The sequence below is a fragment of the Mesorhizobium sp. C268A genome (assembly GCF_040324475.1).
In the GTDB taxonomy this organism is placed as follows: domain Bacteria; phylum Pseudomonadota; class Alphaproteobacteria; order Rhizobiales; family Rhizobiaceae; genus Mesorhizobium.
This window is the reverse complement of record NZ_JAMYVX010000001.1, coordinates 3624779-3680005: the sequence shown is the minus strand read 5'-3', so window position 1 is coordinate 3680005 and position 55227 is coordinate 3624779. Positions and strand designations below refer to the sequence as shown.

57 protein-coding genes and 3 pseudogenes (2 of these 60 only partly in view) are annotated in these 55227 nt (G+C 63.9%); 18 read left to right on the top strand and 42 right to left on the bottom strand.

Annotated elements, in window-relative coordinates:
• The 6 genes from NKL06_RS17940 to hemC form a co-directional block, all read right to left on the bottom strand.
• Positions 1-324, bottom strand: the start of a protein-coding gene (locus NKL06_RS17940) for a glutamine amidotransferase (RefSeq protein WP_023752685.1). Its footprint begins 393 nt before the window's first position; the window shows 324 of its 717 coding nt (coding positions 1-324); the start codon lies at positions 322-324; its stop codon lies off the left edge, out of view.
• 14 nt (positions 325-338) lie between these two features.
• Positions 339-818 carry a tellurite resistance TerB family protein gene (locus NKL06_RS17935; protein ID WP_023687738.1) on the bottom strand — a complete coding sequence of 160 codons (480 nt, stop codon included), beginning with the start codon at positions 816-818 and terminating at the stop codon, positions 339-341.
• A 76-nt stretch (positions 819-894) separates the two neighbouring features.
• Positions 895-2496, bottom strand: coding sequence for a heme biosynthesis protein HemY (locus NKL06_RS17930; RefSeq protein WP_023694472.1), 1602 nt, complete (start codon positions 2494-2496; stop codon positions 895-897).
• Between the two features lie 10 nt (positions 2497-2506).
• Complete coding sequence (locus NKL06_RS17925; protein WP_023694473.1) at positions 2507-3997, bottom strand: COG4223 family protein; 1491 nt, start codon at positions 3995-3997, stop codon at positions 2507-2509.
• A 112-nt stretch (positions 3998-4109) separates the two neighbouring features.
• Complete coding sequence (locus tag NKL06_RS17920) at positions 4110-4823, bottom strand: uroporphyrinogen-III synthase (RefSeq protein ID WP_023687736.1); 714 nt, start codon at positions 4821-4823, stop codon at positions 4110-4112.
• 1 nt (position 4824) lies between these two features.
• A complete protein-coding gene (gene hemC, locus NKL06_RS17915) occupies positions 4825-5748 on the bottom strand; it encodes a hydroxymethylbilane synthase (RefSeq protein WP_023694474.1) in 924 nt (307 codons plus the stop codon).
• A 118-nt stretch (positions 5749-5866) separates the two neighbouring features.
• Here hemC and tsaD point away from each other — a divergent pair, with 118 nt between their 5' ends.
• From tsaD to NKL06_RS17885, 6 genes are all read left to right on the top strand, one after another.
• Complete coding sequence (gene tsaD, locus NKL06_RS17910; RefSeq protein WP_196814104.1) at positions 5867-6952, top strand: tRNA (adenosine(37)-N6)-threonylcarbamoyltransferase complex transferase subunit TsaD; 1086 nt, start codon at positions 5867-5869, stop codon at positions 6950-6952.
• Positions 6949-7965: an NAD(P)H-dependent glycerol-3-phosphate dehydrogenase gene (locus NKL06_RS17905; protein WP_023694476.1), complete on the top strand. Its 1017-nt coding sequence runs from the start codon at positions 6949-6951 to the stop codon at positions 7963-7965. Before tsaD ends, NKL06_RS17905 begins: the two co-directional genes overlap by 4 nt.
• A 24-nt stretch (positions 7966-7989) precedes the next feature.
• Positions 7990-8286 carry a YciI-like protein gene (locus tag NKL06_RS17900; RefSeq protein WP_023670486.1) on the top strand — a complete coding sequence of 99 codons (297 nt, stop codon included), beginning with the start codon at positions 7990-7992 and terminating at the stop codon, positions 8284-8286.
• Between the two features lie 88 nt (positions 8287-8374).
• The gene (locus NKL06_RS17895) at positions 8375-8800 is read left to right on the top strand and encodes an EVE domain-containing protein (RefSeq protein WP_023683904.1); all 426 of its coding nucleotides are present in this window, start codon (positions 8375-8377) and stop codon (positions 8798-8800) included.
• Positions 8755-9453 carry a class I SAM-dependent methyltransferase gene (locus NKL06_RS17890; protein ID WP_023694477.1) on the top strand — a complete coding sequence of 233 codons (699 nt, stop codon included), beginning with the start codon at positions 8755-8757 and terminating at the stop codon, positions 9451-9453. The genes NKL06_RS17895 and NKL06_RS17890 overlap by 46 nt, the downstream gene beginning before the upstream one ends.
• Positions 9454-9558: 105 nt before the next feature.
• Entirely contained in the window at positions 9559-9978 is a 420-nt protein-coding gene (locus NKL06_RS17885; protein ID WP_023694478.1) for a DUF1761 domain-containing protein, read from the top strand.
• Positions 9979-9993: 15 nt separating this feature from the next.
• Here the strand turns inward: NKL06_RS17885 and gcvA are convergent, their stop codons facing one another.
• Positions 9994-10914, bottom strand: a complete 921-nt coding sequence (gcvA, locus tag NKL06_RS17880) for a transcriptional regulator GcvA (RefSeq protein WP_023694479.1) — start codon at positions 10912-10914, stop codon at positions 9994-9996.
• A gap of 135 nt (positions 10915-11049) precedes the next feature.
• Here gcvA and NKL06_RS17875 point away from each other — a divergent pair, with 135 nt between their 5' ends.
• Positions 11050-11289 (top strand): hypothetical protein, encoded by a 240-nt coding sequence (locus NKL06_RS17875; protein WP_023694480.1) that lies wholly within the window; start codon positions 11050-11052, stop codon positions 11287-11289.
• Positions 11290-11402: 113 nt separating this feature from the next.
• On the opposite strand, the pseudogene NKL06_RS17870 reads toward NKL06_RS17875, so the two are convergent.
• A pseudogene (locus NKL06_RS17870) lies at positions 11403-11938 on the bottom strand (L,D-transpeptidase family protein).
• Between the two features lie 145 nt (positions 11939-12083).
• On the opposite strand from NKL06_RS17870, the gene NKL06_RS17865 reads away from it, so the two are divergent.
• Together NKL06_RS17865 and NKL06_RS17860 are read left to right on the top strand one after the other, a co-directional pair.
• Positions 12084-12767 carry a response regulator transcription factor gene (locus NKL06_RS17865; protein ID WP_023670493.1) on the top strand — a complete coding sequence of 228 codons (684 nt, stop codon included), beginning with the start codon at positions 12084-12086 and terminating at the stop codon, positions 12765-12767.
• Positions 12768-12944: 177 nt separating this feature from the next.
• The gene (locus tag NKL06_RS17860; protein WP_023694482.1) at positions 12945-13400 is read left to right on the top strand and encodes a cyclic nucleotide-binding domain-containing protein; all 456 of its coding nucleotides are present in this window, start codon (positions 12945-12947) and stop codon (positions 13398-13400) included.
• Between the two features lie 163 nt (positions 13401-13563).
• Here NKL06_RS17860 and xth read toward each other — a convergent pair whose 3' ends face one another.
• The 6 genes from xth to NKL06_RS17830 all read right to left on the bottom strand — a co-directional run bounded on the left by xth (position 13564) and on the right by NKL06_RS17830 (position 21298).
• Positions 13564-14370, bottom strand: a complete 807-nt coding sequence (xth, locus tag NKL06_RS17855; RefSeq protein WP_023694483.1) for an exodeoxyribonuclease III — start codon at positions 14368-14370, stop codon at positions 13564-13566.
• A 198-nt stretch (positions 14371-14568) separates the two neighbouring features.
• Positions 14569-15249, bottom strand: a complete 681-nt coding sequence (locus NKL06_RS17850) for an outer-membrane lipoprotein carrier protein LolA (RefSeq protein ID WP_023683897.1) — start codon at positions 15247-15249, stop codon at positions 14569-14571.
• A 138-nt stretch (positions 15250-15387) separates the two neighbouring features.
• Positions 15388-18057: a DNA translocase FtsK gene (locus NKL06_RS17845; RefSeq protein WP_023807693.1), complete on the bottom strand. Its 2670-nt coding sequence runs from the start codon at positions 18055-18057 to the stop codon at positions 15388-15390.
• A gap of 346 nt (positions 18058-18403) precedes the next feature.
• Complete coding sequence (locus NKL06_RS17840) at positions 18404-19852, bottom strand: ammonium transporter (RefSeq protein ID WP_502903788.1); 1449 nt, start codon at positions 19850-19852, stop codon at positions 18404-18406.
• 13 nt (positions 19853-19865) lie between these two features.
• Entirely contained in the window at positions 19866-20204 is a 339-nt protein-coding gene (locus tag NKL06_RS17835) for a P-II family nitrogen regulator (protein WP_023670499.1), read from the bottom strand.
• Positions 20205-20422: 218 nt separating this feature from the next.
• On the bottom strand, positions 20423-21298 hold the full coding sequence (locus tag NKL06_RS17830) for an acyl-CoA thioesterase (RefSeq protein ID WP_023694486.1): 876 nt from the start codon (positions 21296-21298) through the stop codon (positions 20423-20425).
• 112 nt (positions 21299-21410) lie between these two features.
• Between NKL06_RS17830 and NKL06_RS17825 the strand changes: the two genes are divergently transcribed.
• A complete protein-coding gene (locus NKL06_RS17825) occupies positions 21411-22667 on the top strand; it encodes a ubiquinone biosynthesis hydroxylase (protein ID WP_023807691.1) in 1257 nt (418 codons plus the stop codon).
• Here NKL06_RS17825 and NKL06_RS17820 read toward each other — a convergent pair.
• On the bottom strand, positions 22644-22793 hold the full coding sequence (locus NKL06_RS17820) for a hypothetical protein (protein ID WP_155921632.1): 150 nt from the start codon (positions 22791-22793) through the stop codon (positions 22644-22646). The two genes, NKL06_RS17825 and NKL06_RS17820, sit on opposite strands and share 24 nt — an antisense overlap.
• 98 nt (positions 22794-22891) lie before the next feature.
• A complete protein-coding gene (locus tag NKL06_RS17815) occupies positions 22892-23422 on the bottom strand; it encodes a hypothetical protein (protein ID WP_023670503.1) in 531 nt (176 codons plus the stop codon).
• 197 nt (positions 23423-23619) lie between these two features.
• Here NKL06_RS17815 and NKL06_RS17810 point away from each other — a divergent pair.
• Positions 23620-24211: pseudogene (locus tag NKL06_RS17810) on the top strand (FGGY-family carbohydrate kinase); the annotation flags it as partial.
• A pseudogene (locus tag NKL06_RS17805) lies at positions 24208-25814 on the top strand (GMC family oxidoreductase). The pseudogenes NKL06_RS17810 and NKL06_RS17805, both read left to right, overlap by 4 nt.
• 12 nt (positions 25815-25826) lie before the next feature.
• On the opposite strand, the gene NKL06_RS17800 reads toward NKL06_RS17805, so the two are convergent.
• On the bottom strand, positions 25827-26183 hold the full coding sequence (locus NKL06_RS17800) for a YciI family protein (RefSeq protein ID WP_023694492.1): 357 nt from the start codon (positions 26181-26183) through the stop codon (positions 25827-25829).
• A complete protein-coding gene (locus tag NKL06_RS17795; protein WP_023694493.1) occupies positions 26180-26395 on the bottom strand; it encodes a hypothetical protein in 216 nt (71 codons plus the stop codon). Before NKL06_RS17795 ends, NKL06_RS17800 begins: the two co-directional genes overlap by 4 nt.
• 219 nt (positions 26396-26614) lie before the next feature.
• On the opposite strand from NKL06_RS17795, the gene NKL06_RS17790 reads away from it, so the two are divergent.
• Positions 26615-27040 (top strand): OsmC family protein, encoded by a 426-nt coding sequence (locus NKL06_RS17790; protein ID WP_023807689.1) that lies wholly within the window; start codon positions 26615-26617, stop codon positions 27038-27040.
• Positions 27041-27249: 209 nt separating this feature from the next.
• Here NKL06_RS17790 and NKL06_RS17785 read toward each other — a convergent pair whose 3' ends face one another.
• The 6 genes from NKL06_RS17785 to NKL06_RS17760 form a co-directional block, all read right to left on the bottom strand.
• The gene (locus NKL06_RS17785) at positions 27250-27879 is read right to left on the bottom strand and encodes a YceH family protein (protein ID WP_023683887.1); all 630 of its coding nucleotides are present in this window, start codon (positions 27877-27879) and stop codon (positions 27250-27252) included.
• Positions 27880-28031: 152 nt separating this feature from the next.
• Positions 28032-28811, bottom strand: coding sequence for a succinate dehydrogenase iron-sulfur subunit (locus NKL06_RS17780; RefSeq protein ID WP_023670510.1), 780 nt, complete (start codon positions 28809-28811; stop codon positions 28032-28034).
• Between the two features lie 40 nt (positions 28812-28851).
• Positions 28852-30681 carry a succinate dehydrogenase flavoprotein subunit gene (gene sdhA / locus NKL06_RS17775; RefSeq protein WP_023694495.1) on the bottom strand — a complete coding sequence of 610 codons (1830 nt, stop codon included), beginning with the start codon at positions 30679-30681 and terminating at the stop codon, positions 28852-28854.
• A gap of 1 nt (position 30682) precedes the next feature.
• Complete coding sequence (sdhD, locus tag NKL06_RS17770; protein ID WP_023683885.1) at positions 30683-31081, bottom strand: succinate dehydrogenase, hydrophobic membrane anchor protein; 399 nt, start codon at positions 31079-31081, stop codon at positions 30683-30685.
• Positions 31081-31500, bottom strand: coding sequence for a succinate dehydrogenase, cytochrome b556 subunit (sdhC, locus tag NKL06_RS17765; RefSeq protein ID WP_023683884.1), 420 nt, complete (start codon positions 31498-31500; stop codon positions 31081-31083). Before sdhC ends, sdhD begins: the two co-directional genes overlap by 1 nt.
• Positions 31501-31740: 240 nt before the next feature.
• On the bottom strand, positions 31741-32211 hold the full coding sequence (locus NKL06_RS17760; RefSeq protein ID WP_023736777.1) for a hypothetical protein: 471 nt from the start codon (positions 32209-32211) through the stop codon (positions 31741-31743).
• A gap of 253 nt (positions 32212-32464) precedes the next feature.
• Between NKL06_RS17760 and NKL06_RS17755 the strand changes: the two genes are divergently transcribed.
• Positions 32465-32836 carry a hypothetical protein gene (locus tag NKL06_RS17755; protein ID WP_023687709.1) on the top strand — a complete coding sequence of 124 codons (372 nt, stop codon included), beginning with the start codon at positions 32465-32467 and terminating at the stop codon, positions 32834-32836.
• Positions 32837-32873: 37 nt separating this feature from the next.
• Here the strand turns inward: NKL06_RS17755 and NKL06_RS17750 are convergent, their stop codons facing one another.
• Positions 32874-34070: a GGDEF domain-containing protein gene (locus NKL06_RS17750; protein WP_023694498.1), complete on the bottom strand. Its 1197-nt coding sequence runs from the start codon at positions 34068-34070 to the stop codon at positions 32874-32876.
• A 162-nt stretch (positions 34071-34232) separates the two neighbouring features.
• On the opposite strand from NKL06_RS17750, the gene NKL06_RS17745 reads away from it, so the two are divergent.
• Positions 34233-34544, top strand: coding sequence for a hypothetical protein (locus NKL06_RS17745; protein WP_023670517.1), 312 nt, complete (start codon positions 34233-34235; stop codon positions 34542-34544).
• A gap of 108 nt (positions 34545-34652) precedes the next feature.
• On the opposite strand, the gene leuC is transcribed toward NKL06_RS17745, so the two are convergent.
• The 7 genes from leuC to rplS all read right to left on the bottom strand — a co-directional run bounded on the left by leuC (position 34653) and on the right by rplS (position 40760).
• Positions 34653-36062, bottom strand: a complete 1410-nt coding sequence (gene leuC, locus NKL06_RS17740; RefSeq protein WP_023694499.1) for a 3-isopropylmalate dehydratase large subunit — start codon at positions 36060-36062, stop codon at positions 34653-34655.
• Between the two features lie 279 nt (positions 36063-36341).
• Positions 36342-36977 carry a class I SAM-dependent DNA methyltransferase gene (locus NKL06_RS17735; RefSeq protein WP_023807688.1) on the bottom strand — a complete coding sequence of 212 codons (636 nt, stop codon included), beginning with the start codon at positions 36975-36977 and terminating at the stop codon, positions 36342-36344.
• Between the two features lie 58 nt (positions 36978-37035).
• Positions 37036-37842 carry an amino acid ABC transporter permease gene (locus NKL06_RS17730; protein ID WP_023694501.1) on the bottom strand — a complete coding sequence of 269 codons (807 nt, stop codon included), beginning with the start codon at positions 37840-37842 and terminating at the stop codon, positions 37036-37038.
• A 242-nt stretch (positions 37843-38084) separates the two neighbouring features.
• Positions 38085-38885 (bottom strand): transporter substrate-binding domain-containing protein, encoded by an 801-nt coding sequence (locus NKL06_RS17725; protein WP_023694502.1) that lies wholly within the window; start codon positions 38883-38885, stop codon positions 38085-38087.
• Between the two features lie 237 nt (positions 38886-39122).
• Entirely contained in the window at positions 39123-39620 is a 498-nt protein-coding gene (locus tag NKL06_RS17720) for a MarR family winged helix-turn-helix transcriptional regulator (RefSeq protein ID WP_023683877.1), read from the bottom strand.
• Entirely contained in the window at positions 39617-40045 is a 429-nt protein-coding gene (locus NKL06_RS17715; protein WP_023694503.1) for an organic hydroperoxide resistance protein, read from the bottom strand. The genes NKL06_RS17720 and NKL06_RS17715 overlap by 4 nt, the downstream gene beginning before the upstream one ends.
• 154 nt (positions 40046-40199) lie before the next feature.
• Positions 40200-40760 carry a 50S ribosomal protein L19 gene (rplS, locus tag NKL06_RS17710; protein WP_023670525.1) on the bottom strand — a complete coding sequence of 187 codons (561 nt, stop codon included), beginning with the start codon at positions 40758-40760 and terminating at the stop codon, positions 40200-40202.
• Positions 40761-41085: 325 nt separating this feature from the next.
• Here rplS and NKL06_RS17705 point away from each other — a divergent pair, with 325 nt between their 5' ends.
• Positions 41086-41838 (top strand): sulfite exporter TauE/SafE family protein, encoded by a 753-nt coding sequence (locus NKL06_RS17705; protein WP_023683874.1) that lies wholly within the window; start codon positions 41086-41088, stop codon positions 41836-41838.
• Here NKL06_RS17705 and trmD read toward each other — a convergent pair.
• A complete protein-coding gene (gene trmD, locus NKL06_RS17700) occupies positions 41820-42518 on the bottom strand; it encodes a tRNA (guanosine(37)-N1)-methyltransferase TrmD (protein ID WP_023694504.1) in 699 nt (232 codons plus the stop codon). The genes NKL06_RS17705 and trmD overlap by 19 nt on opposite strands.
• On the bottom strand, positions 42515-43114 hold the full coding sequence (rimM, locus tag NKL06_RS17695) for a ribosome maturation factor RimM (RefSeq protein ID WP_023730247.1): 600 nt from the start codon (positions 43112-43114) through the stop codon (positions 42515-42517). Before rimM ends, trmD begins: the two co-directional genes overlap by 4 nt.
• Positions 43115-43210: 96 nt before the next feature.
• On the opposite strand from rimM, the gene NKL06_RS17690 reads away from it, so the two are divergent.
• Both NKL06_RS17690 and NKL06_RS17685 read left to right on the top strand, forming a co-directional pair.
• Positions 43211-44149: a tyrosine recombinase XerC gene (locus tag NKL06_RS17690; protein ID WP_023747380.1), complete on the top strand. Its 939-nt coding sequence runs from the start codon at positions 43211-43213 to the stop codon at positions 44147-44149.
• Positions 44150-44223: 74 nt separating this feature from the next.
• Entirely contained in the window at positions 44224-45288 is a 1065-nt protein-coding gene (locus NKL06_RS17685) for a TraB/GumN family protein (protein ID WP_023694507.1), read from the top strand.
• 847 nt (positions 45289-46135) lie between these two features.
• Here the strand turns inward: NKL06_RS17685 and lpdA are convergent.
• The 8 genes from lpdA to NKL06_RS17645 all read right to left on the bottom strand — a co-directional run.
• A complete protein-coding gene (gene lpdA, locus NKL06_RS17680; RefSeq protein ID WP_023694508.1) occupies positions 46136-47542 on the bottom strand; it encodes a dihydrolipoyl dehydrogenase in 1407 nt (468 codons plus the stop codon).
• 23 nt (positions 47543-47565) lie between these two features.
• Complete coding sequence (locus tag NKL06_RS17675) at positions 47566-48321, bottom strand: SDR family oxidoreductase (RefSeq protein WP_023694509.1); 756 nt, start codon at positions 48319-48321, stop codon at positions 47566-47568.
• Complete coding sequence (locus NKL06_RS17670; RefSeq protein ID WP_023807687.1) at positions 48318-48824, bottom strand: hypothetical protein; 507 nt, start codon at positions 48822-48824, stop codon at positions 48318-48320. The genes NKL06_RS17675 and NKL06_RS17670 overlap by 4 nt, the downstream gene beginning before the upstream one ends.
• Positions 48821-49558 (bottom strand): DUF4241 domain-containing protein, encoded by a 738-nt coding sequence (locus NKL06_RS17665; protein ID WP_031208494.1) that lies wholly within the window; start codon positions 49556-49558, stop codon positions 48821-48823. The genes NKL06_RS17670 and NKL06_RS17665 overlap by 4 nt, the downstream gene beginning before the upstream one ends.
• 16 nt (positions 49559-49574) lie before the next feature.
• Positions 49575-50867 (bottom strand): 2-oxoglutarate dehydrogenase complex dihydrolipoyllysine-residue succinyltransferase, encoded by a 1293-nt coding sequence (gene odhB, locus NKL06_RS17660; protein WP_023694512.1) that lies wholly within the window; start codon positions 50865-50867, stop codon positions 49575-49577.
• A gap of 46 nt (positions 50868-50913) precedes the next feature.
• Positions 50914-53901 (bottom strand): 2-oxoglutarate dehydrogenase E1 component, encoded by a 2988-nt coding sequence (locus NKL06_RS17655; RefSeq protein WP_023706737.1) that lies wholly within the window; start codon positions 53899-53901, stop codon positions 50914-50916.
• 132 nt (positions 53902-54033) lie between these two features.
• Positions 54034-54936, bottom strand: coding sequence for a succinate--CoA ligase subunit alpha (gene sucD, locus NKL06_RS17650; protein WP_023694514.1), 903 nt, complete (start codon positions 54934-54936; stop codon positions 54034-54036).
• 12 nt (positions 54937-54948) lie between these two features.
• Positions 54949-55227: the 3' portion of a DUF1579 family protein gene (locus tag NKL06_RS17645; protein WP_023694515.1), read on the bottom strand. 213 nt of this gene lie beyond the right edge of the window; only the last 279 of its 492 coding nucleotides appear in the window; its start codon lies off the right edge, out of view; the stop codon is at positions 54949-54951.

Sequence of the window (55227 nt, the reverse complement as noted above, 5' to 3'; positions counted from 1 at the left end):
GACCTTGCCGCCGAGATGATTGGCCAGCATCTGCGCGCCAAGGCAGATGCCGAGGAAGGGCCGGTTCTCCTTTAGCGGAACATTGAGCCAGTTGGTCTCGCGGCGGACGAACTCATCTTCGTCATTGGCGCTCATCGGCCCGCCGAACACCACGGCGCCGGCGTGTCCCTCCAGCGTCTCCGGCAGGCTGTCGCCGAGAGGCGGCCGGCGGATGTCGAGGTCGAAACCTTCCTCGAGCAGCATGTGGCCAACCCGGCCGGGGCTCGAAGTCTCCTGATGCAGCACGATCAGGACTTTTGGTTTCGAGCTCGGTCTGGGCGGCATGGAAAGGCGGAATCCTATTCGTCGCTCGACGTTCCGCTGGCGTCGGGCGCGGCGGCCGCCGCCTTGCGGCGCGCCTCGACGCGATCCTGGCGCTCGACGCCGATCAGTTCGGCAACGCGCCAGACGGTGTTGTCCTCCAGTTCATGCAGTTCGCCGTCGGCATAGACGATTTCCCACATCAGGCCGATGAAAGCCTTGCGCGCCTCGGCGTCGAGATGGCGCTTCAAGACGCTGGTGAAGGCATAGAGGTCGATCGCCTCATTGTCGGCGCGCTCGCCGGCGGCAGCCAGTGCATCGAGCTCGTCGCCGCTGATCGAATAGCTCTGCGCCAGCACCTGCTTGAACCGCTCCCACTCGACATCCTGGCGCACGCCGTCGGCATTCATCACATGATAGAGCAAAGCCGACGCCGCAACGCGCGGATCGTCCGCATTGGCGCGAGCCCCAGCCCCGGAGGGCAGGTCTTTCAGAAAGGCCAGGACGCGTTCGAACATGGTGCTCACTTCACATTATGGGAGCATGATCTTTTCCAAAAACCGGTATCCACTTTTTGGGATCATGCTTCAGGGATCAAAACAGGCGGAAGCGGCGCGGTGACTTCTCCGCTTCGTCATCGGGGTCGACGCCGGGGTCGTCGGGCAGCCGCGCCAGTTCCTCGGCAGGTTCGACGGGTTCGGCGTCGTTTGGTATTGCGGCGAAAGCGGCGGCGGTGACCGGCGTGACCTGGTCATCGCCCACAGCGGGCTTCGGCTCGGTCGGCGCCTCGCTGATCGTCTTGGCAACGGCGGGATGATCGATCACTTCGGCTTCCTTTGCCGGCTTGGCGGGTGCCGCAAGCACCGGCACATCGGCTTCGTCTTCATGGCTGTCGATGAGCTGGCCCAGCCGCTCCATCGGTGCGCGCCAGGCGAAAGCGTCGAGCTTGCCGCTGACCGGCGATACCGGCGCCCAGCGTTCGGAGACGACGCCGTCGGCGACCCAGGCCGGATCGCGCGGCGCCCTGACCGCCTTGGACAGCAATTGCCTGATCTTGCCCTGGTCCCCGGTCTCTGCCTCCTCGATATCGGCCAGCAGCAGGTAAGCGCCTTCCCGGCGATCCATGCGGATCGCCGCTTCCGCCTCGCGGCGGGCGGTGGAAAAATCCTGCGCATCGAGCGCGGCGCGCGCCACCGTCATCGACGATTCGGCATTGTTGCGCTTCAGCTCCTGCAGCTTCTTCGCCCGGTTGAGACGATCGACCACGGCATCTCCCGGCCTTGCATGGGTGTAGAGCTCGGCGATCTCGGGATGCGGCTCCGCCTTCCAGGCTGCCTCAAGGATCTTCGAGCCTTTGCGCACATCGTTCTGTTTGAACAGAAGATTGGCGGCTGCAACCGCGGCCGGTGCGAAATCGGGCGCGAGCTTGTTGGCCTCGAGTGCCGCTGTCTTGGCTGCATTGGGGTCGCTATCGGTCAGCGCCTGCGCCTTGGCGGTCAACAGCACAGCGCGGCGGCGATTGGCGGCGTCGCGTTCGATCTGCCTGGTCGACTTCTGCGCCTCCACCAGCTTCAGCGCGCCGTCCCAGTCGCCGCGCCCGGTCAGATCCTCCAGCGTCGATTCGGCGGCCCAAGCCAGTTGCGGCGCGACGGAAGCGGCGCGCCCGGCATAGTGACGCGCCGCGTTGCGGTCGCCGAGCCGCTCGGCTTCGAGATAGAGCCCGCGCAGGCCAAGCAGCCGCATTTCGGGATCGTCGAGCATCGCCTCGAATTTTTCGCGCGCGCCCTCATGGTCGCCTTCGAGCAGCGAGGCTTGCGCTTCGAGCAGCTGGATCAGCGGCTCCTGGTCGGAGCGGATCAGTTTGGCGGCTTCCTTGGACTTCTTGCGGGCCAGCGCGCCATCGCCGGCGCCGGCTGCGATCATGCCGGTCGACAGCGCCTGATAGCCACGGTCGCGGCGGCGGACGCGGAAATAGCGCGAGATCGTGTACGGGCTGTTCCACAGCGACTTGATCAGCCACCAGACGATCATCACCGCTGCGACGACGGCAACGATCGCCACCGCCGCCACCATCAGGCTGACCTGGTATTGGTAACCGTTGAAGGTGACGACCATCTCGCCGGGACGATCGGCCAGCCAGGCAAAGCCGAGGCCGAGCGCGAAGACGGCGGCGAGAAAGATGAGAATGCGGATCATCGTGTCGTCCTCATGCCTTCATCGCACCTGCAATCAGCGCGTCGACCTGCGTCTCGACGTCGATGCGCGCCTTCAGTTTGCCGGCAAAGTAGGCGCCGGCAGCCTTGACCGCATCCGGCAGCGTTGCGTATTCGCTGAGCGCCTTGGCGTAGTCGCCCTGATTGACCGCCACTTCGATGCGCGCCACGGTTTCCGGCGCGCCGGCGCCTTCGACGGCGCCGATCGGCCGGACCTTGACCAGCGATTCGGCGCTCGACAAAAGGTTCTGGAAGAAGCCGGCATTTTCATCGACCGGCGTTGCCGCCGCGACCATCGCACTGGCCGCGGCGTCGGCCTCGCCGGCGATCTCGGTGCGGGTCGGGACGCCCTTTTCAGCGTAGGGGCGCAGCGCTGCAATCTGCGGTGCATCGGGCGAGATCGCCGCGAAGGTCTCCAACTCGGCGGCGAACGGCGCGCCGCGGTCAAGCGCCGCCTTCAAGGCCGAAGCGGCGATGGCCATCGCGATCTTTGGCTGCGAGGCCTGCGCATCGACCTTGCCGGCGAGCTGCGTCACCGACTGCTCCAGCGCGGCGATCTTGCCTTCCTGCGTCTTGGCTGCCTCACCGGCCGATTTCACCAGTGCGTCGAGGCCCGCCAGTCTTTCATTGAGCGGCGCGAGATCGACGGGCGCTGCACCACCGGTCTGGCCAAGGGCGGCAACCGCGGTCTCGATCTGCTTGACCTTGTCGCCAAGCGAGGCAAGCCCGGCATTGTCGCCGGCGCCGCCCCTTTCGACCGCCGATTTCAGCGATGCGACATCGGCCTTGACCTGATCCAGCGCCGAAGACAGCCCGTCGACCTTGGCCGTTGCGGCGCCATTGCCGCTGGCTTCCCTGAGGTCGGCGATTTCGCGCTTCAGCGAAGCGATCTCGCCATTGACGCCGTCGAGCGAGACCGTGCCCGCCCCTGAGCCCGGAGCGCCAAGCACGCCGGCAAACTGCAGCCCCCCGGCGGCAGCCAGCGCGATGACACCGCCGATGATGCCGGCGGCAATGCCGTTCGTGCGCTTCGGTTGCGCGGCCATGGGCTGGTTCCCGGCTGTCCTTGGGGTTTCCTTGGGTGCACCCGGCTTGGGCGAGGCATCCTCGAAACTGTAGTCGGAGGTTCTGGCGCGCGGTGGCGCATCCGAAGCGGTGGGGTAAGGCTGCTCCGCCTGGGTGGACGCCTTCGCATCGGCGCTTTCGGGAGCGGCCTGCGCCGCGGCATCGGAGTGCTCCCACGGCTCGAGATCGGCCTGATCGGCATGAACGGGCTCGTCAGGCGTCTCCGGCTGCGCATTGGCCATGGCGGCGGCATCCTCAGCCGCAACCGACCCTGCCGGGGCCTCGACGTCGTCCGAGTTGGCGACATCCGTCTTGGCGGCATCCGCATCGGCAATGCGCGAGACAGCGCCGGGTTCGAGTTCGATGGTCACCGGCTCGCGGTGGCTTTTCGAATGTCGCATCTTCGGCGTCTTGACCATGCCTGGGCTCCGCAATCCTGCTTCGTCTGGGCGCCCGACGGCGCGTGATGGTTTGAAAAATGGTCTAGCACATCATCATCAGGTGAAAAGGGGCGGCGTGATGACACGGCGCTCAGTCGCCGCGGTGCAACAGCTCAAGCAGCGCCTCCTCCTGCGGTTCCCGCGCAATGCGTATTTTTTTGCCGGCGGCATTGTCAAACGCCGCTGCCACGCGCTCGGAGAGCGCAAAAGCCTGCATGTTTTCAAAGAGATCGCGCAGTTCCGCCCGGCTGGCCAAGGCCTGCAACGCTGCCGCCGCCTTGGCTGAATAGAGCAGCACCGCGTCGACCGCCTGATCGGACAGGCGTGTACGGATTTCAGCATCGGAATAATCGAGCGAAATCGTGTCGTAGGTTTCGACGGTGCGGACCTCGACGCCGGCCTTTCGCAGCCGCGCCTCGAATGCCGGAAACCGCACGCGCCCTGTGAGATAGACGACCGCCTTGCCGGAAAGGCCGGCAGCAATCGCCTCGGCCAGCCGCTCGGCGTCGCCCGCCCCTTCACTGACCGACAAGAACCCTGTCGAACGTGCCGCTTCAGCCGTCCTGCGTCCGACGGCATGGCAAGGCAAGGCGGCGAGCGCACGAATGAGTTCTTTCGGCGCATGCCGCACCGCATTTGCGCTGGTCACAGCGACGGCCACGGCATTGTCGCTCGCAGCATCGGCGCCAACCCGCAGTGTCACCGTTTCGGTCAGCGGCAGAAGGAGCGGCTCAAATCCCAATTCCTGCAGCCGCCGCATGGTTCGCGACGCCCCAGGTTGCGGCCGCGTCACCAGGACACGCATATCAGACCCAGCCGTCGAAGAAGGTTTCGCCCGCTTTGACCCGCACCATCCTGGCCGCGTCCGTGCCGATGTCAGCGGCATCCAGCGCCAAGCCTTCGGCCTTGACCTCATGCGATTGCGTGCCATCGGGCGAAATGATCAGCCCGGCGAAAACCAGCCTGCCGCCCGATATCGTCGCATAGCCGGCGATCGGCGTGCGGCAGGAGCCATCGAGCGCCGCCAGGAAGGCGCGCTCACAGGCCAGCGCCTGGCCTGTCGGCACATCATGGATGGCCACCAGCATCTTTTCGACCTCGCTGTCGCCGATGCGGGTTTCGATGCCGATTGCGCCTTGTCCCGGCGCCGGCGGAAAAGCATCGAGCGGCATCAGATCGGTGACGACATGGCCGAGCCCGAGCCGCTTCAGCCCGGCATAAGCGAGGATCGTGCCTTCGGCGACGCCTTCCTCCAGCTTGCGCAGCCTGGTCTGCACATTGCCGCGGAACATGACCACGTCTAGGTCCGGCCGCATGCGCCGGATCAGCGCCTGGCGCCTGAGCGAAGACGACCCGACCTTGGCGCCTTGCGGCAAATCAACAATGCGCTTCACCGCCTTGCCGATGAAGGCGTCCCGCGCATCCTCGCGCGGCAGGAAGGCGGACAGCTCCAGCCCGACCGGCAGCACTGTCGGCATGTCCTTGGAGGAATGCACGGCGATATCGATCGTGCCGGCCAGCAGCGCCTCTTCGATTTCCTTGGTGAACAGCCCCTTGCCGCCGGCTTCCGACAGCGGCCGGTCCTGGATGCGGTCGCCGCTGGTCGAAATGACGACGACCTCGAAGGCTTCCGCCGGCATGCCATGCGCTTCCATCAGCCGCGCCTGCGTCTCATGCGCCTGGGCGAGCGCCAGCGGGCTGCCGCGTGTTCCTATTTTCAAAGTTTGCATGGCGCGCGGTCCGTGATAACCCCCGGCTGGCTTTGCGTTTCCGGCGCTCTCTAACGAGGCCCGCCTCTACTAACTAGGAAAGTCCGGCGACACAATCTCTGGAGACAGCGACGAATTGATCCGCGTTCTGGGCATTGAGACGAGTTGCGACGAGACCGCCGCCAGCGTGGTGACGCTGGACGGCGATTCCGTGCCGGTGATTGCGTCCAACATCGTGCTCAGCCAGATCGAGGAGCACGCCGCCTTCGGCGGCGTCGTGCCGGAGATCGCCGCGCGTGCCCATGTCGAGGCGCTGGACGGCATTGTCGAGGCCGCTCTTGCGGATTCGGGCGTAGCCCTGGCCGACATCGACGCCATTGCCGCCACTACGGGCCCCGGCCTGGTCGGCGGACTGATCGTCGGCCTGATGACGGCCAAGGCGATTGCAGCGGCCGCCGGCAAGCCGCTGATCGCCATCAACCATCTCGAAGGCCACGCATTGACCGCAAGGCTGACCGACGGGCTCGACTTTCCCTATTTGCTGCTGCTGGTTTCCGGCGGCCACACCCAGATCGTCGCCGTGCGCGGCGTCGGCGACTACCAGCGCTGGGCGACGACCATCGACGACGCGCTCGGCGAAGCTTTCGACAAGACGGCCAAAATGCTCGGCCTGCCCTATCCCGGCGGCCCGAACGTCGAAAAGGCGGCAATGTCGGGCGATGCGACGCGCTTTGCCTTTCCGCGGCCGATGAGGGGCTCGGCGCAGCCCGATTTCTCCTTCTCCGGCCTCAAGACCGCCGTGCGCCAGGCGGCGACCGCCATCCAGCCGCTAAGCGAGCAGGATGTCGCCGACATCTGCGCCTCGTTCCAGGCGGCGGTAGCCGACGCACTTGGCGACCGCGTGGCCCGCGCGCTGGCCCGCTTCCGCGACGAATTTCCGGACAAGGCCGAGCCGGCGCTGGTCGTTGCCGGTGGCGTCGCCGCCAACAGAGCGATCAAGGCGACGCTGCAGAAGCAGTGCGCCGAGGCCGGCTTCGCCTTTGTCGCGCCGCCGCTGAAGCTTTGCACCGACAATGCGGCGATGATCGCCTGGGCCGGGATCGAGCGGTTGCGGGCAGGCCTGTCGCAAGAGAACGGCTTCGATTTCGTGCCGCGTTCGCGCTGGCCGCTGGACAGCATTTCGGCCCCGATGGTCGGCTCCGGCCGGCGCGGAGCAAAAGCATGAGCGCCGGCAACACAAGCGGCAGGGACAGAACCGGCTGGCGCGTCGCCGTGCTCGGCGGCGGCGCCTGGGGCACGGCGCTGGCGCTGGCGATGCTGCGCGCCGGTCACGATGTCCGGCTCTACGCCCGCGACGAAGAGACGGTTTCCGCGATCCGCCGCGGCGAGAACTCGCGTTATCTCCCCGGCATCGCCATTGAAACAGGCATTGCGGCGACGAGCGATATCGGCACGGCCCTGACCGATGCCGATTGCGCGCTGGCCGTGGCGCCGGCGCAGGCGCTGCGCGCCATGCTGACGACGGCAAAGCCCCATATGCCGAAAGGCATCCCGCTGGTTCTCTGCGCCAAAGGCATTGAGCGCGACACCGGCGCGCTGCTGTCGGCGATCGTTGAGGAGATTCTGCCCGAAACTCCGGTTTCGGCCCTGTCCGGTCCCAGCTTTGCCGCCGACGTCGCCAGGGGTCTGCCGACCGCTGTCGTGGTTGCTGCACGCGACGACGCCTTGGCGGCCGAGCTTGCCTCGCGCTTTTCGGCGCAGAATCTGCGCTGCTATTCCAGCGACGATTTGATCGGCGTCGAGATCGGCGGTGCTTTGAAGAATGTGTTCGCCATTGCCGCTGGCGCCGTCACCGGCGCTGGGCTCGGCGCCAGCGCGCAGGCCGCCATGGTGACACGCGGCTTCGTCGAACTGCGCCGCATCGGCGCATCCTTCGGCGCCAAGCCGGAGACGCTGATGGGGCTTTCCGGCCTCGGCGACCTTTTGCTCACCTGCTCTTCGGCCCAGTCGCGCAATTTCGCCTATGGGCTGGCGCTGGGGCAAGGCAAGCCCTTGGCGGGACTGCCGCTCGCCGAAGGCGTGCCGACGGCGGCGATCGCCGCCCGCATCGCCACCGAGCGCGACATCGACGCGCCGATCATCGCTGCGGTGTCGGCGATACTGGACGGCACGATCACCATTCGGCAGGCTGTCACGGCATTGATGACCCGGCCGCTGAAGACCGAAACCGACCTCTGATCCCCTAACAAACCGGAGTTTAACATGCTGTTTGCGTTGATTTGCAAGGACAAGCCCGGCAGCCTGCAGGTGCGGGTCGACACGCGGCCGGTCCACGTCGCCTTTCTCGAAGGCCTGAACGCCGACAACAAACTGGCCTTTGCCGGCCCGTTCCTCGACGCCGAGGGCAAGCCCAATGGCAGCCTCGTCGTCGTCGAAGCGCCCGATCTCGCCGGTGCGCAGGCGCTGTCGGCTGCCGACCCCTATGCCAAGGCCGGGCTGTTCGAAAGTGTCGAAATCCGCCAGTGGAACTGGACCTTCAACAAGCCGGCGGCTAGTTAGTTCCGACGGCGCCTAGAGCGATCCCAGGAAAAGTGTGGAACGGTTTTCCGTCCGGAATTGCGCAAAAAATAGTAGTTGGAGCAAAGACATGAACTACTGGCTGTTCAAATCCGAACCTTCGGTCTTCTCCTTCGAGGCGCTGAAGGCCAAGGGCAAGGCCGGCACGCAGTGGGACGGCGTGCGCAACTATGCAGCGCGCAACAACATGAAGGCGATGCAGATCGGCGATCTCGGCTTCTTCTATCACTCCAATGAAGGGCTGAACGTCGTCGGCATTGCCGAAGTCTGCGGGCTTGCCCATCCCGACAGCACCACCGACGATCCGCGCTGGGAATGCGTCGACATCCGCGCCTTCAAGGACGTGCCGAACCCGCCGACGCTGGAGCAGGTCAAGGCAAATCCGAAGCTTGCCGAGATGGCGCTGGTGCGGCTTGGACGGCTTTCCGTACAGCCGGTGACGCCGGCCGAATGGAAGGAAGTCTGCCGCATGGGCGGCCTGACGCCGGCTCCGTGACGGTCCTCACGCCGAACAGCGCGAAAAAGTTCATTCTCGACAACACGGCGCTTATGTCGCCGCCGCATGTGCCGGAGATTGTCCTCAATCTTGCCGACGAAGCGCATGACCTCTGGCAGCGCACGGAGAACGAGCTGATTGAAATCGGCCTGCCGCCGCCGTTCTGGGCCTTTGCCTGGGCCGGCGGTCAGGGCCTTGCCCGTTACGTGCTGGACAATCCGTCGGATGTGCGGGGCAAACGCGTGCTCGACTTCGCCTCCGGCTCCGGCCTTGTCGCCATCGCCGCCGCCAAGGCGGGTGCGGCGCACGTGATCGCCGCCGACATCGACCCGTTCTGCGAAACGGCGATCCGCCTCAACGCAGAGGCCAATGGCGTTGCCATCGACTTTTGCGGCACGGACTGCATCGGCACCGACGCCGGCTGGGACGTGGTGCTGGCCGGCGACGTCTTCTACGACAAATCCTTCGCCGACACGCTGATGCCGTGGTTTTCGACACTGAAGGCGCGCGGCGCTGACATCCTCGTCGGCGATCCGGGCCGCTCCTACATGCCGAAGGCGGGACTGGAGCCGCTCGCCGTCTACGAAGTGGCGGTGACGCGGGCGCTGGAGGACGCCGTGGTCAAGCGCACCACGGTGTGGCGCCTCGCTTGACGGCATTGCCGAACAGGCGTTCCATCGCGCATTGATTTGAAGAATACGCATGTCGTTATCCCAGAACCGTCAGGCTTTGGGCGGCATGCTTGAGGGGAGGGCTTTATGGATTTTTCAGTGGTGAACTGGCTGGCGGTGGTTGTTGCGGCCGTCGCGGCGTGGCTGTTTGGCGCGGTCTGGTACACGGTCCTCAGCAAGCCTTGGATGAGGGCGGCCAGGATCGATCCGTCAACGTCAAAGAAATCAATATTGCCCTTCATCATCTCCTTCATCGCCGAGCTGATCATGGCGCTGGTCTTGGCCTTGGTCGTCGGCGCGATGACGGGCGGCGAGCCGGTCCTTGTCGCAGGGCTGGTCTTCGGCTTCGTCCTCTGGCTGGGTTTCGTCGCCACGACGCTGACGGCCAACCATCGCTATGAGAATTTCGGCTGGGACCTGACCCTGATCGACGGCGGCCACTGGCTCGGCGTGCTGTTGATCATCGGCGCGGTGATCGGCTGGTTCGGGACGCCGGTCGCCGGCTGAGGCCTGCAGAAGTCGTCAGGTCTGCGTCCTGGCGACTTCGTCGAGGATCCATTCGCGGAAAGCGATGATGCGCGGATCGTTGGCAGTGCTCTCGGGATAGACCAGGAAGTAGCCGAACTCCGGCCCCACGCGCAGACCGAGTTCAAAGGGCTGCACCAGCCTTCCCTGGGAAAGGTCGTTTGCCACCATGGCGAACTCGGCGAGCGCCACGGCATTGCCGTCGAGCGCCGCCTGCACGGCATCGGTAGAGGTTTCAAACACGATAGTCCGGCTGTCGTCGAAATCGTTGATGCCGGCCGCCGCCATCCACATGCGCCAGTTCGGCCATGTCACGCCTTGGCGCGACCATTCGATATGGGCAAGCGTGTGGTTGAAGAGGTCGCGCGGTTCGCGCAGCGGCGGGCCGGAGGTCAGCAGGCTCGGGCTGCACACCGGAATGAGGATGTTGTCGAACAGGCGATGGGCGCGAAGCCCCGGATACTTGCCGACCCCGAACCGGATGCCGACATCGACGTCGTCGAGTTCGAAATCGCGCACTTCGTAGCCGATGTCGAACCTCAGCTCGATACTGGGCTGAAGTTTGCGAAAATCGTCGACGCGCCGCATCAGCCATTTTGACGCGAACTGCGCGTCGAGCGTTACCTTCAGCAATGCCGTGCCGCGCGTCAGCTTGCGCGCCCGCGACACCGCCCGGTTGAGCAGGTCGAGCGCATCGATCGAGGCCTCGAACAGCACCGTACCTGCCTCGGTCAACCGGATGGTACGACTGGTTCGCGTGAACAGCACCAGCCCGAGCTGATCCTCGATTTCCTTGATCTGGTGGCTGACCGCCGCCGGCGTCAGCCCGAGCTCGTCGGCAGCGCGGGTGAAATTGAGGTGGCGGGCGGCGGCTTCCAGAGTCCTCAGCGCGCGCGTTCCGGGCAACAGACGGGACATCAACGTATCCTCAAATAAAACTTGACGATCCGAAAAGAACTACTCGTTTCTCTCATGTATTTCAATGCGGCATGATGCATCCATCGAAACACCATCAAGCCGGATTTGATATCCGGCGGAACACGGGAGCGCATCATGTCCATCTTCGTTTTGAACTCGCCAGCAGCTCGCTCGAACTGGTTGCATGCCGTAACGGACTGGCTTCGCCATGCGAAAGTCGCCATCAACCTGCCGCGCCAGGACGTGGAGGATCTGTCGGATCGCCAGTTGCGCGACGTCGGCGCGCAGCGCAAGGACGTGACGCGGGCCGTGGACCGGGAACTCGGCCGGCTTGGATTGCTGGACACTGGGTGGCAGAAGCCGAGAAGGCGTTAGGCAATGGTGAGTAGTGAGTAGTGAGTAGTGAAGGATTGAAACGACGCCGAGACCATCCTACTCCCTACTCCCTACTCCCTACTCCCTACTCCCTACTCCCTACTCCCTACTCCCTACCTCACCACCCTCACCACCGTCCGGTCCGACACCAGCGGCAACAGCCGCGCCATTGTCCGCGCTGTCACCGCCACGCAGCCTTGCGTCGGTGTGAAGCCTGGGCGCGCCAGATGGAAGAAGATGGCGCTGCCACGGCCGCGCCGGCGCGGCGCCATGTTCCAGTCGAGCACCAGGCAGGCGTCATAGAGGCGGTCGTCGCGCCGCATTCGCTCATGGCTGGCGCCATAGGGGATTTTCACCGGCCGGTTGTAGTTGCGGTCGTCCGGCACCTCGCACCAGCCGAGATCGGCGCCGATCGGCGCCATCGCCAGCCGGGTTTGCGGCCGGCCGCGAAATGATCGCCCCGAAAATATCCTGACAAAATCCGCATCTCGCCAAGCGGCGTCGCACCGTCGCCTTCGCGCTTGTTGGCCGAGATGCCGCCGCGTCCGAGCGCGCAGGCAAACACCTTGCTGCCGGCCTGCAATATCCCCTGGCTGGGGTTGCCCGGCCTCGCCCGAACCACCAGCACACGCAGCCCTTTCGGCAAAATTGCGCCGGCTGCATTGCGATCGCGTTTTTTCTTGTATGATCGTGTCACGGAACAAATCACTGTGATCGGACTGTTGCGCCGGTCAGCTTCCGCATAAATGGGGGGCGGTCAACTGAAAATTCTTTTCAAAACAATGGATTGATCCATGACATCACGTACCATTCTGATCGTTGACGACGATGACGACCTGCGCGGAACCCTCGTCGAGCAACTGGCCCTTTACGAAGAATTCGACGTCTTGCAGGAAGCGACCGCCGCCAAAGGCGTCGCCGCGGCGCGCGGCGGGCTCATCGACCTGCTCATCATGGACGTCGGGCTGCCCGACATGGATGGCCGCGAGGCGGTGAAGATCCTGCGCAAGGGCGGCTACAAGGCGCCGATCATCATGCTGACCGGCCACGATACCGATTCCGACACAATTCTGGGCCTCGAGGCCGGCGCCAACGACTATGTCACCAAGCCGTTCCGCTTCGCCGTGCTGCTCGCCCGCATACGCGCACAACTGCGCCAGCACGAGCAGAGCGAAGACGCCACCTTTTCGGTCGGGCCCTACACGTTCAAGCCCAGCCAGAAGCTTCTGATCGACCAGCGCGGCGGCAAGGTGCGGCTGACCGAGAAGGAAGCCTCGATCATCAAATATCTCTATCGAGCCGACCAGAAGGTGGTGACGCGCGACGTCCTGCTCGAGGAAGTGTGGGGCTACAATTCCGGCGTCACCACGCACACGCTGGAAACTCACGTCTACCGGCTGCGCCAGAAGATCGAGCGCGATCCTTCCAATGCTGAAATTCTTGTGACAGAAAGCGGCGGCTACAAGCTGGTTCCTTAAACTTTTCATTGTTCAATAAGCGGTCGGGGCGGGACTGTTTCGGGGAGGATCCGGCTGGGGGAGCCTGGATCGGCCCGCTGCGCAGATTGAAGTGTTAGAGCGTCCTTTGCGCGTTCAATTGGACACGCGGCGCTCTAAGGGAGGGATTGGACTGACCGTTCGGGGACGCAGCTAGAGATGGCGCTGGATGACGACATCCGCATCCTGTCCGCCGTGAAGCTCTTTGAGGGTTTCACGCAGGAACAGCTGCGCCTGCTCGCCTTCGGCGCCGAAGCCACCCATCTGCAGGCCGACCGCAAGCTGTACCGCGAGGATGACGAAGCCGACTCGGCCTATATCGTGGTCAGTGGCCGCATCGTGCTCTACCGGGAGCAGGGTGGCGGCCGCATCCCGATCGGCACCGCCGGCCCCGGCACGATCCTCAGCGAACTGGCGCTGATCGCCGACTCAAGACGGCTGACCAGCGCCTCGGCCGAGACCGATTCGGAAGTGATAAGGTTGAGCCGCAAGATGTTTCGCCGCATCCTGGAGGAATATCCCGAAGTGGCGGTGAAACTGCACCAGCGCATCCTCGATGATTTTCAGGCGATGATCGCCCGCATCGAGAAGTTGGCCCCAAGGTTTGGCGGGTAGGTCCCCGCGACCGCGCTCACGCTTGGGTGTGTCGAGATTCAGGTCAGGCCGAGTCGAAAATGGCTGATACCGAGAACCGGAGCGGAGCGTACTCAAAGTACGCGAGCACCGGAAGCGCAGGTATCGGCCATTGGAGGCCGGCCTCACCTGAATATCGACACGCCTAATCCAGGTCGAACCGCGCAATCACCGGCACATGGTCCGAGGGCCGCTCCCAGCCACGCGCCTCTCGCAGGATCTCATAGCCGGCAAAGCTCGGCACCAGGTTCGGTGACGACCAGACATGGTCGAGCCGGCGGCCGCGGTTCGAGGCTTCCCAGTCCCGCGCGCGATAGCTCCACCAGGTGTAGAGCTTCTGCTCTGGCGGCACGTCGAGCCGCATCAGGTCGACCCAGTCGCCGGCGATCCGCATCGCGTCGAAATTTTGCGTCTCGACCGGCGTGTGGCTGACGACGTTGAGCAATTGCTTGTGCGACCAGACATCGTGCTCCTGCGGAGCGATGTTGAGGTCGCCGACCAGGATCGAGGCCGACACCTCGTCATGCGCGGCGCGGATGGCGTTCATCTCGGCAACGAAATCGAGCTTGTGGCGGAACTTGCGGTTGATCTCCGGATCGGGCTCGTCGCCGCCGGCCGGCACGTAGAAATTGTGGACCAGGATTGCCTTGCCGCCGGCCTGCACCTTGACCGACAGATGCCGGCTGTCATCGATCTCGCAGAAGCGCCGTTTCTCGACAATCTCGATCGGCCGCCGCGCCACCGTCGCAACGCCGTGATAGCCCTTCTGGCCATGGAATGCGATGTGCTCGTAGCCGGCCTTGCGGAACGCCTTTTCTGGAAACAGCTCGTCGGGAACCTTCGTCTCCTGCAGGCAAAGCACATCGGGCGCCTGCTCCGTCAGCAGCCGCTCGACGATCGGCATGCGCAGGCGCACGGAATTGATGTTCCAGGTGGCGATGGCGAAGGGCATGCGGCGATCCGAACAAGGTCGCCGATCTACTGCCAGCCGAGCGCCACAAAAACAAGCCAGCCTTTGCGGGCGGCGGCCCTGATTCAGGTCAGGCCGAGTCGAAAATGGTGGTCTCCGAGAACCGGAGCGGAGCGTACTTAAACCACGTGAGCGCCGGAAGCGCAGGAGATCGCCATTTGCAGGCCGGACTGACCGGATCTAGCGGTGGTTGGTGTTCAGCTCGCGGTTCGCCGTATAGTCGATGGCGAACGTATCCGCAGGGAAGCTGACGCCTTCCTTGGTGTTGTAGATCATCACCGTGGTGTCCTTGCCCTGCGCGTCGGTGATGGTCCACTGGCGCAGATCATAGGATTTCGGATCGAACATCATGGTGATCTTCGAATTGCCGAACACCGACTTGTCGGCAAGCTGGATGGTGGTGAGGTCGCTCTCTTCCTTGATCGATTTGACGCGGCCGCCCGAGAGGTCGATCTTGGTGTCGAGCAACAGCTTCAGCGGTGTCTTCGACAACGGATAGAGATCGGACGTTTTCAGCCGCTTGTTGAGGATGACCACCGACTTGCCGTCGGAAATCACCCGGAAATTCGACTTGCCGTCATAGTTGAAGCGAATCTTGCCTGGCCGCTCAAGGAAGAACTTGCCGCCGGTCTGCTGGTTGTTGGGGCCGAACTGGACGAACTCGCCGCTCATCGATTTGACCGAGGAGAAATGGTCGGCGATCTTTTGCGCCGTCGGCGGCACCGCCGCCTGCGCCGAGGCCAAGAGCTGGAACCCCGGCACGACGTTGATGGCCGCGGCGCCGGCAAGCATCAGGCCAAGGCCGAGCAACTGGCGACGGTTTGGAGCGAAATCGCTGATCGCGGAAAGATCGTTTTTCATGCCGGTCACTCTCGTGTGGTGTGTGTCTCGTTGCAGTCCGTGGACGCCCAGTTAGACTTAAGTTTGGCGGGCCGGACAGCGCTCAGTCGCTGTAACGCGCCAAAAGGTTCAAGGTTGCCGCCGGGCCGTATCGGCTGATCAGAACTTGTCGTCCTCGGTCGGCACCAGGATTTCGCGTTTGCCGGCATGGTTGGCCGGGCCGACAATGCCTTCCTTCTCCATCTTCTCGATGATCGAGGCGGCGCGGTTGTAGCCGATGCCGAGCCGGCGTTGGATATAGCTGGTCGACGCCTTGCCGTCGCGCAGCACGACCGAGACCGCCTGGTCGTAGGGATCGTCGGAATCCTCGAAATTGCTGTTGCCGCCACCGCCAGCGCCGCCCTTGCCCGACGGCTCGTCATCGTCCTCGGCGTCATCCTCGGTGATGGCGTCGAGATATTCGGGCACGCCCTGCAGCTTCAGATGGGCGACGATCTTCTCGACCTCGTCGTCGGCGACGAACGGGCCGTGCACGCGCTGGATGCGGCCGCCGCCGGCCATGTACAGCATGTCGCCCATGCCGAGCAGCTGCTCGGCGCCCTGCTCGCCCAGAATGGTGCGGCTGTCGATCTTCGACGTCACCTGAAAGGAGATACGGGTCGGGAAATTGGCCTTGATGGTGCCGGTGATGACGTCGACCGACGGACGCTGCGTCGCCATGATGACATGGATGCCGGCCGCGCGCGCCATCTGTGCCAGGCGCTGCACCGCGCCTTCGATGTCCTTGCCGGCGACCATCATCAAATCGGCCATCTCGTCGATGATGACGACGATGTAGGGCATCGGCTCGAGATCGAGGTTCTCGGTCTCGTAGATCGCCTCGCCGGTCTGGCGGTCGAAGCCGGTCTGCACGGTGCGCGAGATTTTTTCGCCCTTCTTTTCAGCCAACTGCACGCGCGCGTTGAAGCCGTCGATGTTGCGCACGCCGACCTTGGACATCTTGCGGTAGCGGTCCTCCATCTCGCGCACGGTCCATTTCAACGCCACCACGGCCTTCTTCGGGTCGGTGACCACCGGCGTCAGAAGGTGCGGGATGCCGTCATAGACGGAAAGTTCGAGCATCTTCGGGTCGATCATGATCAGCCGGCAGTCCTGCGGCGTCAGCTTGTAGAGCAGCGACAGGATCATGGTGTTGATGGCGACGGACTTGCCGGAGCCGGTGGTGCCTGCGACCAGCACATGCGGCATCTTGGCGATGTCGACGATCACCGCCTCGCCATTGATGGTCTTGCCCAGCGCCAGCGCCAGCTTGGACTTGGTCGTCTCGAAATCGCGGCTGGCCAGGATCTCCCGGAGATAGACGGTCTCGCGCTTGGCATTCGGCAATTCGATGCCGATGGCGTTGCGGCCGGGCACCACGGCGACGCGGCAGGCAATCGCGCTCATCGAGCGGGCGATGTCGTCGGACAGGCCGATGACGCGCGACGATTTGATGCCGGGCGCCGGTTCCAGTTCATAGAGCGTGACGACGGGGCCGGGCCGCACCGCGATAATCTCGCCCTTGACGCCGAAATCCTCCAGAACGCCTTCGAGCAGGCGCGCATTCTGCTCCAGCGCGTCCTTGGACAGGCTGGCGTCGCGCACCACGTTCTTCGGCTCCGACAGGAAATGCAGCGACGGCATTTCGAATGTTTCCGAGCCGATCAGCGAGGTCTGCGCCTCGCGCTGGACGCGCGCGCCGGGAGCGGGACGCGGCGCAGGTGCGGCGACCCGGGTCGCCGCATCTGACCGGAAGTTTTGCACCTTGGCGTTCGGCGCGGCACGGCGCTGGACCGGCTCGTCGTCGAGTTCGACCTCCTCGTCGCCATTGTCGAAGCCGGCATCGAGGACGTCGTCATCGTCCGGATCGACGGAAACGCTGCGGTCATTGACCATGGCGGCGAAGAATTCCGGCTCGACGCGGGCGCGGCCATCCGGGCTCATCCGCGCTTCGGCGAATTCCGCCGATTCGACCCGTTCGGCGGCGCGGCGCCATGCGGTGGAGCGCTGCTCCATCTCCGGCTCGAACTCGTCGCGCTCCTGCTGGCGGCGCACAGCCCGGCGATGCATCCAGGCGCGGAAAGACAGCCACCAGTGGGTAACGGCGCCGAGCGCCAGTATCCCCTCGTCGCCCTCGTCCTCGTCTTCGTCGAAGAGCAGGTCGTCCTCTCGGGGATCGGGCTCCGCGGTGCGCTCCATGACCGCAAAGCCGTTCTTGCGCGCAATCAGCGCCGAGCCATAGGCAAACAGCCACAGCGCCGGCGCAATGAGCACCATGGCAATGATGCTGGCAACGATGCCGGTCGGGTAGCCGCCAATGCCCAGGCCCGGAATATTGAGCACCATGTCGCCGAACACGCCACCGAGGCCGGTCGGCAACGGCCACGTCTTGGGCGGCACCACGCAGCCGGCCATCGCCGCCGCGAGCAGCGCGAAGCCGAACCAGGCAAGGCCGCGCTTCGGCAGCCTGTCGACGCCGCGCGCCGAAAACAGAAGAAAGCCCCAGATCACCGCCGGCACCAGGGCGGCAACCGCGGCAAGGCCGAAGAACTGCATGGCGAGGTCGGAGAATACCGCGCCCGCATAGCCCATGGCGTTGGTGACGATGTTGTCGGTGGCGTGCGAGAAGCTGGGATCGGCGACGTTCCAGGTCGCCAGCGCCGCGACGCCAAAGGCGACCAGCGCAAACAGGCCGGCGCCGACCAGCCGCCCGACCTGGCGCCGCGCGAATGCCTGGATGCCGTGCCCCGTATCGGTCAGCGCGAGCGGTGCTGAAGCCCCTGAACGCATGCTTCGTTCCCCGTCTGTCATGGACTGGCCGGGCGCATGACGCACTCCGGCAGATTCGGATGTCAGACTATCGGGGGGAAGGTTAAGGCCGCATTAACTATACGCACCCAGAGCCACGATCTTGCTCACTCCACTGTAGGCAGTCTCAACAGTTCGGAACCAATCCGGTCGACGTCTCCCCGCCGGCGGCCATCACTAGAACGTGATTGCGCAGGGACCGAGGCCTGCCAGCACGGTTGCCAAAAAGAGAGGCCCGGAATGACCCGGGCCTCAAAGCGTGAACTCCTTTCGGGAGCGTCACGACGGGATGGGAGAATGCGGGGCGGCCGAGGCCGCCCCGCAAGGCTTACGAGTGGTAGGCCGCTTCGCCATGCGAAGTCAGGTCGAGGCCTTCGCGCTCGGCGTCGGCTGTCGGACGCAGACCGATGATCAAGTCGACAACCTTGTAGAGGATGGCGCTGCCGATGCCCGACCACAGCAGGGTTACCAGGACGCCTTTGCCCTGCGCCAAGAGCTGCGTGGCCGTGCCGGCATAGCCGGCGGCGAAGTCGGCCGTCGAATAGTCGACGATGCCGGCGCCGCCGAGGGCGGGATTTACCAGAATGCCAGTGCCGAGCGCACCGATGATGCCACCGACGCAGTGGACGCCGAAGACATCGAGGCTGTCATCATAGTCGAATGTGTTCTTCACCACCGAGACGAAGAAGTAGCAGACGAAGGTGGCGACGATGCCAAGCACGATAGCGCCCATCGGGCCGGCAAAACCTGCAGCCGGCGTAATCGCGACGAGGCCGGTGACGGCGCCCGAAACAGCGCCGAGCATGGAGGCTTTGCCGCGCAGCAGCGATTCAAGCACGATCCAGGCCACCGCCGCCGCCGCCGTGGCGACGAAGGTGTTGATCATGGCCAGCACCGCATAGGCGTTCGCTTCGAGGTTCGAACCGGCGTTGAAGCCGAACCAGCCGACCCACAGCAATGAAGCGCCGACCATGGTCAGCGTCATCGAGTGCGGCGCCATGATGTCCTTCTTGTAGCCGATGCGCTTGCCGATCATCAGCGCGCCGACGAGGCCGGCAATGCCCGCATTGATGTGAACGACCGTGCCGCCGGCGAAGTCGATGGCGCCGAAGCTGAAGATCAGGCCGGACGGGTCGGCATAGGCGCTCGGGCCGCCCCAGAACCAGACCATGTGCGCGATCGGGAAGTAGATTAACGTCACCCATAGGATAACGAAAAGGATCAAGGCGGAGAATTTGACGCGTTCGGCGAATGCGCCGACGATCAGGGCGGGCGTGATGCAGGCGAAGGTCATCTGGAAGACGACGAACACCAGTTCAGGAATGGCGACGCCCTTGCTGAAGGTTTCCGAAAGCGTCGATACGTTGACGCCGGAGAGAAACATCTTCGAAAGGCCGCCGACGAAGGCGTTGCCCGGGGTGAAGGCGAGGCTGTAGCCGTAGAAAACCCAGATGATCATGACCACGCTGGTGATGGTGAAGACCTGCATCAGCACCGATAGCATGTTCTTGGTACGAACCAGGCCGCCGTAGAAAAGCGCAAGGCCGGGAATGGTCATCAACAGCACCAGCACGGTGGAAATCATCATCCACGTGGTGTCGCCCTTGTCGACGGTAAAAGCCGGCGCTGTTGGCGCTGCCGCGGCGACGGCGGGAGCCGCCTCCTGCGCGAAGGCAGCAACCGTTCCCAATGCTCCGAGCGCTAAAGAGCCCAGCAGCGCGGAGCGCGCCACTGACTTCAAGGTGGAAGGTATATTCATTGAACTCTCCATTGGAATACGTGTTCGCCGCTCAAAGTGCGTCGGTGTCTGTTTCGCCGGTACGGATGCGCACCGCCTGATCGATGCCGAAGACGAAGATCTTGCCGTCGCCGATCTGGCCGGTCTTGGCCGCCGCCGTGATGGCTTCGACGGCCTTGTCGACCAGGTCTGTGCTGACCGCGACTTCGATCTTGATTTTCGGCAGGAAACTGACCGCGTATTCCGCCCCGCGATAGATTTCCGTGTGTCCCTTCTGACGCCCGTAGCCTTTGACTTCGGTGACGGTCAGGCCCTGGATGCCGACGGCGGTGAGCGCTTCGCGCACCTCGTCGAGCTTGAACGGCTTGATGATTGCCATCACGATTTTCATAAGGTTTCACCCTTTGCTGTTGCGGTCCCCCGCGTTTGCACACCTTCACCGATCCCAAAAAGCCCGGAGAGTGCCCGACAGGATTCAAGCTCCGTGCCAGTTGCCGAAGCAGGGTGTTAACTCATTGTAAACAAACGGATCGCTCGAGTCGCGGCGGCACGGTGCGCACTGTCAACGGACAGTCACTGATTAAAAAGTAGGCAATTTTTCGAAAATGCCTATTTCGCAGGCGGCCGCTTCAGCCGGATCAGGCCTTCCTGGGCAACCGAGGCGATCAGCGTGCCGTCGCGGGCAAACAGCGAGCCGCGGGTGAAGCCGCGCGACCCCTGCGTCGACGGGCTGTCCTGCGTGTACAGGATCCAACCATCGAGCGGATGGCTGCGATGGAACCACATCGCATGGTCGAGGCTCGCCGCCTGGATGTCGCGGTCGAAAATGGCGCGGCCGTGCGCAAAGGTCGAGGTGTCGAGCAGCGTCATGTCGGAGAGGTAGGCAAGCACCGCCGCCTGGATGCCGCGGTCGGCCGGCACCGGGCCGGTGCTGCGGATCCAGATGTTCTGCTGCGGCTCCAGCTTTTCGCGGCTGGTGTAATGCTTCAGCATCACCGGCTTCATCTCGATCGGCCGGTCACGCTCCCAGTAGCGCTTGATGCCGTCCGGCACCGCCTCGCCGAACTTGCCCAGCAATTCGCGCTGCGACAACAGGCTGTCGGGCGGCGGCACGTCGCGCGGCATCGGCAGCTGATGCTCAAGGCCAACCTCGTCCTGCTGGAACGAGGCTTCCAGCGAAAAGATCGCCTGGCCGTGCTGGATCGCCACCACGCGCCGCGTGGTGAAGGAGCCGCCATCGCGGATGCGGTCGACCTCGTAGACGATCGGCACCTTGGTGTCGCCGGGCCGCATGAAATAGCCGTGCAGCGAATGCACGTGGCGCTCGGGCTCGACGGTGCGCTGCGCGGCGACCAGCGCCTGGGCGATGGTCTGGCCGCCGAAAACGCGCTGCCAGTCGAGCTTGGGGCTGCGACCACGGTACAGATTGTGTTCCAGCTGCTCGAGGTCGAGAATGCTGAGAAGCTCGTCCATGGCCGCCGTCATGCTTCGTGACCTCGCCGTAAGATGCTATGGCGGTTTCCGACAGGAATGGCGGGCAGTCAAGGCCGGAATGCCCCAGTGGGCGGGGATGGTCGAGACTTCGAAAGGAATTGACATGGCGAACCGCAACCCGGACGCAAAAACCCCGCTCGACGTGCTGGTCGCTGGCGCCGGCTATGTCGGCCTCGCGGCCGCCGTGTCGCTGAAACAGGCGCGGCCGAACCTGGCTGTCGCCGTCGTCGATGCCGCGCCCCCCGGCGTCTGGCAAAAGGATGGCCGCGCCTCGGCGATCGCCGCCGCCGCCTGCCGCATGCTCGACCAGCTCGGCGTCTGGCAGGAAATCGTCGGGCAATCGCAGGCGATCACCGAGATGATCGTCACCGATTCGCGCACCGCCGATCCGGTGCGTCCGGTGTTTCTCACCTTCGATGGCGAGGTCGCGCCGGGCGAACCGTTCGCCCACATGGTCGCCAACAAGGACCTGAACGGCGCCTTGCGCCGCCGCGCGCAAAAGCTCGGCATCGACATCATCGAAGGTGTCGCGGTCGCATCGTTCGACGGCAATGGCGCCGGCATCACCGTGCATCTGGCCGACGGCGCGGCGATTGAGGCGCGGCTGCTGGTCGCCGCCGACGGCGTCAATTCCAAATTGCGCGACATGGCCGGCATCAAGACGGTGAAATGGGAATATGGCCAGTCCGGCATCGTCTGCACGGTGGCGCATGAGCGCCCGCACAATGGCCGCGCCGAAGAGCATTTTCTCCCGGCCGGCCCTTTTGCAACGCTGCCGCTCAAGCCCACCGAGGACGGCACCAACCGTTCGTCGCTGGTCTGGGTCGAACGTTCCGAGGATGCCGAAAAGCTGGTCTCGGGCGACGACCTCGTCTTCGAGCAGGAGCTTGAATTGCGCTTCGGCCTGAAGCTCGGCGAAATCCGCGTCACCGACAAGCCGCGCGCCTGGCCGCTCGGCCTGACCATCGCGCGCGCCTTCGTCGCCCCGCGCGTAGCACTTGCCGGCGACGCCGCGCACGGCATCCACCCGATCGCCGGCCAGGGCCTCAATCTCGGCTTCAAGGATGTGGCGGCCCTTGCCGAAGTGGTGGTCGAGGCCGATCGCTTGGGACAGGATATCGGCGCGCTCGACGTGCTCGAGCGCTACCAGCAATGGCGCCGCTTCGACACGGTGCAGATGGGCGTCACCACAGATGTGCTGAACCGGCTGTTTTCCAACGACATCGGCCCGCTGCGCCAGCTCCGCGACATAGGCCTCGGCCTTGTCGAACGGATGCCCAGGCTGAAGGAGTTCTTCATCCGCCAGGCGTCGGGGCTTTCCGGCGGCACACCGCGACTATTGAAGGGGGAGGCGATCTAGCAGCCAGACAAGGTAGTAGAAGACCACAATGGCGACCAGCGTGCCGATTACCAGCCTGCCGGCGCGGGATTTGCGCAATCTGTCACCAAACAGTATGCCGATCAGATCGGCCAATTCCGCAGCCACGTACGCAATTGCTTCCATCTGTGCCTTGACGGTTTGGGGGTACCGTCCCATTGATGTGGGGACGACCGCCTTCCGTTCAAGATCAATGTTGACCGAGGTCAGTTGACCTCAAACCCCAGCTTCTGCCGCAGTCGCAGCATGCGTTGGTCGGCGACCTTGAAACTCTGCTCGCCGCTCTTGGCAACACGATCCAGCATCTGCAGCAGGTCTTCGCGCTCATGCGGATCGAGGCGCTCGCGCAGGAAGGGCGCCAGCTTGTCGATGACGATCGTCGTGTCGTCGATCTGCGCCGCGGCCCATTTGGCGTAGACGACGGCTTCATCGGTCTTCTTCTGGTTGTCCGCAATCTGCGAGATCACCTCGCGGATGACCGTTTCGCGCTTCGGCAGGATGGGGCCGTGCTCCGCTGCCAGTGCGGTGATCAGCGTTGCCGCCGCCACCACCGGATCGTCGATCGCCGTCAGCGGCGACAGCGCCGCCTGCTTGCGCAGCTTCTTGCGCCTTATGTTGCCCTGAACGCGGCCGACGACGTCCGCGACCTCGCGCGCGGCTTCGTTCATGGCCTTCATGCGATACCACCAGAACGCCCCGGCTCCCAGCACGCCGAGAATAGCAATCAGGAAAGGCATGTCGAATTCCCCCGAAAATTGAGGCGACGATAGGAGAACTCCGGCGTTGCTTCAACACGCAAGAATTGTATCTGATGAGAAAACAGAGCTGGCCCCCTAATCATCCAGACGCCGAGATCGGACGTCCTGGGTTCAGGTCGCTCGTCACGGGCACTAATGATGCAACCGCTTAGCGATAACGCCGACTTCGCATCGAGCGCGGTGCTCATCATGACGATCCGTTCGGCCACTGCAATGCGGCTGTCGGCGCGGTGACGCCGGCCTGGGACGATCCGATGTTCCACCCGTTTCTCTACGGGTCGGGGCAAGGGGCGGAATACCGCGCCGGCTTCTACGGCCTTGCCGGCTGGCCACAAGGAAGGCAATATGCTGCGCGCGCTGTTCGAGGGCGTGATGTTCGAGCATAGGCGCCACATCAATGTCCTGAAGGACGCCGGCGTCGGCTTCGACAGAGCGGTGCTATCCGGCGGCGGCTCGCGCAGCGAGCACTGGCCGCAAATCTTCGCCGACGGGCTTGGCGTGCCCATCATCGTCCCCGAAGCACGCGAGACCGGCGCACTTGGTGCGGCGATCGGCGCCGGGGTCGCGGCCGGCCTGTTCGCCGACTACGAGGCCGGCGTCGACGCCATGACCCGGTCAAGCGCCGCCTACCGTCCGAACCCGGCCATGCAGGACCATTACAACAGGCGTTATCGCGCCTATTGCGGCCTTGCCGATACGCTGCGATCGTTCTGGGACGAACAGGCGGCAGAACCGAGTAGAACACCGCCGAGTAAACCACCGCAATGACCCAACGGATCGATGGCGACTACGACTACATCATCGTCGGCGCAGGCACGGCGGGCTGCGTGCTGGCCAATCGGCTGAGCGAAAACCCGGCGACGCGCGTGCTGCTGCTCGAGGCCGGCGGCAGCGACAATTATCACTGGGTGCATATCCCGGTCGGCTATCTCTATTGCATCGGCAATCCGCGCACCGACTGGATGATGAAGACTGCCCCGAAGCCGGCCTGAACGGCCGCTCGCTGGTCTATCCCCGGGGCAAGGTGCTGGGCGGCTGCACCTCGGTCAACGGCATGATCTACATGCGGGGACAGGCGGCGGACTATGATGGCTGGCGGCAGATGGGCAATGTCGGCTGGGGCTGGGACGATGTGCTGCCCTATTTCCTCAAATCCGAGGACCATCATGGCGGCAAGACCGAGCTGCACGGTTCCGGCGGCGAATGGAAAGTGGCGCGGCAACGCCTGTCCTGGCCGATCCTGAACACCGTGCAGGAGGCGGCCAAGGAATTCGGCATCATGCCGCGCGAGGATTTTAACGACGGCGACAATGAGGGGTCCGGCTTCTTCGAAGTCAACCAGAGCAAGGGCGTGCGCTGGAACACAGCCAAGGCATTCTTGCGCCCGGCGCTGCGACGGCCGAACCTCAGGCTGGTCGTCAACGCCCATGTCGAGACGGTGTTGTTCGAGGGCAAGCGTGCTATCGGCGTTTGTTATCGCGTCGGCGGCCAAACCATCGAGGCAAAGGCCAGGAGCGAGGTGCTGCTGACCGCCGGCTCGATTAACACGCCGAAACTGCTGGAGCTTTCCGGGGTCGGCGAGCCGGATCGCCTCGCCGCGCTCGGCATCGATGTGGTTCACGCCAGCCCCGATGTCGGCGAGAACCTTCAGGACCATCTGCAGATCCGCACTGTCTACAAAGTGTCGTCGGCGCTGACGCTCAACACGCTAGCCAACAGCCTGAGCGGCAAGGCGAAGATCGCGCTGCAATATGCCTTTGGCCGCTCGGGACCGATGTCGATGGCGCCGAGCCAGTTCGGCATGTTCTCGAAATCCGATCCGTCGATGGCGACGCCGGACCTGGAGTACCACGTCCAGCCCTTGTCTACCGACCGGCTGGGCGACCCGCTGCACCCGTTCCCGGCAATCACCATGTCGGTCTGCAATCTGCGGCCCGAGAGCGTCGGCTCGGTGCACGCTACGACGCGCGAGCTGGCCGTGCAGCCGGAGATCCGGCTGAACTACCTCTCTACGGCGCGCGACCGCGAGATCGCGCTGCGTTCGGTGCGCCAGGCGCGCAGCATCATGACCGCCAAGGCTCTTGCCGGCTTCCATCCGGAAGAAATCCTGCCTGGTCTCGCCCACCAGTCGGACGAGGACCTGCTGCACCAGATCGGCTCGATCGCGACGACCATCTTTCACCCGGTCGGCACCTGTAGGATGGGTGTCGACGGCCGCGCCGTCGTCAGCCCGGACCTGCGCGTGACCGGTGTCGAGGGCCTGCGCGTCGTCGACGCCTCGATCATGCCGCGCATCGTCTCCGGCAACACCGCCTCGCCAGTGGTGATGATCGCCGAGAAGGCGGCGGATATGATCCGCCGGCCTGCATGACCTCGCCGCCGCCTATGACCCCGGCACGTCGTAGATCGCCCTGACCTCGATCATGCCGATTTCGGCCAGCGGAATCTCGCCTGCGATCGCCAGCGCCTGTTCGAGAGTGTCGGCTTCGATCATGACGAAACCAAGCAACTGCTCCTTGGTTTCGGCAAACGGACCGTCAGTGATCAGCCGCTTGCCTTGGCGCCGCCGCACCGTCTTCGACGTCTTCACCGATTGCAGCGCCTGCGCGATGATCAGCTTGCCTTGCTGGTCCAATGACCGGTCATAGGCCATCGAATCGGCGTCGAGCTTGGCCAGACGCTCCGGCGTCATGGCATGGAGGTCCTTTTCCTCGCCGTAGACCAGACAGACATATTTCATTTCCAGCTCCCTTGCTGTGACGACCGATAGGCGATCACGGTGCCGGCGGCATCCTTGCCGGCAGCAGCGTGGTCGAGCACGCAGACCGCAATGCCGATCACGGCGACCGCAGCAAGCAGCCGGCCGAAGCCGGAAGATCGCGAGCACTCGATCTCGCGTAGACGCGCGCTTTTGTCGGCGTCGTTCCAATGGGCAGAAAACAGATTGTTCATCTTGGATCTCCATCCGCCACGAGAATCCGTGGACGCTCGCAGGACGGCCGGCGCCGATGCAAGTCGACATTTTTGCACGCACATTTTTCAGAAAAGATTTGCAGGGCTCGCCGGCGTCGCATCCGGCCGAAACAGCGCGGTGGTCTTCCCCTGCCGCCGCGCTATAGTTGGAGGGAACGCCGCGTGGCCGGCGCTGTCGCTGTAATCAAGGAGAATCTTATGGACCGCACCGCAAACGCCGTCTGGAAAGGCAATCTGAAGGAGGGCACGGGCACGCTCGACAGCCAGAGCGGCACCTTGAAGGGCACGCCCTATTCGTTCAAGGCTCGCTTCGAGGACGAGAGCGGCAAATCCGGCACCAATCCCGAAGAGTTGATCGCGGCGGCACACGCCGGCTGCTACGCCATGCAGCTGTCGCATTTCCTGGCCGAGAACGGCACGCCCGCCACCGAGCTCGACGCCAAGGCGGTGGTGACGCTGGTCCCCGGCACCGGCATCACCGGCAGCGCCATCACCCTGATCGGCAAGGTACCGGGCATTGATGCGGCGAAGTTCAAGGAACTGGCCGAGAAGGCCAAGGCGGAGTGCCCGGTTTCGAAGGCGCTGGGGGCCATCGCAGTGTCGCTCGACGCGAAGCTGGGGTGATCCGCCGATTTTGCCCGGGGTAGCGATTCTTCGCGCCCCCCTCTGCCCTGCCGGGCATCTCCCGGGGAGATTGGAAGCTCGGTAGCTGGCACTTTCTTTCGACGTTCGTGATTGGCGAAGGCCGGCGTGACATCTGATCTCCCCACTTGAGGGGGAGATGGCCGGCAGGCCAGAGGGGGGTGCTGTCCCACCAACGTCTCGGATAACTATTAGGCGCCCAGCGCATCAAGCCGGGCGCGAAGGGCTGCGACTTCCTGCTCCAGAGCCTCCAATCTCGCTTCCAGGTCGGAAGCAGGCAAGGCCGGCGCGCTCCGCTGCACCGATAACGCCGCGACGTCCACCGGTCCTGCGAGCAGATGCACGTAGCGGTCCTCGCGCTGGCCTGGCCCGCGCGGTATTTCCTGGATCAGCGGCGGTCGGCGGCCGATCAGCATGTCGAGTTCAGCGCGCAGGTCTTCGATCGACGAAAACCGCGCCATGCGCTCAGCTCGCGCCAGCAACTCATGCGCCGTCTGCGGCCCGCGCAGCAAAAGCAGGCCGATCACCGCAGTCTGCGGCCTCGTCAGCGAGAAGCGCTGCGCCATCTGATGCTCATAGCGCTCGACGCGCGAGCCGAACATCTGACGCACCAGCCCCTTCTGCTCGAGCAGCTTCAGCGTCCGATGCACCTCTGTCGGCTCGAGCGCCATCACAGGCTCGCGCGCCGTCTTCTGGTTGGCGGCTGCAAGTGCTGCATTCAGCGTCAGCGGATAGACATCCGGCGTCAGCTCCTTCTTCTCGATCAGGCAGCCGAGCACACGGACTTCGATCGGATTAAGGATTGGAAGCTCTTCGCTCATTGGGTTGAGTATCCTTTCTAGCGCCGGCGAGACAGCGCCCACCTCTCTGTCCTACCGGATATCTCCCCACCCGTGGGGGAGATGTCCGGCAGGACAGAGGGGGGCGCGAAGGATCGCCGCGTCCGAGATTGCCGCGAGCGAACTCGCCTCAACTAAACCCGCCGCTCCACCATCATCTTTTTGATTTCGGCAATCGCCTTGGCCGGGTTGAGCCCCTTCGGGCAGGTCTGGGCGCAGTTCATGATGGTGTGGCAGCGGTAGAGCCGGAATGGGTCTTCGAGATCGTCGAGCCGTTCGCCCGTGGCTTCGTCGCGGCTGTCGATCAGCCAGCGATAGGCCTGCAGCAGCGTCGCCGGGCCGAGATAGCGGTCGCCGTTCCACCAATAGCTCGGGCACGAGGTCGAGCAGCAGGCGCATAGGATGCACTCGTAGAGCCCGTCGAGCTTTTCGCGGTCCTCATGGCTCTGCAGCCATTCCTTGGCTGGCTCTGGCGACACTGTCTTCAGCCATGGCTGGATCGAGGCGTGCTGGGCGTAGAAATTGGTGAGGTCGGGCACCAGATCCTTGACCACCTGCATATGCGGCAGCGGGTAGACTTTGACGGCGCCGGAAATGTCGTCGCAGCCCTTGGTGCAGGCCAGCGTGTTGGAGCCATCGATGTTCATGGCGCAGGAGCCGCAAATGCCTTCGCGGCAGGAGCGGCGCAAGGCAAGCGTCGGGTCGATCTTGTTCTTGATCCAGAGCAGCGCATCGAGCACCATCGGCCCGCAATCGTCCATGTCGACGAAATAGGTGTCGATGCGCGGGTTCTCGTCATCGTCGGGCGACCAGCGGTAGATGCGGTATTCCCGCAGGTTGGTGGCGCCCTCCGGCTTCGGCCAGGTCTTGCCCGGCTGCACCTTGGAGTTCTTGGGAAGCGTGAGTTCGACCATTACCTCAGATCCTTTCGGATGACGGGCTTCGGCACCATGGTCAGTATACCCTGGCCTTCGGCGCGATCTTGGCAAGACTGATGCCGCCGTCCTTTTCCGCCACCAGCGGCTCGGTGTGCACGGGACGATAGCTGAGGCTCACCTGGCCGTCCTCGCTTAGCCGGGCCAGCGTATGCTTGCGCCAGATAATGTCGTCTCGGGCCGAAAAATCTTCGCGCGCATGCGCGCCGCGGCTCTCCTTGCGCGCCTCGGCGCCGTAGACCGTGGTGATGGCGTTGGCCATCAGATTTTCCAGCTCCAGCGTCTCGACCAGGTCGGAATTCCAGATCGTCGAGCGGTCGGAGACTTTCAGGTCCTTGAGCTCGGTCCATATCTGCGAAATGCGCTTGCAGCCGTTTTCGAGCGACTCCTGTGTGCGGAACACGGCGGCGTCTTCCTGCATCGCCTTCTGCATTTTCTCACGCAGAACGGCGGTTGGCGTCGAGCCATTGGCGTGGCGCAGCCGGTCGAAGCGGTCCATGATGTTTTCGACCGAGGCTTCGTTGGGCGAAGGGATCGCCGAATTGCGGTCGATGACCTGGCCGGCGCGGATTGCGGCGGCGCGGCCGAACACCACCAGATCGATCAGCGAGTTCGAGCCCAGCCGGTTGGCGCCGTGCACGGAGGCACAGCCGGCCTCGCCGACCGCCATCAGCCCGGGTGACACCCGGTCAGGATTCTCGACAGTCGGGTTCAGCACCTCGCCCCAGTAATTGGTCGGCACGCCGCCCATATTGTAGTGCACCGTCGGCAGCACGGGGATCGGCTCCTTGGTCAGGTCGACGCCGGCGAAAATCCTGGCCGATTCCGAAATGCCCGGCAGCCGCTCATGCAGCACGGCCGGATCGAGATGGTCGAGATGCAGGAAGATATGGTCCTTGTTCTTGCCGACCCCGCGGCCTTCGCGGATCTCCAGCGTCATGCAACGCGAGACGACGTCGCGCGAGGCCAGGTCCTTGGCCGACGGCGCGTAGCGCTCCATGAAGCGCTCGCCCTCGGAATTGACGAGATAGCCGCCCTCGCCGCGCGCGCCTTCGGTGATCAGGCAGCCGGCGCCGTAGATGCCGGTCGGATGAAACTGCACGAACTCCATATCCTGCAACGGGAAGCCGGCCCGTGCCGCCATGCCGCCGCCGTCGCCTGTACAGGTGTGCGCCGACGTCGCCGAGAAATAGGCGCGGCCATATCCGCCGGTCGCCAGCACCACCATCTTGGCGGAGAAGCGATGGATGGTGCCGTCGTCGAGGTTCCAGGCGACGACGCCGGTGCAGGTGCCGTCCGGTTCCATGATCAGGTCGAGCGCAAAATACTCGATGAAGAACTGTGCATTGTTCTTCAGCGACTGGCCGTAGAGCGTGTGCAGGATGGCGTGACCGGTGCGGTCGGCGGCAGCACAGGTGCGCTGCACCGGCGGGCCGTCGCCATAATTCATCATGTGTCCGCCGAACGGCCGCTGGTAGATCTTGCCCTCTTCGGTGCGCGAGAACGGCACGCCGTAATGCTCGAGCTCGTAGACCGCCGCCGGTGCCTCGCGCACCAGATATTCCATGGCGTCGACGTCGCCCAGCCAGTCCGAACCCTTGACGGTGTCGTACATGTGCCACTGCCAGGAGTCCGGACCCATGTTGGACAGCGACGCGGCAATGCCGCCTTGTGCCGCCACCGTGTGCGAGCGGGTCGGGAACACTTTGGTGATGCAGGCCGTGCGCAGGCCCTGCTCGGCCATGCCGAGCGTGGCGCGCAGGCCGGCGCCGCCGGCGCCGACGACCACCACGTCGAACTTGTGGTCGACAAAGGTATAGCCGGTGGCCGATTTCGCGTCCTTGGCCAAATCAGCCTCCGAATGCCAGTTTGAGCAGGGCGAAGATCGAGGCGACGCCGACCGCTATGGTGAAAAACGTGCTGAGTGCGATCAGCGCCAGCTTCATGCCTTCGGCATGCACGTAATCCTCGATAATGACCTGCATGCCGACACGCATATGGGTGAGACCGGAAACGAGCACCAGCGCCAACACCAGCGCCACGAACGGACTGGCGAGCGCCGCCCGCACCTCGGCGAAGCCGGCGCCATTGAGCGCGATCAGGAACCCGACGAAGAACAGTATCAGCGGGATGTTGGCAATGGCCGTCAGCCGCTGTCGCCAGAAATGCCCGGTGCCTTCGCGGGCCGAGCCCAGACCGCGGACCTTGGCCAGCGGCGTGCGCATATCGTTGTTGTTCGTGCCGCTCATCACAAGGTTCCCCGCGCCATGTAGCCGGCGACCCAGATCAGCAGCGTGAGCAGGATGGAACCGGCGAGCGTCGCCCAGGCGATCTTCGATGCCGTGTGTTTCTCCAGCCCGGCGCCGGTGTCCCAGACGAGATGGCGCACGCCGCCCAGCATGTGGTGCATCAGCGCCCAGGTGTAGCCGAACAGGATGAGCCGGCCGAGCCAGGTGCCGAAGGCCCAGTTGATCCAATCGAAAGCGCCTTGCGAACTCGCCGCCGCCATCAGCCACGCGGCGACCAGCAGCGTGCCGAAATACAGCGCCCCGCCAGTGATGCGATGAATGATTGACATCGTCATGGTGATCGGTGGGCGGTAAATCGTCAGGTGCGGCGAGAGCGGCCGTTCACGTCTGGCGGTTCGGGTGGCTGGTGATTTGCTCATGGCTGCCCCAGTTCGATGTCCGGAGCCGCGGTGGAAAGCGGCACTTACCGCCTCGATATATGACTTCAGACAGCCGGTTTCTAATGCTCTTTTTGCACCGCGTCAAAGCCGGAAAATCGTTTTGAAAACGTCATTTAGTCTGACAAAAGGCTGCTGTTTCGCTTCAATCGATTTGGCCACCGTCGAAAGCCGGCGCACCGTTCGCTGCAGTGCGGCATTTCCTTTGCAATCGACGCCAGGCTATCGTTTGCAGGTCTGTGGTGTCGAGCCCCTCTTCATCACCAGCGCCTCGCGCGCGTCGATCACGATTGCGTCATGCGACGCCGCTTCCTGGTAGCGGCTGGACTGGTTGGCGGGTGATGCGGCAAACTCCTCGGTCGTGCCGTCTGGCCTGACAACGCGCAGCGCCGTGCCGAGGTTCTGGATGGTGATCACACCGCCATTGCCGCATCTGTAAGTCGCCGTGCCGACAGCAGACCGCGGGGCCGTAAGGTCGGTGACAATCTTGGCTGGCGGTGCGGCAGGTGCTGCAGGAGCCGTTGCGGAAGCCGGGGGCGCCACAGGTGGGGCGGACTGCTGAGCCGGCGCGGGCGCGACAGTGGGTGGTACGGTATTCACCGCCGTCGGCGCGCCGTTCTGCGGCACGCAGGCTGCGGCAGTCAGCAAGGGGATCGACAACAGCGTCACCCGAAACGTCCGGCGTAACGCCATATGCTGTCCTCCTGCGCGGCTAACTAGCCGCGATGTTCCACCAAGATCAAGCTCACCCGACGTCAGCGTAGTTGTGTGCGTCGCGGCCGATGGTGCGGGCAAGCATGGCCGAATGATGACGCCCGGGTTTTCCATCCCGTCGGATATTAACCATGTTTGGCGAGAGATCGCCGCCGGATGCGCCTGCCCTCTTAACAAAGGTTAAGAAAAGGTTAATTTCAGATTCGATCGGGTCCACAGCAGAGAGGACACCATGCTTTCGAATTCAGGAAGAGCGCGCCTTGCGGCGCTTGTGCTGGCGACAGCCAGTCTCGGCTTCGCCGCCCCGGCAATGGCCTGGTCGCGCCATCATGACCGCGTCTATGCCGATTCCCTGGGCAATCTCGTCATCGACAGCGCCGCCGGCTACAAGCGCATCATTGTCGGCCAAGGCAGGCTGGCCAAGAAATTGTCCGACTACACCAGCGCCGGGCAGCCGGAAGCGGAACCGGAAGTCCTTTATGAAGACGAGGCGGATCACATCTCCAGGCGTGGCTGCTACCAGCCGCCAGTGTTCGTGAAGGGCCGCTCCTATATGTACGGCCTCTCCGATGGCGAAATGCCCAACCTCAGCCCTTGCCGCTGATGATCCGGCACGGCCGAGAGGCCGTTTAAGCGAGACGCTAACCGACGCTGCCTGTATCCGGGATGAACACCGTTTCCGCCCGCTCATAGGACAATCGCACACTGTCGCGGCCGTTCTTCTTGGCCTTGTAGAGCGCTTCGTCGGCGCGCCGCATCAGCGGCTCCAGCCCTTCGTCGCCGGTGCGCGCCGCGACGCCGAAGCTCGCGGTCACCCTGGTGCCCGGCGGCAACCCGTCGATACTGCCGGCCGAATAGTGCGTGCGCACGGCTTCGGCAAACAGCCGCGCCGTGGCAAGATCGCTCAGCGACAGAAGCACGGCGAACTCCTCGCCGCCGATGCGGCCGGCAACCGCACGCGTGCCGGCGGCCGCGCGAAGCTTGGCGGCGAAGTCGGCGATCACCTGGTCGCCCGCGGCATGTCCGTATTTGTCGTTGAGCGCCTTGAAGTGATCGAGATCGGCCAGCACCAGCGCGACCGGCACCTTGGTAACAGCGCAATGCTGCAGCACCAGCAAGGCGCGCTCCTCGAAACCCCTGCGGTTGAGCAGGCCAGACAGCGGATCGGTGTGCGTCTCGGTCTTCAGCGCCTTCATCACGTCGAGCGCAGCTGCCGAGAACAGGCAGAGCGCGATCAGCAACGACAGCAGCGCGTGCGTCAAAAGCGCCGTCGTCCAGTAGGACGAGCCATAAAACCCGTCATAGCTGGTGAACGGCCCGTGCGAGATGACGACGAGCAGCGTGCGGCCGATGAAGTTCAGCCCGGACAGCAGCGACAGTACGAACAGGATTTTTTCCGTCGGGCCGTTCTTGCGCACGGCGCGCAGCTCGGCGGCGACCAGCAGGCTGAGGCCGCCAAAGCCGAAATTGATCGACAGGATGCGCCAAGTTAAGTCCGGCTGGACGAACAGGAACCAGCAGAATGCGACCATCCCGCCAGCCGCCAGAATGCCGATCGCGATATAGGGCACGCGCCTGCCGTAGCGCGAGATGATCGCACCGACGAGGCAGCAGGCGGCGAGCGTGAAGCAGAGGTTGGAGACCAGCTTGGTCAGCACCATGCCGCCGGGCAGCGTGAAATACTGCAGCAGGAAGCCGGGCGCGGACACGCAATAGCTCGTGCCGAGCACAGCCAGATAGGGCCGGTGGCGCTGATAGAACCATAGCACGAGGAACGCCGCGCCGAGCGCCAGCGCGATCGTCGGATTGAGCAGCGCTATGAACAGGCCGGTGTCCAAAGGACGGTGACTTCCCGCTTGACGTCCGGGAAGACCTTAGAGCGCAAGCCCCAACAAGCGGTTAAGCCGGGACGAATATGCAAGTCGCCACTCATGAAGCTGGTGCACGGAACCGGGACCTGAGGCCGGCGTTTCCTGACAGCAATCAAGGAGAAGTTGTTCATGGCCGACACGATCACGCTGACCGATCACGAAGCAATTCGCTCATGGGCCGCAGGGCGCGCCGGATTTCCGGCGATCGTCGATGTATCGCCCGAAACCGGAACGCAGCCGTTGCTGAGGCTCGTCTTCGGCCAGCACGCCTATCAGGACCAGGATCAGCCTGAACGCCCGGTCAACGCAGGCGGCTACGAGCTGGTCGAATGGGACGAGTGGTTCAAGATCTTCGACGAGCGCGAACTGGCGCTGGTGGTCGCGGCCGACGAACCCGGCAGCCGGGAGGAATTTCATGAAATCATCCGGCGTGCCGGCTAGGGCATAATACCCCAAGGGTCTTAGAGCGGCGCGCTTTAAACAAAACCCCGAACGGTTTTGCCGTTCGGGGTTTTGCATACGCTCAGATCAGGCTTGAACCAGTCTGCGCTATTTCCAGTCGCGGATGTCGACGAAATGGCCGGCGATCGCCGCCGCCGCCGCCATGGCCGGCGATACCAGATGGGTGCGGCCCTTGAAGCCCTGCCGGCCTTCGAAATTGCGGTTCGAGGTCGAGGCGCAGCGCTCATGCGGCTTCAGCCGGTCGTCGTTCATGGCCAGGCACATCGAGCAGCCCGGCTCGCGCCAGTCGAAACCGGCGGCAATGAAGATCTTGTCGAGACCCTCGGCCTCCGCCTGTTCCTTGACCAGACCGGAGCCCGGCACGATCATCGCATCGACATGCGCACTCACCGTCTTGCCTTCGACCACCTTGGCCACCGCACGCAGATCCTCGATGCGGCCATTGGTGCAGGAGCCGATGAAGACGCGGTCGAGCGTGATGTCGGTGATCTTCGTGCCCGGCGTCAGCCCCATATAGTCGAGCGCGCGGATCTTTGACGTCCGCTTGTTCTCGTCCGTGATCTCTTCCGGATTGGGAACGACGCCCTGCACCGAAACGACGTCCTCGGGCGAGGAACCCCAGGAGACGATCGGCGGCAGCTTGGCCGCGTCGAGCACGATCACCTTGTCGAAATGCGCGCCCTCGTCGGACTGCAGCGTCTTCCAGTATTCGAGCGCGGCGTCCCACGACGCGCCCTTCGGCGCGCGCGGCTTGCCCTTGACATAGGCGAAGGTGATTTCGTCGGCCGCGATCAGGCCGGCGCGCGCGCCGCCCTCGATCGACATGTTGCAGATCGTCATGCGGCCTTCCATCGACAGCGCGCGGATCGCCTCACCGGCATATTCGATGACATAGCCGGTGCCGCCGGCGGTGCCGATCTCGCCGATGATGGCGAGGATAATGTCCTTGGCGGTGACGCCTTCCGGCAACTGGCCATCGACACGCACCAGCATGTTCTTGGCCTTCCGCTGGATCAGCGTCTGCGTCGCCAGCACATGCTCGACCTCGGAGGTGCCGATGCCATGCGCCAGTGCGCCGAAGGCGCCATGCGTCGAGGTGTGGCTGTCGCCGCAGACGATCGTCATGCCAGGCAGCGTGAAGCCCTGCTCCGGCCCGATGATGTGGACGATGCCTTGGCGGATATCGTTCTCGGAGTAATATTCGACACCGAAATCCCTAGCGTTCTTGGCCAAGGCCTCGACCTGGATGCGGCTTTCCTCGTTCTTGATGCCGAATTTGCGCTCCGGCGAGGTCGAGACATTATGATCGACCACGGCCAGCGTCTTTTCCGGATGCCGGACTTTTCTGCCGGTCATGCGCAGACCTTCGAAGGCCTGCGGGCTGGTCACTTCATGGACGAGATGGCGGTCGATGTAGAGCAGACAGGTGCCATCATCCTGGCGGTCGACGACGTGGTCGTCGAATATCTTGTCGTAGAGGGTGCGCGGTGCGCTCATGTGCGTAAATCCGTCGATTTGCAAAAAAGGGGAGGGGCAGACGCGCCTAAGCCTTCGGCCCGGCGAAAGCGGCTTAGCTAAGTCGGCTGGTGAGCGCGCCGGAAATGCGCGAAGAGAAACGCGACGGCAGGCGTTTTCTGTCCTGCAGCACGAAACCCTTATAGGCCGGATCGCCAAAAAGCTCTTCCATGGCGTGGCTCATACCAATGTTTTGGCTTTTCGGCAATTGCGGCGTGTTTTCGCTTCTCCCCTTGTGAGAGAAGGCGAAGAGGGCGGCGCTCAAAGCACCTCGAACACAAAAGTCTTCACCAGCGCGTCCGGCTCGGCGATCGCATAGCAGCGGAACCATGGGCTTTGCTCGGCCGGCCGCCATTTCCCGGCCCGCTCCAGCCCGTCGAACACGGCCTGGAAGCCGCCGCTGTCAAACACCTGGTCGCGCACGGTGAAGATGGCGTGGCCGCCTTTTCTGGTGATGCGGACAAGCTCGTGCAGGCCGGACGCCGGCGCATGGCTGATGGTGAACACGCCAGTCGAGAAGAAGGCGCGGAAATGCCCGTCTGGCCAGGGCAGCGGCCCGCCGAGCATTGCCTGCTTCAGATCGCCATAGGCATTGCGGCTGCCGGCGATCTTCAGCATGTCGTCGGAGAGGTCGAGCCCGGCAATGTCGTGATAACCCAGCGCCTTCAATGACGGGCCCGACAGGCCGGTGCCGCAGCCGGCGTCGAGCAGCGGTCCTTCGCCCACCTGCACATGGCGCGCCACCCAGGCGGTGATCAGGAACGGCAGCAGATAGCCTAGCGAAGCGGTTTCGCTGTCATAGGTCGCGGCCCAGTCCGCATAGGCCTTGGCCAGCCCTTCCGGCCTGTCGGCCGAATAGACGGTGCCCAGCGCCGCATTGGCCTTGTCGATCGTCATCGCCTGCATCCTCCGGAATCCTGTCCTCCGCGATCGTAGCCGTGCCCGCGTCGGACTTCTATTCCTGCTGCGCCCGCCGCAGTCGTTGCTCCAGCCCCCGCAGCGCCAGCGACAGGCTGACGGTGAGGATGAGATAGATATAGGCGACGATCGAATAGGTCTCGAAGAAGCGGAACGAGCCGGCGGCGTAGATCTTGCCCATCTGCGTGATGTCGGCGACGCCGAGCACCGAGACCAGCGAGGAATCCTTGACCATGGCGACGAAGTCATTGCCGAGCGGCGGCAGGATGGTGCGGATCGCCTGTGGGAAGACGATCAGCCGGAAGCGCTGCGTGCGCGTCAGCCCGAGCGCCTTGGCAGCCTCGATCTGGCCTTTCTCGACCGACTGGATGCCCGCGCGAAAAACCTCGGAGATGAAGGCGGAATAACCGATGGTCAGCGCCATGATTGCACGCCACAACAGCGACACGTCGCGCACCAAAAGCTCGCCGAGATAGCCGGCGTTTTGCAGCGGCGCGGTCAGCGCATTCCACGCAGCCACGAAGGCCGGCGCGCCGGCGAAGGCGATCCAGAACAACAGCACCAGGATCGGCACGCCGCGGATGATCTCGACATAGAAACGAGCGATCTGCTTGAGCCAACGCGACCCCGACAACCCCATCAGCGCAATGCCGAGCCCGACGGCGGAAGCCAGCGCGAAGGCGACCACGGTGACAAGAATGGTGATGCCGATGCCTTTGGCGACGGTGGCAAAAACCTGGGCGTAGAGATCGCTGGCGGCAATGGAGAGCGCAGCGACGACGGCGAGCGCGATCGCGGCGGCAAGCCACCAGGGGAAATCGGATTTTGGGGTTGAGGCGAGCATCAATGCCCAACGCTGGTGAACAGCTGCGCTCGCAAGATCTGCCGATCTCCCCCCTTGCGGGGGAGATGTCCGGCAGGACAGAGGGGGGTGCTGTCCCTCCAACCTGTCAAACGGTTACAGTCACAACCTTTGGCCTCTTTGGAAAAGCTCAAAACAAAAGGGAGGCGATCCTTCACACCCCCCTCTGCCCTGCCGGGCATCTCCCCCGCAAGGGGGGTCAGCGGCCGTCGCGCCAAGACGGCCTACTGCCCCATCTTGTAGTCGAGAAACCACTTCTTGTTCAGCGCCTCGATCGTGCCGTCGGCCTTCAGCGCCGCGATCGCCGCGTTGACCGGCTTCACCAGGTCCGAGCCCTTCGGGAAGATGAAGCCAAACTCCTCGGTGCCGAGCGGGCCGCCGATCAGCTTGAGCTTGCCGCCGGAGGCATCGACATAGCCTTTGCCGGCGGTGCCGTCGGTCAGGACGACATCGACGTCGCCGGATTTCAGTGCCTGCACCGAAGCGCCGAAGGTCTCGAACTGCTTGATGCGCGGGTTCTGCTCATTGCCGTCGAGCACGCTGTAGACGGCGGTGTAGAACGGCGTCGTTCCGGCCTGCGCGCCGATCAACCCGTCCTTGAAGGCGGCGAAGGTCTTGGCGTCGGTGAAGCGGCTTTCATCGGCGCGCACCAGCATGAACTGCTCCGAACGCATATAGGGGTCGGAGAAATCGACCTTCTCCTTTCGGTCGTCCTTGATGGTGATGCCGGTCATGCCAATGTTGTACTGGTTGTCGGAAACCGCCTGGATCATCGCGTCCCAGGAGGTGTTCTGGTACTCCACCTTGAAGTTCAGCCGCTTGGCGATTTCGTCCATCGCGTCATACTCCCAGCCGATCTGCTTGCCGGTCTTGGCGTCGATGAACTGCAGCGGCGGATAGGCGTTTTCCGTCACCACCACGACCTTCTTGCCGCCGAGATCGGGCAGCGCATCGGCCGCCCATGCAGCGACGGGCGCGAGGAAACAGGCCGCGAGGGCGGCCAGCAGCAGCTTCGATTTGGTCATGACACGCTCCAGGATGAGAAGCCCGCTTGCAGCCGGGCTCGCATGAAAATCCAGGCGCGACTTTAGCCGTCCGCAGACGGCTTGCAAGCCGGTCCGGTGCTCAGCGTCCGGTGAAAGCGGATTCCAATGCCTTCAACCAACGCGGTTTTAGAACGCCCCGTGGTCGGAATTTATTCCGTGATTGCGCCGCCGGCAAACCAGGCCCCTCCTGGACACGGGAACCCGTCAGATGACGGATCAGGATGGTGACGTAGCCTCACGCAGCTTGGCGACAAATCCGGTCAAGGTCCGGTGCAGCGACTTCAGCTCCTCGACTTCCAGCGGCATGGCGCAGGCAAGGCCTGCGGATACGTCCTTGATGCGGGCGCGCAGCGCCTGGCCCTTGGCAGTCGGTTCGACCAGCACGCGGCGCTCGTCGGCCGGATCGCGACGGCGGGTGACGAGACCAGCCGCTTCCATCCGCTTGAGCAGAGGCGTCAATGTCGCCGAATCCAGCCCCAGCGCCTCGCCGAGTTCGCCGACCGTGCTCGGCGCATGCTGCCACAGCGCCAGCATCGCCAAATATTGCGGATAGGTCAGGCCGAGCGGGTCAAGCAGCGGCCGATAGAGCTTGGTCATCAGCCCGCTCGCCGAATAGAGCGCGAAGCAGAGCTGCTGGTCGAGGCGCGGAACGGCGATCCTTCCGGCGGTGTCCGCCGGGACTTCGCTGGCCCTGGTTTCGGTCTTCGTCGTCATGCTGCCTTTGCCGGAAGCGCCACGGTCGAAAGCGCCACCTCGATATTGCCTTTGATCGCATTGGAATAGGGGCAAATCTGATGCGCTGCCGATACAAGCGCTTCCGCCGCCGCCTGATCAAGGCCTTTGGTCTCCGCGGCCAGTGCGACACCAAGTTTGAAGCCTTCACCATTGGGAAGCAGGCTGACGGTGGCGCTTACCGCCGCATCGTCCAGCGGCAGCTTCTGCTTGCGCGCGACGAAGCGGATGGCGCTTTCGAAGCAGGCGGCATAGCCGACCGCGAACAGCTGCTCGGGATTGGTGGCGCCACCCTGTCCGCCGAGCTCCTTCGGCAAAGCGAGGTCGACCTTCAGCAGGCCGTCGCTGGTCTCGCCGTGGCCGGCGCGGCCGCCGGTGACGCGAGCCTGTGTGGTGTAGAGTGCCATGTCAGTTCTCCATTTGCTTTGTATACGATCATTTAGTGTACAAGATAATTCGAGTCAACAGCCGTGGCGCAACTCTCGGCCGGCAATCGTTCACAGTCTGGTGAAACGAAAAAAGGCGGCCGAAGCCGCCTTTTCAAAATCCTTGGTCGAGATCTTATTCGGCCGGGGTCGCTTCCGCGGCCTTTGCAGCCTCGTCGGCGGCCTTGGCGGCTTCGTCGGCGGCCTTCTTCTCGGCGGCTTCCTGCGCGGCCTTCTCGGCTGCCAGCGCCTGCACGGCGGCGATCTTCTCGGCCTCGATGCGGGCCTTCTCAGCGTTCAGCGCGTCGCGCTCCTCATCGTTCAGCTTGCGGGCGCGCACGCCGGTGTTTTCCGAAATACGGGCCGACTTGCCGCGACGGTCGCGCAAATAATAGAGCTTGGCGCGGCGCACCTTGCCGCGGCGCACGATCTCGACGCCTTCGACCATCGGCGAGTAGACCGGGAAAACGCGCTCGACGCCTTCGCCGTAGGAGATCTTGCGGACGGTGAAATTTTCCTGGAAGCCGGCGCCGGCGCGGGCGATGACGACGCCCTCATAGGCCTGGACGCGGGTGCGGGTGCCTTCGGTCACGCGGACCTGGACGCGCACGGTGTCGCCGGGCTGAAACTCGGGAAGCTTGCGCTTGGCTTCGATCTTGGCGGCCTGTTCGGCCTCAAGCTGACGGATGATATCCATCTCAATAGTCCACTTCTTGTTCTTCCGACAGTCAGAGCGTCCGACACTCGCCTTGCAGTTCCATTGACCGCTCGGCTATGCCCTTTGTCCCCGAGACATCTTGTCTTCGAAACATTGGGCAGGGGCGACTACACCGTCATTGTTGACGGGTCCGGGAGATTTTTCTCGCCAGTACGGGCGGGCACATACAGCTATTTCACTGACTTGTCACGCCTTGGCCCTGTCTTTTTGGTCGCATGCCACCACGCAATCGTCCAGTGCAGGGTTGCGCCGGCCCTTCAAGCTTCCTAATCCGGGAGCAGCACACTTGTCCGGCGGCCTCACAATGTCTGTTTTCGACGCAGTCCTGCTCTTCCTCGCGGGTTTTCTGTCAGGCGCCGTCAACGCGGTTGCCGGCGGCGGCACCTTCATAACCTTCGGCGCCATGACGCTGGCCGGCCTGCCGCCGATCGTCGCCAACGCCACGTCCTCGGTGACGCAGTTTCCCGGTTACATCACCTCGACGCTGGCTTACTGGACCGACATCAAGCATTTCTGGCGCGGCGCGCTGCTGCTTTGCCTGATCTCGGCTTTGGGCGCGCTGGCTGGTGCGCTCATCCTGCTGGCGCTCTCAAATCCGTCGTTCCGCGCCCTCGTGCCGTGGCTGCTGCTGGCCGCAACCGCCTTGTTCGCCGCCGGGCCGTGGCTGAAACCAACGCCGAAGCCTGGGCATGAAGCCACGGTCGGCTCTCTGGCCGGTTCTCTGGCGCAGTTCGCTACCGCCATCTATGGCGGCTTCTTCGGCGCCGGCATGGGCGTCATGATGCTGGCGACGCTCGGCCTGACGCAATCCGGCGACTATCACCGGCTGAACGCGCTGAAGAACATGCTGGCCGTGGTCATCGCCGCCGTTGCCATACTGGTCTTCGTTTCCGGCGGCGTTGTTGCCTGGCCTCAGGCAATCGTCATGATCCCCGGCGGCGCGCTCGGCGGCTATGCCGGCGTCTGGATCGCAAAGCGCGTGCCGCAAAACGCAGTACGCGGCTTCGTCATCGCCGTCGGCCTGTTTCTCGCCGTCTACTATTTTGCCAAGGGCTGAGCGGCGAGCAAATCCGGCCGGCGCTCCCTGGTCAGCTTCTCGGACTCGGCGCGCCGCCACGCGGCGATCTTCTTGTGATTACCGGAGACCAGCACGTCGGGGATGGGGCGGCCTTCGAACTCCTGTGGCCGCGTGTAATGCGGGTGTTCGAGCAGGCCGTTCTCGAAACTTTCTTCCTCGCCCGACACCGCATTGCCCATGACGCCGGGCAACAGCCGCACAACGGCGTCGAGCAGTACGAGCGCCGCCGGCTCGCCGCCCGACAGGATGAAATCGCCGATGGAGACCTCTTCCAGTCCACGCGCCTCGATCAGCCGCTGGTCGACGCCCTCGAACCGGCCGCAAACGATGACGGCGCCTGGCCCGCCAGCCAGTTCGCGCACGTGCGCCTGCGCCAGCGGCTTTCCACGCGGGCTCATCAGCAAACGCGGCCGCGGATCGCCCGCCGGCGACGTGTGGTCGATCGCCTTGGCCAGCACATCGGCGCGCATCACCATGCCGGCGCCACCGCCGGCCGGCGTGTCGTCGACGGTGTGATGGCGATCGCTGGCGAAGTCGCGGATCTGGATAGCTTCCAGCGACCATGTCCCGACTTCGAGCGCCCGTCCGGCCAGCGACAGGCCTAGCCCGCCCGGAAACATCTCGGGATAGAGCGTCAGCACCGACGCCTTGAACGTCACCGGTTGCCTCCGGCTTCGCGCGGCCCGCGCGGTCGGCCCTTCGCGTCGAAATCTTCTTCGCGCGGCGCGTCGCCATCCTCATCCTCGACAAGGCCGGCGGCTGCCGGGTCGACGCGGAGAAAACCTTCGGCGATCGAAACCTGAGGCACGGCGGCCTGGGTGAACGGGATCAGCACGCCTTTGCGCCCGCCGAGGGTAACGTCGAGAATGTCGCCGCCGCCGAAATTATGCACCGCCACCACCTTGCCGATGACCGCGCCCTTATCGTCGCGGACTTCAAGTCCGACGAGATCGGCGTGGTAGAATTCGTCCTCCTCGCCATCGTCGGGCAGCATCGAGCGGTCGACGAACAGCTCGGTTCCGGCCAGCGCCTCGGCGGCATTGCGATCGGCAATGCCCTTGAAGCGCACCACCACGACGGTGTTGGCGGGCCTTATGTCGGTGATCTGGAAAACGCGGCCGTCCTTGGCATAGAGCGGCCCATAATCGGCCAGCGCCATCGGCTCGCCAGTGAAAGTCTTCACCCGCAATTCGCCCTTGATGCCGTGGGCGGCGCCGATCACGGCCATTTGCACGGGGTTCTGGGGCTTCGACATGGCTGATATCCTTTGCCCTGCTCTAACGCCCTACCGGCGTCATTTCAATGACAGGTTCTTCACCGCTTCCTAACCCGGCTGCCTGACAATGGCGGCATGCAGGAATTTCTCATCCCGGCAAAACCCGACCTCCAGGCAGCGCGCGAAAGCTGGCTGAAGATGCTGGCGCGCGAGCGCCGGCTGGCGCCGGCGACCGTCGAAGCCTATGAGCGCGACACGCGCCAGTTCCTGCATTTCCTCACAGGGCATTGCGGCGGCTCGCCTGGTCTTTCCGACATCGCCACTCTGCGCCCGGCCGATCTGCGCGGCTTTCTTGCCGCGCGGCGCAACGCCGGCGCCGGCGCCCGCACGCTCGGACGCGGCCTCGCCGGCATCCGCTCGCTGCTGCGCTTCCTCGAACGGCGCGGTCTCGCCAATGCCGCCGGTGCCGCTGCGTTGCGCGCGCCGCGCCAGCCGAAATCGCTGCCCAAGCCGCTGACCGCCAGCGATGCCAAACATGTCGTGTCGGTGGAAGGCCAGCTGGCTGAAGAGCCCTGGATCGCCGCCCGCAACGCCGCCGTGCTGACGCTGCTTTATGGATCGGGCCTGCGCATTTCCGAAGCGCTGGGCCTCAGCGCCGCCGACCTGGCATCGGAAGCCGACACCGTGCTGCGCGTCACCGGCAAGGGTGGCAAGACACGGCTGGTGCCGGTGCTGCCGGTGGCGCTCAGGGCAATCGCCGAATACCGAAAACTGTGTCCCTACCATCTCGATCCCAAGGGCCTGCTGTTTCGCGGCGCCCGCGGCGGGCCGCTCAACCCGGCCATCGTCCAGCGCGACATGGCCAGGCTGCGCTCGGCGCTGAACCTGCCCGACACCGCGACGCCGCACGCGTTGCGCCATTCCTTCGCCACCCATCTGCTCGGGCGCGGCGGCGACCTGCGCACCATCCAGGAACTGCTCGGCCACGCCAGCCTGTCGACGACGCAGGTCTATACCGGCGTCGACACGGCAAGGCTGCTCGAGATTTACGAATCCGCGCATCCCCGCGCGTGACCACTGTATAAGTCCAGGACAATTTCCCCACCCCGGTTAACCGTTTCGCCGCTTTTCAGTCCTAGAACCGCACCATGAAACGCGCCCTTGCCATCGCCGACCGCGCCGCCCTTGTGTCGCTGAAGCTGCTCGTCGCGCTCAACGCCCTGTTTTTCCTGTCTTTCCTCATCGTGCTGCTGCTTGCCATGGGCAGGGCGCATGCCGAAACCCCGGCCTGCGCCGGCGCCGATCTGCTGTCGGCCCTGCAGAAGGAAGGCCCCGCCACCTATGCCAGGATCGAGACGGAAGCAGCAGCGACGCTGAACGGCAAGGGCCTGTTGTGGAAGCTGGAGAAATCAGGCGAAAAGCCATCCTTCCTGTTCGGCACCATGCACATGACCGACCCGCGCGTGACCACTCTGCCGCCGGCAGCCAGGAAAGCCTATGACGCTGCCGGCACCATCATCATCGAGACCACCGACGTGCTCGACAAGCAGAAGATGATGGAGGCCATGCTCAAGGAACCCGAGCTGATGATGTTCACCGACAACACGACGTTGTCGTCGCTGTTGTCGCCGGAGGATGCGGCGGTGGTGAACAAAGGGCTCGATGCGCGCGGCATTCCGCCGGCGAGCGTCTCCAAGATGAAGCCGTGGCTGCTGTCGGCCATGGTCGCGCTGCCGGTCTGTGAGGTCGCCCGTCAGGCAGGCGGCGCACCGGTTCTGGACGTCAAGCTGGCGCAGGACGCCAAGGCCTTGGGCAAGCCGGTGGAAGGGTTGGAGACCGCCGCCAGCCAACTGCGCGCCATGGCCTCGCTGCCGCTTGCGTTCCACATCAAGGGGCTGGTCGAAACCCTGAAGCTCGGCGACAAGATCAACGACATCAACGAAACCATGATCGTGCTTTACCAGCGCGGCGATACCGGCACCTTCTGGCCGCTGTTACGTTCGATCTCGCCCGACGAAGACGAGGACGCAGGTTACGCCGAATTCGACCAGACGATGATCACCGGCCGCAACAAGGTCATGGCCGACCATGCCGCACCTATCCTGGCCAAGGGCAACGCCTTCATGGCCGTCGGCGCCATGCATCTTCCCGGCCCCGAAGGCCTGATCGAGGATTTTCGCAAAGCCGGCTATACCGTCACCGCCGTCGACTGAGCGGCGCCCGTCTTGAATACCGAATCAGGTAAGGCCCGGCTCTGTCCGGTGCGCAACTGATTCGCAAAGCGAAGGCGGTTGGCCCTATTTTTGGCGGAAAAGGCCAGCTAAGCTCGTTCTACCTCGTTCGTGATTGATTTTGCGGGGGAAATACAGGCCAACAAGCGGTTGCGAATCAGAATTTTCCTGCGTTCGTCAATTTGAAGGCCTAGTATGAACCCGTTCAACGGTTGCGCGTTGAGGGGTGTTGATTGATGCTTTTCATCCACGGAGGACACTTTTATGGCGAACCCTAACGATCCAGCGCCCAGGTCGGGTGGTGGCAGCGGCTGGCTGATTGCGCTGGTCGTCGTCATCCTTGCGATTGTCGCGTACTATGTTTTCGGCAGAAGCGGCGAACATCCTGCGCCCGCAGAGCCGCCGGCAGCCAGCACACCGGCGCCCGCACCTGCACCGGCTGAGCCGATGAAGCCCGCCGAACCGGCTCCCGCACCAGCCCCTGCGCCCGCACCGGCTCCTGCGCCAGCCCCGGCGCCCGCGCCTGCTCCGGCGCCGAGCCCATAATCTGGCCAACTGATCTGGCATCTTGATTCCAACCAAGAACGGCCCGCTGAAAAGCGGGCCGTTTTGTTTGGGTGCCTATCAGCGAGCGTCGCGATTTCTTCACCGCCCCTCTGTGCTGCCGGACATCTCTCCTCAAGGGGGAGATCGGCTGTCTCACGAACAGCGCCGGGTTAGAAACGTGAGAAACTTGAAAGCTCGCGACACGGCGGTGAAGTCCAATCTCCCCCCTTGAGGGGGAGATGGCCGGCAGGCCACAGGGGGGTGCTGTCCCTCCAGCGTTTCCTTAAATATGGATCGGCTTGAAGAACGTCGCCAGCGCTGCTTCCTTGACCGCTTCCGACATTGTCGGATGCGCGTGGCAGGTGCGGGCGAGGTCTTCCGAGGAGCCGCCGAACTCCATTAGCACCGCCGCCTCATGGATCATCTCGCCGGCGCCGAAGCCGACAATGTGGACGCCGAGCACGCGGTCGCTGGCTTTGTCGGCGAGGATCTTCACGAAGCCGTCCGTGTGCAGCATGGCGCGCGCCCGGCCGTTGGCGGTGAACGGGAATTTGCCGCTTTTGTAGTCGATGCCGGCCTTCCTCAGCTCTTCCTCTGTCTTGCCGACCGAAGCGATTTCCGGGCTGGTGTAGACGACGCTCGGAATGACGTCGTAATTCACATGGCCGGCCTGGCCGGCAATGGTCTCGGCCACCGCCACGCCTTCATCCTCGGCCTTGTGCGCCAGCATCGGCCCGGCGATGACGTCGCCAATGGCGTAGATGCCGGCCACGTTGGTCCTGAGATGCCCGTCGGTCTTGACCCGGCCGCGCTCGTCGACCTCGACGCCGGCTTCTTTCAACCCGAGGCTGTCGGAATAGGCCCGGCGTCCGGTCGAGATCAGCACCGCGTCGGCCTCGATGGTCTCGGCCGCACCACCCTTGACCGGCTCGAAAGTAACGGCGGCGCCCTTTTTGGCCTTGGTCACCCCTGTCACCTTGGCGCCGAGCTTGAACTCGAAACCCTGCTTGGAAAGCAGGCGCTGGAACTGCTTGGAGACCTCGCCGTCCATGCCGCCCAGGATGGTGTCGAGGAATTCGACCACGGTGACCTTGGCGCCGAGCCGTGCCCATACCGAGCCGAGCTCCAGACCGATGACCCCACCGCCGACCACCACCAGATGTCCCGGCACTTTCTCCAGCGACAGCGCGCCGGTCGATGATACGATCACCTTCTCGTCGATGTCGACTTTGACGCCGGGAATGCCGGCGACATCGGAGCCCGTGGCAATAACGATATTTTTCGTCTCGATCTCCTCGACCTTGCCGTCCTCAGCCGTCACCGACGCCTTGCCGGCCGCAACCACCTTCCCGGTGCCACGGAAACTATCGATCTTGTTTTTCTTGAACAGGAAGGCGACGCCATTGACGTTGGCCGAAACGGTCGCGTCCTTGTGCGCCATCATCTTCTTCAGATTGAGTTTGGGCGCCGGTATCTCGACGCCCAGCGCATCGAAGGAATGGCCGGCCTCGGCGAACATCTCCGAGGCATAAAGCAGCGCCTTGGATGGGATGCAGCCGATGTTCAGGCAGGTGCCGCCGAAAGTGGCGTTCTTCTCGACCACCGCGACCTTGAGCCCGAGCTGTGCCGCCTTGATGGCACAGACATAGCCGCCCGGTCCCGACCCGATGATAACGACATCATAAGCCATGTTCGTTTCCCTTAGCTTGGGGCTCAGCGGCCGCCGCTTACATTCAGGATTGCGCCCGTCGTGTAGGACGCTTCATCCGACAAAAGATAGAGAACGGCATGCGCGACTTCATCCGCCGTGCCGGCTCGTTTCATCGGCAGCATGTCACGGAACCGCGCGACCCGGTCCGGCTGGCCGCCCGAAGCGTGGATCTCGGTGTCGATAATGCCCGGCCGTATCGCATTGACGCGCACGCCTTCGGTCGCGACTTCGCGCGCCAGTCCGAGCGTGAAGGTGTCGATCGCCGCCTTGGACGCGGCATAGTCGACATATTCGCCTGGCGAGCCGTGTAGCGACGCAGCCGACGAGATGTTGACGATGGCGCCGCCCTGGCCGCCATTCTTGCTCGACATGCGCCTCACCGCCTCGCGGGCGCACAGGAACGAGCCGATGACGTTGATGCGCATCATGCGCTCCAGCCGCGCCAGGCTCATCTCGTCGACACGCGCCTTGACGTCGACGATTCCGGCATTGTTGACCAGCGCGTCGAGCCGGCCATAGGCGCGATCGACGGCTTCGAACATGGCGACGATGTCGGCTTCGACGCCGACGTCGCCCTTGACGGCAAATGCCTCGCCACCCGCCGCCTCGATTTCGTCGACCAGCGCCTTGGCGGCAGCCTCGTTCGAGGCATAGTTGACCGCGAGCCGGTAGCGCGCCTTTGCCGCAAGCCGGCAGGTGGCCGCGCCAATGCCACGACTGCCGCCGGTGACCAGAAGCACCTTCTTGGACGCGCTCATTCCTGGCAACCTTTCAGCAGAAACACGTCCCATGGCAGTTTCGAGAAACCGTTCGGGCCGAAGGCCGTCGACATCTGCAGCGACGGCCCGAGATCGGGGAAGATCAGGCTCTGCGGCGCGTCCGTGCCTTCCGCCGCCAGGAGCGCGATGTTGCCCTTATCGTCGGCGCTGTAGATGACGCCCTGCCAGACCGTGCAGGCGGCAAGCTCGTCACCGGTGACGTCGCCGGTCGGGCATTTGTACATCAGCGACCCTTGCGGTCGCGAAACACCGGATGTCCACATGACAATGCCGTCGAGAACGATGCCCTTGTCGAGCACCATCTTGAACGAGTTGGTGACGGTGACCGCATCCGTCGTCGGCCGGAAATCAATGCCGACCTCGCTTTCGGCATCGCCATAGACAGCAAGCGCCAGCGGGCAGGCGGCATGCGCCTCGTAACCCGCTGCGAGAACAGCCAGCCCGGCCATAAATCCGATCATTGGCGAAGCGATGTTTGTCATGAATTGCTCTGGCTGCTCTCGCGGCCGTCGGCGTTTTCGAGCACCTCGAAATCGGTCATCAAGACCAGCGGCTCGCCGGCCGCATCCAGTCCCCAGAAGGAATAATAGTTCCCATCACCGAAGCCAGTGTCGAACATGGCTATATTAAGCGGATTTCCATCAACCGGATTATCCATGCGGAACTTGTCGAACGAGCATGCAACGTCAGCAAGATAGCTGTCGAGTTCCTCCTGGTCGGACATCAGCGTCAGAACCGACTTGTCCATGAACGAAGCAACATTATCATCGACAATAAATCCAGACTTCCAGGACGATGTGCCGACGTCGCGGACGAAGGCAGCCAACTCCCACCGCACCGGCAAGTCAGTGCCAAACCGCAATACCGCTGCAGCAACACGGCCTTGCGCCTCAAGCAACGTGACTGGATAGCATCCCGGCCTGACCTTACGGCTAAACACAGGCCGTTCCAGCCCGGTAATCAGTGGATCGCAAGCGATGATTTCGCCGGTCGGTAGCTCAAGCTCACCGATCGCGGTGACGATGATCTTCCGCTCCGCCATTTCGGCTTCGCTGAGAGCGAAGACACCGAGATTGCTGCTCGCCGGCGCCGAATCCCATTCAGTCGATGTCGCCGGCGGAGAGATGGCGGCGGAAGCCGCCGGCCGGGAACGCCTCAATACGCTACCCGCTACTCGACCCAGCTTGAACCCAAACCGCGCCAGCCAGCCGCTCATGACGGATCAGCTCCGATCACAAATCAAGCACCAGCCGTTCCGGATCTTCCAGGCTGTCCTTGACGCGGACCAGGAAGGTCACCGCTTCCTTGCCGTCGACGATGCGGTGATCGTAGCTGAGCGCCAGGTACATCATCGGCCGGATGACGATCTGGCCGCCGACCACGACGGGCCGGTCCTGGATCTTGTGCATGCCAAGAATGCCCGACTGCGGCGCATTGAGGATCGGCGTCGACATCAGTGAGCCGTAAACGCCGCCATTGGAGATGGTGAACGTACCACCCTGCATGTCGGCGACCGACAGCTTGCCGTCCCGCGCGGCAATGCCCAGCCGGCCGATGTCCTTTTCGATCTCGGCAATCGACATTTGGTCGGCATTGCGCACCACTGGCACGACGAGACCCTTTTCGGTGCCGACGGCAACGCCGATATGGGCATAGTTCTTGAAGATGATGTCGGTGCCGTCGATCTCGGCATTGACCGAGGGGATTTCCTTCAAGGCGTGGGTGACCGCCTTGGTGAAGAAGCCCATGAAGCCGAGCTTCACGCCATGCTTCTTCTCGAAGATGTCCTTGTACTTGGTCCTGAGCGCCATCACCGCCGACATGTCGACCTCGTTGAAGGTGGTCAGCATGGCGGCGGTCGACTGCGCTTCCTTCAGCCGGCGCGCAATGGTCTGGCGCAGCTTGGTCATGCGCACGCGCTCCTCGCGCGACGCATCGTCGCCCGAGGACGGCGCACGCACGGCGACCGGAGCCGGTGCGGCTTTCGGAATTTCGGCCGGCTGCGACGGCGCGCCCTTGGAAATCGCGTCGAGCACATCGCCCTTCAGCACCTGGCCGCGCTTGCCCGAGCCAGAAACCTGGTCGACCGACAGATTGTTCTCGGCGATCAGCTTTGCGGCAGCTGGCGCCGGCGGCATTGTGCGCGGCTCGACCGGCCCGGCATCGCCGGCAATCTTGGCGGTCTCGGCCGCGGCCTGCTTGGTCGTATGTGCCGCGTCGGGGCTCGACGCCTGCGACACAGCTTGCGGCTTGGTCTCCTGCTTGGACGCCGGGGCGGCGGTAGCGCCTCCAGCCGAGATCGAACCCAGCAACGCGCCGACGCCGACGGTCTCGCCTTCCTTGGCGGTGATCTCGCCCAGCGTGCCGGCGGCGGCGGCAGGCACTTCCACCGTCACCTTGTCGGTTTCGAGCTCGACCAGCGGCTCGTCGACGGCAATGGCATCGCCGACCTTCTTGAACCACTTGCCGATGGTCGCCTCGGTGACGGATTCGCCGAGAGTGGGAACGCGGATTTCGGTAGCCATTGTGCTGTCCGTTTCTTCTCTGTCTGTTCTATTCGCCGGGTTTGTTCTATTCGCCGAGCGCGTCTTCGAGCAGGGCAGCGAGCTGCGCCAAATGCTTCGACATCAGACCGGTCGCCGGCGATGCCGCCGCCGGACGTCCTGTGTAGCGCACCCGCTGATGCTTGGCGTCGATATGAGCCAGCACCCATTCCAGATACGGATCGATGAACGACCAGGCGCCCATATTCTTGGGTTCCTCCTGGCACCACACCATCTCCGCATTGCGGAAGCGCGACAGCTCGGTGATCAGCGCCTTGGCCGGGAACGGGTAGAGCTGTTCGACGCGCAAGAGATAGATGTCGTTGATGCCGCGCTTCTCGCGTTCCTCGTACAGGTCGTAATAGACCTTGCCCGAGCACAGCACGACGCGGCGGATCTTGGAATCCTTGGTGAGCTTGATCGCCTGGTTCTGCAACAGCTGGGCGTCGTCCCACAACAGCCGGTGGAACGAGCTTTCGCCCGAAATCTCCGGCAGCGTCGACACTGCCCGCTTGTGGCGCAGCAGCGACTTCGGCGTCATCAGGATCAGCGGCTTGCGGAAGTCGCGCTTCAGCTGCCGGCGCAATATGTGGAAGTAGTTGGCCGGCGTGGTGCAGTTGGCGACTTGCATATTGTCTTCGGCGCAGAGCTGCAGGAAGCGTTCGAGCCTGGCCGACGAATGTTCCGGCCCCTGGCCCTCATAGCCATGCGGCAACAGGCAGACCAGGCCCGACATTCTGAGCCACTTGCGCTCGCCCGACGAGATAAACTGGTCGAACACCACTTGGGCGCCGTTGGCGAAATCGCCGAACTGCGCTTCCCAGAGCGTCAGCGCCTTCGGCTCGGCCAGGCTGTAGCCATATTCGAAGCCAAGCACCGCCTCTTCCGACAGCATCGAGTTGATGACTTCGTACCCGGCCTGTGCCGCCGACAGATTGTTGAGCGGGATGTAGCGGGTCTCGTCCTTCTGGTCGTAGAGCACGGAATGGCGCTGCGAGAAGGTGCCGCGTTCGGAATCCTGGCCGGAGAGCCGGATCGGATTGCCGTCGAGCAAGATGGCGCCGAAGGCCAGCGCCTCGGCCGTCGACCAGTCGATGCCTTCGCCGGAGTCGATCGCCTGGCGGCGGTTTTCGAGGAAGCGGATGATGGTCTTGTGCGCCTCGAAACCCTTCGGCACCTCGGTCAGTTTCTTGCCGATGTCCTTCAGCACCTTGACCGGCACCGCGGTTTTCCCGCGGCGCTGTTCGTCCTGGTTGTCGGCGGTGCGCAGACCAGACCAGGCGCCGTCCAGCCAGTCGGCCTTGTTGGGCTTGTAGTGCTGGCCGACTTCCCATTCGGATTCCAGATGGGCGCGCCAGTCGGCCTTCATCTTGTCGAGTTCGGCCTGGCTGATATGGCCCTCGGCGATCAGCCGCTCGCCATAGATCTGCACCGTCGTCTTGTGGTTGCGGATGTTGGCGTACATGATCGGCTGGGTGAAAGCCGGCTCGTCGCCCTCATTGTGGCCGAAGCGGCGGTAGCAGAACATGTCCACCACCACCGGCTTGTGGAACTTCATGCGGAATTCGATCGCCACTTTGGTGGCGTGCACCACCGCTTCCGGGTCGTCGCCATTGACGTGGAAGATCGGCGCCTCGATCATCTTGGCGACGTCGGACGGATAGGGCGACGAGCGCGAGAAGCGCGGATTGGTGGTGAAGCCGATCTGGTTGTTGATGATGAAATGCAGCGTGCCGGCGACGCGGTGGCCGCGCAGGCCCGATAGGCCGAGGATTTCGGCAATCACACCCTGGCCGGCAAAGGCGGCATCGCCATGCAGAAGCAGCGGCAGCACCTTGGCGCGCTCTTCCAGCGGCACGATCTCCTCGCGGCTGCGGCCGAACAGATAGTCCTGCTTGGCGCGCGCCTTGCCCATCACAACCGGATCGACGATTTCCAGATGCGAGGGATTGGCGGTCAGCGACAGATGAACCTTGTTGCCGTCGAATTCGCGGTCCGACGAGGCGCCGAGATGGTACTTGACGTCGCCCGAGCCCTCGACCTCGTCGGGAGCGGCCGAGCCGCCCTTGAATTCGTGGAAGATGGCGCGATGCGGTTTGGCCATCACCTGGGACAGCACGTTCAGCCGGCCGCGATGCGCCATGCCGAGCACGATCTCCTTCATGCCGAGCTGGCCGCCGCGCTTGATGATCTGCTCCAGCGCCGGGATCAGGCCTTCGCTACCATCGAGGCCGAAGCGCTTGGTGCCCTTGTACTTGACATCGATGAACTGCTCGAAGCCTTCGGCCTCGACCAGCTTCTGCAGGATCGCTTTTTTTCCCGTAGCGGTGAAGGAAATCTCCTTGTCGGCGCCCTCGATGCGCGCCTGGATCCAGGCCTTCTCCTCGGGATCGGAAATGTGCATGAACTCGACACCGAGCGTCGAGCAATAGGTGCGGGTCAGGATTTCCAGCATCTGCCGGATGGTGCCGAATTCGAGGCCGAGCACATTGTCGAGGAAGATCGGCCGGTCGTAGTCGGCTGCGGTGAAACCGTAATTCTCCGGCGACAGCTCGTTATAGTCCTCAAGCGGCTTGGCGATGCCGAGCGGGTCGAGATTGGCATGCAGATGGCCGCGCATGCGGAAGGCGCGGATCATCATGATGGCGCGCACCGAATCGCGCGTCGCCTGATGCACGTCAGCATCCGACAGCACGACGCCATTGGTGACCGCCTTGTCCTTGACCTTCTTTTCCAGATGCTTCTCGACGATGCCCCAATTGCCGTCCAGCGCCGACACCAGTTCGCCATTGGCCTGCAGCGGCCAGGAGGGCTTTGCCCAGGAAGCGCCCTTGGCGTTCTTGCGCACATCGCCGGCGTCGTCCTTCAGCCCGGCGAAGAAGTCCTGCCATTCGGGGTTTACTGACTCTGGATCATCCTCATAGGAGGCATACAACGCGTCGATATAGTCGGCATTGCCGCCATACAGGAAAGAGGTGAGCGAAAATTGGTCGTTGGCCTGATCTTGTCTTGCCATTTTTGTCTGCGGAGCCTGGCTCCGTCTCCTTTTCAAAAGCGAATAGTGAGTAGCGAATAGCGAGTAGGGATTTTTTCCGGGTCGCGCCGTTACTCTCTTTTCCCTATTCGCTATTCACTATTCGCTACTCACTTAGCCTTTGATCGCCTCGACCAGGGTCGTGCCCAGACGCGCCGGCGATGGCGATACCTTGATGCCGGCCGATTCCATCGCCGCGATCTTGTCTTCCGCGCCGCCCTTGCCGCCGGAGATGACCGCGCCCGCATGGCCCATGGTGCGACCGGCCGGCGCAGTGCGCCCGGCGATGAAGCCCGCCATCGGTTTCCTGCGGCCGCGCTTGGCCTCGTCCTTGAGGAACTGCGCGGCGTCTTCCTCGGCCGAACCGCCGATCTCGCCGATCATGATGATCGACTTGGTCTCGTCGTCGGCAAGGAACATTTCGAGCATGTCGATGAACTCGGTGCCCTTTACGGGGTCGCCGCCGATACCGACGGCGGTGGTCTGGCCGAGGCCGACATTGGTGGTCTGGAACACTGCCTCATAGGTAAGCGTTCCCGAGCGCGAAACAACGCCGACCGAGCCCTTGCGGAAGATGTTGCCGGGCATGATACCGATCTTGCATTCGTCGGGGGTGAGCACACCAGGGCAGTTCGGGCCGATCAGCCGCGAGGTCGAGCGGTCGAGCCGCGCCTTGACCCTGACCATGTCCATCACCGGAATGCCTTCGGTGATGCAGACGATCAGCGGGATCTCGGCTTCGATGGCTTCGAGGATGGCTTCGGCGGCGCCCGCCGGCGGCACATAGACGACCGAGGCGTTGGCGCCGGTCTTTTCCTTGCCCTCGGCGACCGAGGCGAAGATCGGCAGGTTTTCGCCCTTGGCGCCGGTCCAGGTCTCGCCACCCTTCTTGGGATGGATACCGCCCACCATCCTGGTGCCGTGATAGGCCAGCGCCTGTTCGGTGTGGAACGTGCCGGTCTTGCCGGTCAGGCCCTGAACCAGCACCTTGGTGTTCTTGTCGATGAGAATGGACATCGGAGCCCTTTTCTAAAAGCCGTTGATCGAGGAAGGCGAGACGCGCCGGTAGACGCCGCTCACCATGTCTTGCCACTTGTCGCTGCCGGCAGGTTTGAAATGCAGTCGCATCCGGTAGGCATCGACATTGTCGAAAACATACGTCACGCGCGCTGAGCCGCGCGGCGATGACCGCTCCAGAACCAACTCATCGCCGTTCCATGCGCCTGTAGCCGGTGACATCGGCACAAAGCCCATCGAATCGAACTGGTACATGGTGACGACGTTGTTTTGCTGGTCGAAGCCGAACAA

Coding starts and splice junctions, on each gene's coding strand:
- NKL06_RS17920 (WP_023687736.1), bottom strand. CDS start 4,823: ATGCGTGTCCTGGTGACGCGGCCGCAACCTGGGGCGTCGCGAACCATG.
- NKL06_RS17890 (WP_023694477.1), top strand. CDS start 8,755: ATGGAAGGAAGTCTGCCGCATGGGCGGCCTGACGCCGGCTCCGTGACG.
- NKL06_RS17735 (WP_023807688.1), bottom strand. CDS start 36,977: ATGACGATCGACAAGGCCAATGCGGCGCTGGGCACCGTCTATTCGGCC.
- NKL06_RS17665 (WP_031208494.1), bottom strand. CDS start 49,558: ATGAGCGGCTGGCTGGCGCGGTTTGGGTTCAAGCTGGGTCGAGTAGCG.
- NKL06_RS17755 (WP_023687709.1), top strand. CDS start 32,465: ATGCTTTCGAATTCAGGAAGAGCGCGCCTTGCGGCGCTTGTGCTGGCG.
- xth (WP_023694483.1), bottom strand. CDS start 14,370: ATGCCCTTCGCCATCGCCACCTGGAACATCAATTCCGTGCGCCTGCGC.
- lpdA (WP_023694508.1), bottom strand. CDS start 47,542: ATGGCTTATGATGTCGTTATCATCGGGTCGGGACCGGGCGGCTATGTC.
- NKL06_RS17800 (WP_023694492.1), bottom strand. CDS start 26,183: ATGAAATATGTCTGTCTGGTCTACGGCGAGGAAAAGGACCTCCATGCC.
- NKL06_RS17685 (WP_023694507.1), top strand. CDS start 44,224: ATGAAACGCGCCCTTGCCATCGCCGACCGCGCCGCCCTTGTGTCGCTG.
- NKL06_RS17900 (WP_023670486.1), top strand. CDS start 7,990: ATGCTGTTTGCGTTGATTTGCAAGGACAAGCCCGGCAGCCTGCAGGTG.
- NKL06_RS17895 (WP_023683904.1), top strand. CDS start 8,375: ATGAACTACTGGCTGTTCAAATCCGAACCTTCGGTCTTCTCCTTCGAG.
- sucD (WP_023694514.1), bottom strand. CDS start 54,936: ATGTCCATTCTCATCGACAAGAACACCAAGGTGCTGGTTCAGGGCCTG.
- NKL06_RS17670 (WP_023807687.1), bottom strand. CDS start 48,824: ATGACAAACATCGCTTCGCCAATGATCGGATTTATGGCCGGGCTGGCT.
- sdhD (WP_023683885.1), bottom strand. CDS start 31,081: ATGAGCGGCACGAACAACAACGATATGCGCACGCCGCTGGCCAAGGTC.
- NKL06_RS17865 (WP_023670493.1), top strand. CDS start 12,084: ATGACATCACGTACCATTCTGATCGTTGACGACGATGACGACCTGCGC.
- NKL06_RS17935 (WP_023687738.1), bottom strand. CDS start 818: ATGTTCGAACGCGTCCTGGCCTTTCTGAAAGACCTGCCCTCCGGGGCT.
- odhB (WP_023694512.1), bottom strand. CDS start 50,867: ATGGCTACCGAAATCCGCGTTCCCACTCTCGGCGAATCCGTCACCGAG.
- NKL06_RS17745 (WP_023670517.1), top strand. CDS start 34,233: ATGGCCGACACGATCACGCTGACCGATCACGAAGCAATTCGCTCATGG.
- NKL06_RS17790 (WP_023807689.1), top strand. CDS start 26,615: ATGGACCGCACCGCAAACGCCGTCTGGAAAGGCAATCTGAAGGAGGGC.
- NKL06_RS17785 (WP_023683887.1), bottom strand. CDS start 27,879: ATGAGCGAAGAGCTTCCAATCCTTAATCCGATCGAAGTCCGTGTGCTC.
- rplS (WP_023670525.1), bottom strand. CDS start 40,760: ATGGATATCATCCGTCAGCTTGAGGCCGAACAGGCCGCCAAGATCGAA.
- sdhC (WP_023683884.1), bottom strand. CDS start 31,500: ATGAGCAAATCACCAGCCACCCGAACCGCCAGACGTGAACGGCCGCTC.
- NKL06_RS17780 (WP_023670510.1), bottom strand. CDS start 28,811: ATGGTCGAACTCACGCTTCCCAAGAACTCCAAGGTGCAGCCGGGCAAG.
- NKL06_RS17905 (WP_023694476.1), top strand. CDS start 6,949: ATGAGCGCCGGCAACACAAGCGGCAGGGACAGAACCGGCTGGCGCGTC.
- NKL06_RS17725 (WP_023694502.1), bottom strand. CDS start 38,885: ATGACCAAATCGAAGCTGCTGCTGGCCGCCCTCGCGGCCTGTTTCCTC.
- rimM (WP_023730247.1), bottom strand. CDS start 43,114: ATGTCGAAGCCCCAGAACCCCGTGCAAATGGCCGTGATCGGCGCCGCC.
- NKL06_RS17830 (WP_023694486.1), bottom strand. CDS start 21,298: ATGACGGCGGCCATGGACGAGCTTCTCAGCATTCTCGACCTCGAGCAG.
- NKL06_RS17720 (WP_023683877.1), bottom strand. CDS start 39,620: ATGACGACGAAGACCGAAACCAGGGCCAGCGAAGTCCCGGCGGACACC.
- NKL06_RS17690 (WP_023747380.1), top strand. CDS start 43,211: ATGCAGGAATTTCTCATCCCGGCAAAACCCGACCTCCAGGCAGCGCGC.
- hemC (WP_023694474.1), bottom strand. CDS start 5,748: ATGCAAACTTTGAAAATAGGAACACGCGGCAGCCCGCTGGCGCTCGCC.
- NKL06_RS17835 (WP_023670499.1), bottom strand. CDS start 20,204: ATGAAAATCGTGATGGCAATCATCAAGCCGTTCAAGCTCGACGAGGTG.
- NKL06_RS17730 (WP_023694501.1), bottom strand. CDS start 37,842: ATGCTCGCCTCAACCCCAAAATCCGATTTCCCCTGGTGGCTTGCCGCC.
- NKL06_RS17925 (WP_023694473.1), bottom strand. CDS start 3,997: ATGGTCAAGACGCCGAAGATGCGACATTCGAAAAGCCACCGCGAGCCG.
- NKL06_RS17860 (WP_023694482.1), top strand. CDS start 12,945: ATGGCGCTGGATGACGACATCCGCATCCTGTCCGCCGTGAAGCTCTTT.
- NKL06_RS17825 (WP_023807691.1), top strand. CDS start 21,411: ATGGCGAACCGCAACCCGGACGCAAAAACCCCGCTCGACGTGCTGGTC.
- NKL06_RS17655 (WP_023706737.1), bottom strand. CDS start 53,901: ATGGCAAGACAAGATCAGGCCAACGACCAATTTTCGCTCACCTCTTTC.
- gcvA (WP_023694479.1), bottom strand. CDS start 10,914: ATGTCCCGTCTGTTGCCCGGAACGCGCGCGCTGAGGACTCTGGAAGCC.
- NKL06_RS17885 (WP_023694478.1), top strand. CDS start 9,559: ATGGATTTTTCAGTGGTGAACTGGCTGGCGGTGGTTGTTGCGGCCGTC.
- NKL06_RS17715 (WP_023694503.1), bottom strand. CDS start 40,045: ATGGCACTCTACACCACACAGGCTCGCGTCACCGGCGGCCGCGCCGGC.
- NKL06_RS17795 (WP_023694493.1), bottom strand. CDS start 26,395: ATGAACAATCTGTTTTCTGCCCATTGGAACGACGCCGACAAAAGCGCG.
- NKL06_RS17930 (WP_023694472.1), bottom strand. CDS start 2,496: ATGATCCGCATTCTCATCTTTCTCGCCGCCGTCTTCGCGCTCGGCCTC.
- NKL06_RS17760 (WP_023736777.1), bottom strand. CDS start 32,211: ATGGCGTTACGCCGGACGTTTCGGGTGACGCTGTTGTCGATCCCCTTG.
- NKL06_RS17845 (WP_023807693.1), bottom strand. CDS start 18,057: ATGCGTTCAGGGGCTTCAGCACCGCTCGCGCTGACCGATACGGGGCAC.
- NKL06_RS17705 (WP_023683874.1), top strand. CDS start 41,086: ATGTCTGTTTTCGACGCAGTCCTGCTCTTCCTCGCGGGTTTTCTGTCA.
- NKL06_RS17675 (WP_023694509.1), bottom strand. CDS start 48,321: ATGAGCGCGTCCAAGAAGGTGCTTCTGGTCACCGGCGGCAGTCGTGGC.
- NKL06_RS17875 (WP_023694480.1), top strand. CDS start 11,050: ATGTCCATCTTCGTTTTGAACTCGCCAGCAGCTCGCTCGAACTGGTTG.
- NKL06_RS17850 (WP_023683897.1), bottom strand. CDS start 15,249: ATGAAAAACGATCTTTCCGCGATCAGCGATTTCGCTCCAAACCGTCGC.
- leuC (WP_023694499.1), bottom strand. CDS start 36,062: ATGAGCGCACCGCGCACCCTCTACGACAAGATATTCGACGACCACGTC.
- NKL06_RS17815 (WP_023670503.1), bottom strand. CDS start 23,422: ATGCCTTTCCTGATTGCTATTCTCGGCGTGCTGGGAGCCGGGGCGTTC.